Origin of the sequence: Sphaerimonospora cavernae, from assembly GCF_042435035.1 — a bacterium.
Lineage (GTDB): Bacteria > Actinomycetota > Actinomycetes > Streptosporangiales > Streptosporangiaceae > Sphaerimonospora > Sphaerimonospora cavernae.
In genome coordinates this window covers 1-57,671 of sequence record NZ_JBHMQT010000035.1, presented here as the reverse complement: position 1 = coordinate 57,671, position 57,671 = coordinate 1, and the positions used below count along the sequence as shown (strand labels likewise).

The window sequence follows — 57,671 nt, the reverse complement described above, 5'->3', positions numbered from 1 at the left end:
AACGTCTCGGCGTCGCTCGCCGCCGTCGCGGCCAGCCGGAAGATGAAGGCGAGGTGGGCCACCTGGTTGGCGATCGTCCATCCGGGCGCGGGTGTCGGCAGGTTCCACTGGTCCGCGTCGAGACCGGCCACCACCCGGTCGAGTTGATCACTGTCCGCGGTGAGGTCTTCGAGCACCTTCTCCAACTGGGTCATCGGGCAGTCCTTTCGATCGGGATCATCGTGAGGTCACGTGTGGGGGCGGGTGGGGCCGCCGGAGTGGGACGCGCCCAGGAGCCGATCCGGCGGGCCGCGGCCAGGCTCGCCCATGACGTCAGCTCGACGAGCGCCCGATCATCGGGCTCCGCGCGCCGGTACTCGTCGACGACGCCCTGGTCGACCTGATACGACGCCAGCGCCGTGAGCAGCGCCAACCGGCCGGCCGCGCGATGCGCCGCCGGCAGGGCCGAGACCGCCTCGGCCGCCCACGCGCGACCCGGGCCGGGGGGATCACCGTTCCACCCGGCCAATGCGGCGGTGACCAGTTCGCGGACCGGCTCAGGCACCGAGCGCCGCCCGGCCTCCTCCACCACGGCGACAGCGCGGGCGAACGCCTCGCGAAGGTGCGGGACGTCGGCCGCCCAGGCCAGATCCTCCGGCGCCGGCGCGGCCGCGAGCAGATCGAGCGAGGCGCCCGGCTCCGCTGTTTTCTGGGCGACCCCGCCCATGACCAGGCCGAACAGCCGCATCATGCCTCTGCGCGCCCGTACAGGCACCCCGGGAGGCAGGGGCGACTCGCCGAGGAAGACGTTGACCATCCGGTTCAGGTAATGGAAGGTGACCGCCGTCGCCGTCAGCTCACCGCCCTCCCCGGCAGGCAGCGGCACGCCCCGGGAGGCGACCTCCTCCCGCCTCCCACTCGTCCGAGCCCATTCCGCGATCCGCCGGAGGTCGGGATCGGCGATGCCTGCCAGCCGGTCGGCCGCGATCTCGGCGGCGTACCGGCCCCGGGTGAGGCTGTCCAGGGTGGCTTTGTGCACCTCGACGCAGTACGGGCAGGCGTTCCCGATGGAGACGGCGGTGGCGGCCAGTTCCTTCGCCCGCCGTGGGACCGCGCCCGAGGCGAGCAGGGACTCTCGCAGCATCAGCCAGGAGGCCGCCAGGGACTCCGGCGCGGGCGAGTGCAGGATCAGGGGCGGCGCCAGCATGCCGAAGTCCCGCTCGACCTGCGCGTAGACCCGCCGGACGAGGTCCGGTGCCGCGTCCGGCCGCACCGGGACGACATGGCGGACCTGCGCCAGCGAGCCCGCCAGCGTCGCCCGGGTGAGCAAAGTCCCCATCCCGCTCTCCTGCCTTCGTCGCAACCGGCTCAAGTCAACTTCATCGTCCGGAGACCGCCGTCCCGGCGCATCTCCCGCCTTGCCGTACGGCCCGGCCGCCGTCGGCGGGTTCCCGATTTCACCTCGCAATTTCGGAGGTGCCCCTGATCCGACCGCATTTGATGATGTGAGAGCGAGAATCGGGATCGGCATGTGGAACCGAACAGAGCACGAGCCGCCCATCCGCCATCGCGAATGTTTCTCTGGCAGAGGAGGAATCAGATGAATGGCACTCGTCCCGGTGAGCTCGATCTTCCCGCGGCGCAGACGAAGATCATGGAGATCTGGAAGCGTGTGCTCGACGTACCGGACGGAATGGAGGAGGCCACGTTCTTCGACCTCGAAGGTGAGTCGATCTCCGCGGTGCGCATCGTGTCGCGGATAGAGGAGGAGATCGGTGTCTCCCTTGACGTCGGTGACATCTTCGAGAAGGACCCGAACCCCGAGGCCTTGGTACGGATGGTCGCGGCGAAGGCGGCCGTTTCGCCCGGGACGGGGACATAGCCGGTCGTCGGACGTGAAGAAGCCGGAGGCGGCGTGCGCCGCCTCCGGCTTTTCAGGTGTTTCAGATGTAGAGCGTGTTGGGTTCGAGCCCGCACAGCACGCGGCCGTACAGCTCGGCGTTGGTGTTCGGGTGCATCAGGGCGTGCAGGTTCATGGCGGTGATGTCACGGGCGATCCGCTGGATCGGCACGTGCGTGTAGATCGATGAGCCGCCGCTGGCCGTCGCGAAGACGTCCACGGCCTCCTTGGCGAGCCGGCACACCGCCCCCATGTCCGCACGTGCCCTGACGCGCTCCTCCAGCGTCCACGCATCACCGGCGGCGCCCTTGGCATCCACCAGCCCGGTCAGGCGGTGCGCGTGGAACTCCGCCTCGTCGATCTTCATGATCGCGTCGGCGACCTGCAGATGCGTCAGCGGCGCCGCGCTCTGGCTCGCGTAGTCGGTATAGGTGATCTTACGCTCGGGGAGCCGCTCGAAGAACGCGTCCTTGGCCGCCCTCGCCAGACCCAGTGCGGTGCCGATCGAGGACGCGGCGGCCACCGGCAGCAGCGGGACACGGTAGATCGGGACGGCGGCGTTCGCCTTCGACGCGGGCTGCCCGCCGAGCACCGCGCCCAGCGGCAGGACACGCTCCGCCGGGATGAACACGTCCTTCGCGACGGTGGTCACGCTGCCGGTGCCCCGCAGGCCGGAGGTGTTCCAGTCGTCGATGATCTCCAGGTCGGTCATGGGCACCAGCGCGATGATCGGCATCGGCTCGCCCTCCGGGCCCACCTGGATCGCCACGATCTCCTGCCAGTGGCTGTGCCATGCGCCGCTGACGAATCCCCACCTGCCGTTCACCACGACGCCCCCGTCCACCGGAGCGGCCATCGCGGTCGGGCTCAGCGTCCCGCAGACGCGCACGTCGCGGGTCGCGAACACCTCGTCCTGGACCTCGTCGGGGAACAGGCAGGTCATCCAGGTCGGAATCCAGTAGACCGACGCCGTCCACGCGGCGGACCCGTCGCCTCTCGCGAGTTCGGCGGCCACGTCGAGAAGGGTGCTCGTGTCGCTCTCGTACCCGCCGTACCGGGCGGGCACCCGCAGTCTGAAGATACCGGCGTCGGCCATGGCCTCGATCGCCTCGTCGTGAACCCGCCGGTGCTCCTCCGACCAGGCGGCCTTGTTCCGCAGCGCCGGTGCCAGTTCCGACGCGCGTCGTACGAGTTCTTCCCGGGTCGGCACCTCGGTCGTCAACATCGTTTCCTCCTGGTCCTCATCGACGAAACGCTGAAGCCGCTCTGCCGCTGATGATGTCCACTCGAATGTCGCACCGGCCTTCCCGGCCGCACACCTTCGTGATTGCGCTTGGCGTTCAGGCCGCGATCATGTCCTTGGCGTCCGCCGCGGCGGAGCTCACGCCGACGATGCGCTCACGGCCCTGCCTGCCCCTGGCGAGCAGGTCCGCGAGCGCGGCCGAGGAGGCCGACCGGCCGCCACCGCGCAGCGCGTCCGCCGCCGCGGCGAGCTCCCGCACGACCGCGTCGAGCACCGCGGCGACCGGCTCGGCGTTCTGCTGCAGGATGTCGCACCACAGGCCGGGGTCGCCGCCGGCGACCCGCGTCACGTCCTGCAGGCCCCTCCCCATCAGCGAGAGCGTGGCCCGGTCGGCGTCGGCGAACCTGGCCGCGAGCGCGGCGGAGACCAGATGCGGGGCATGCGAGATCACCGCGGCGAGCTGATCGTGCTGGTCGGCGGGGACGATGCGATGCCGCGCCCCGCACGCCGCCACCATTTCGGCCACCGTCCGCACCGAGCCGAGCGGCGTCCCGCGATGCGGCGACAGCATCCACTGCCTGCCGACGAACAGGTCGGGGCGGGCCGCGCCGGGCCCGGAAAACTCCGCGCCGGCCATCGGATGCCCCGGAACGTAGGTCGTGAGGTCGCAGCCCGCACGCTCGGCTTCGGCGACGATCCGCGCCTTGGTGCTGGCTACGTCCGTGTACACCGCGCCCAGCCCGCGGTCCTGGGCGTCGCGCAGCACCCCGACCACGGTGGAGGGCGGGGTGGCGACGACCACGACGTCGGCGGCGGGGGCTCCGGGGGTCAGCGCGACGCCCGCTCCCATCCGTCGGGCTGTCGCCACCGCCTGCGAATCGCGGTCCGACAGCGCGACGTGGATGCCCGTGCCACGCAGCGCGAGCGCGATCGAGGTGCCTATCAGACCGCAACCGAGAATCGAAACGCGGCGAATCGGCGGCGAATCCATTCAGTCCTCCCGGGGTGGCGTCCTTCTCTCGCACCAGCATTCCGCTGCTGTGCATCCGCCGCCACAGTCGGCTGCTTCCGCAATATGGCGCGCTCCGACAGCTTCCTGTCATCACTCCGCAATTGGCAGGAATCGGTTGTCCGGCGTCAGCTTCCTGACTCCGCCCGGCATTGCCCGGGGCCCGGCCGGAAAGCAGATTGCTGAACATGACAAGAACCCATTGTTCGGAACCCGGTTCGCGGGGCCTATGATGGTCGCCCTCGTAACCGGCGCCGCCGGCGGAATCGGGGCGGCGATCGTACGTGTGCTCGCCGAGGACGGCATCCCGGTCGCCGCCCTCGACCGCGACGCAGAGGCCCTGCGAACGGTCGTGGACAAACAGACGGCCGACGGCCTGCTGGTCACCGCCTTCCCCGCGGACGTCGGTTCCAGCGCCGAGATCGAATCCACCGTCGACGGGGTGGAGCGGCGTCTGGGCCCGATCGACCGGCTGGTCAACGCCGCCGGCGTGCTGCGCCTCGGCAGGGCCGTGACACTGTCCGACGACGACTGGGTGACGACGTTCGCCGTCAACGTCACCGGAGTCTTCTACGTCTCACGAGCGGTGGTGCGCCGGATGGTGCCGCGGCGGGCCGGATCGGTCGTCACCATCGCGTCCAACGCCGCCCATACCGCGCGCATGGACATGTCCGCTTACGCCGCGTCCAAGGCGGCCGTGACGATGTTCACCAAGAGCCTCGGCCTGGAGGTGGCCGCCTACGGGATCCGCTGCAATGTGGTGGCCCCGGGCTCTACGGAAACACCGATGCTCAGCTCTCTTTGGGGCGCCGACGACGGCCCCCGGTCCTCGATCGAGGGAAACCTGGATTCCTACCGAACCGGAATCCCCCTCAGAAAGATCGCGAAGCCGTCCGACATCGCGGACGCGGTCGCCTTCCTGCTCTCCGAAAAGGCCGGCCACATCACCTTGCAGCACCTGACGGTGGACGGCGGAGCGACGCTGGGCGCTTGATGCGAAAAGACAAACCATCGCTATGTGAGGAAATAATGGCAGGACTATCGAGAATCGCGCCTTATCTGATGCCCGGCGTCGGGGACCTGCCCGTCAATACGGTGCCGTGGCGGGTCGATCCCAGGCGGGCCGTGCTGCTGCTGCACGACATGCAGAAATTCTTCCTGCGGCCCTTCGAGGCGGAGGCGTCCCCGGCGGCCGACCTGGTGGAGAACACGACGGCGCTGCGGACCCGGTGCGCCGGCCTCGGCATCCCGGTGGCCTACAGCAGGCAGCCCGGCGACATGACCGCTGAACAGCGCGGCCTGCTCCGCGACTTCTGGGGTTCGGGCATGACCGCCGACCCGTCCCACCGCGACATCATCGCTCCGCTCGCGCCGGGTTCCGGCGACTGGGTGTTCACCAAGTGGCGCTACAGCGCCTTTCACCGGACCGCGCTGCTGGAGCGCATCCGGGAGAGCGGGCGAGACCAGTTGATCATTACGGGTGTGTACGCGCACGTCGGCATCCTCGCCACCGCGGTCGACGCGTTCACCCACGATATCCAACCCTTCCTGGTCGCCGACGCGATCGCGGACTTCTCGGCCGCCGAGCACCGGATGGCGCTCGACTACGCGGCACGGCGATGTGCCGTGACCGTCACCACCGGACAACTGCTGACGGATCTTCCGGACCGAGCGGAGGCACTGTCGTGATGAGCACCGAACGGTTACTTGATCGGATCCTCTTCCCCGACTCCCCCGACTCCCCCGCCTTCGCGCTACTGCACCGCCCGGGGGCCGGCCGCGAGGGGGTGCTGGACGTCCTCGTGGGCGAGGCGTCGCGGCTCGCGACACTCGACGACATCCCGCTCACCGACCTGACCGCCGGCGGCGAGACCGGCGACGCCCGGCACGAGACGCTGGTCGTCATCCCCTATCGGCAGATCGCCGAGCGCGGCTTCGCCGCCGTCGACGACGGCGCACCCCTGCTCGCCATCACGGTCACCGAGCAGGGCGCCCTGCCGCTGTCGGACGCCCTGCGGCAGATCCCCGACGTTCCGGTACGTGCTCGCAATCGGCACGTCGACCTGGAGGACGACGACTACGCGGCGATCGCAGGCAAGGTCATCGAAGAGGAGATCGGCCATGGTGAGGGCGCGAACTTCGTCATCAAGCGCTCGTTCATCACCGAGATCGCCGGCTACTCGGTGAAGAGCGCGCTGACCTTCTTCCGCCGGCTGGTGCAGCGGGAGGCCGGGACGTACTGGACCTTCATCGTCCACACCGGTGACCGCACCTTCGTCGGCGCCACCCCCGAGCGGCACATCAGCGTGTCCGGCGGCGTGGCGACGATGAATCCGATCAGCGGCACCTACCGCTACCCGCCGTCGGGTCCCACCCTTCCCGCGGTCATGGACTTCCTCGCCGACCGCAAGGAGGCCGACGAACTCTACATGGTCGTCGACGAAGAGCTCAAGATGATGGCCAGGATCTGCCACTCCGGGGGCCGGGTCACGGGGCCCTACCTCAAGGAGATGGCCCACCTGGCGCACACCGAGTACTACATCGAGGGCCGCACCTCGCAGGACGTGCGCGAGATCCTGCGGGAGACCCTCTTCGCGCCGACCGTCACCGGCAGCCCGCTGGAGAGCGCCTGCCGGGTGATCAACCGCTACGAGCCGGACGGGCGCGGCTACTACAGCGGCGTCGTCGCGCTGATCGGCAGGGACGCGCACGGCGACCGCACCCTCGACTCCTCGATCCTCATCCGCACCGCGGAGATCGACCGGGCCGGCCGGGTTCGCATCGGCGTCGGGGCCACGCTGGTCCGGCACTCGGATCCGCGGGCGGAGGCGGCCGAGACGAGAGCCAAGGCGGCCGGGCTGCTCGACGTGCTGTGCGCGGAGCCCCCGGAACGCTTCGCCGGGCACCCCGAGGTGCTGCGCGCGCTCGGCACCCGCAACGACGGCATCGCCGACTTCTGGCTGCGTGAGGACGCGGAACGGGTCCGGTGGCTGCCGGAACTGGCCGGCCGGCGCGTCCTGGTCGTGGATGCGGAGGACAACTTCACATCCATGATCGGACATCAGCTCCGGTCGCTGGGCCTGCTGGTGACCGTACGGCGGTTCGACCAGCCGTACACCTTCGACGACTACGACGCGGTGGTGCTCGGGCCCGGCCCCGGAGATCCGCGGGACCTCTCCCACCCGAAGATCACCCATCTGCACGGCGCGGTACGGCACCTGCTCGCCGAGCGACGGCCCTTCCTCTCGGTGTGCCTCAGCCACCAGGTGCTCAGCGGCGTCCTCGGCCTTCGCCTCGTCCGCAGGAGCGTCCCCAACCAGGGAGTCCAGCGGGAGATCGATCTGTTCGGCCACCGGGTCAGGGTGGGGTTCTACAACGCCTTCGCGGCCCGGGCCGCCACCGACTCGATCGAGGTCCCCGGCCTGGAGGGGCCCGTCGCGATCAGCCGCGACCCGCTGACCGGCGAGGTGCACGCGCTGCGCGGCCCGCGTTTCGGCTCGATGCAGTTCCACGCCGAGTCGGTGCTGACCGAGGACGGCGTCTCCATCATCCGCGACGCCCTCGTCGACGCGCTCGACCGGGTGCCGGTCCATCAGTGAAGGGGACGGAGATGACGACCGTACTCATCGCCGGCGGAGGCATCGGAGGACTCGCCGCCGCCGTCGGCGTCGCGAGCCGGGGGCATCGAGCCGTGGTGCTCGAGCGGCGTGACACGTTCACCGAACTCGGCGCGGGCATTCAGATCGGTCCCAACGGCTTCCTGGCACTCGACCGGCTCGGAGTGGGCGGCGAGGTCCGGCGGCTGGCCGTCCACATCGACGAACTCCGCTTCATGGACGGCACGACCGGGGAACGCGTGGCGGGCATGCCGCTCGGCGAGCGCTACCGTGCGCGGTTCGGCAACCCGTACGCCGTGGTCCAGCGGATCGACCTCTACGGTCCGCTGCTCGCCGCGTGCCGGGACTCCGCACTGATCGAACTGCGCGGCGACAGCCATGTCATCGGCTACGAGCAGGACGGCGCCGAGGTCACCGCCGTCCTCGGCACCGGGGAGCGGATCCGGGGGGACGCGCTGATCGGCGCGGACGGCATCCGCTCGGCCGTCCGCGCCCAACTGGTGGGCGACGGGGAGCCCCGGGTGTCCGGCCACACGATCTACCGTTCGGTGATCCCGATGGAGCGGGTCCCCCGGGCTCTCCGCTGGAACGCCGTGGTCCTGTGGGCCGCTCCTGGCCGGCACTTCGTGCACTACCCGATCGGCGGCGGCCGGCATCTCAACCTGGCGGCGACGCGGGACAACGGCGCCACCCAGGCGGTGACCGGCCGTCCGGCCGCCCGGAACCACGTGCTCCGCGAGTTCGGCGGGCTGTGCGACGCCGCCCGCCGCCTCCTGGAACTGGGCGAGGAATGGCGGGAGTGGGTGCTGTGCGACCGGGACCCGGTGGACGACTGGACGGATCGCCGGGTGGCGCTGCTGGGCGACGCCGCGCATCCCATGCTGCAGTACGCCGCGCAGGGCGCCTGCATGGCGCTGGAGGACGCGGTGCTCCTCGCCGAACTGCTCGACTGCGCCGGCGACGAGTTCCCCCAGCGGTTCGAGAAGTACAACGCGCTGCGGCGGGCGCGCACGGCCGGCGCGCAGTTCGTGTCCCGTGAGATGGGCCGCCGTCTCTACCACCCGGCCGGCGCCGAGGCGCGCGCCAGGAACCGGATGCTGTCCGCGATGTCCGAGGACGAACTGTACGACAAGGTCGCGTGGCTGCACGGCGCACGGGACTTCGTGGCGGCCCTGCCGTGAACGGGCGTGTTTCACGCCGGCGAGTCGAACGAGTTGAACCGACGAGAAAGGAACCGTTGCCATCATGTGCGGCATCGCTGGATGGGTGAGTTTTCAGGGTGATCTGACCGGGCAGACCGAGACGATCTCCGCCATGACCGCGAGCCTGGAGTACCGGGGACCGGATGCCGCGGGGATCTGGACGTCGACCCGGGCCGCCCTCGGCCACCGCAGGCTCGCGATCATCGACCTCGAGGGCGGGCGGCAGCCGATGGCGGCCGCCGGAGACGACGCCGGGGACGACGCCGGGGACGACGCCGCCCGGCCGGTCATGACCTACAACGGCGAGGTCTACAACTACCGGGAGCTGCGCGCGGAACTCCAGGCGCTGGGCCACGAGTTCCGCACGGTCAGCGACTCCGAAGTGGTGCTGCGCGCCTATCTTCAGTGGGGCGCGCGCTTCGCCGAGCGCCTCGACGGCATCTTCGCCCTGGCGATCTGGGATCCGCGCGTGGAGGAGCTGCTGCTGGTCCGCGACCGGATGGGGGTCAAGCCGCTCTATTACTACCAGACGCCCGACGGCCTGCTGTTCGGCTCGGAGCCCAAGGCGATCCTCGCCCACCCCCAGGCGGAGGCGGTCATCGACGCCGAGGGGCTCCGGGAGATCTTCACCATCGTCAAGACGCCCGGCCACGCGGTGTTCCGCGGCATGCACGAGGTGCTCCCGGCCACCGTGCTGCGGTTCTCCCGGTCCGGGAGCGTCGAGGAGTGCTACTGGCGTCTGGAGGCCCGGGAGCACACCGACGACCTGACCACGACGATCGCGACCGTGCGCCGGCTCCTGGAGGAGATCGTCGAGCACCAGATGGTCGCCGACGTCACGGTCGGGACGCTGCTGTCCGGCGGCCTCGACTCCAGCGCGATCACCGCGCTGGCCGCGCGTGCGCTGGCCCGCAAGGGCGTCGAGCAGCCCCTCAGGGCGTTCTCCGTGGACTTCCGGGGCCACGAGGCGCGGTTCCGGTCGAACGTTCAGTGGGAGGACCCGGACACCCCGTTCGCGATCGAGGTCGCCGAGCACGTGGGCGCCGAGCACATCATCGTCGAGTTGGAGAACGAGCAGGTCCTCGACCCCGAGGTGCGAACCGCGGTGCTGAGGGCCCAGGACCTGCCGGTCTCCACCGGAGACATGGAGTACTCCCTGCTCATCCTGTGCCGGGCCCTCAAGGAACAGATGACGGTGGCCCTTTCGGGCGAGGCCGCCGACGAACTCTTCGGCGGGTACACCTGGTTCCACGACCGGGACGCCGTCGAGTCCGACACCTTCCCCTGGCACTCCCCCTTCGAGAAGGCCGGCGGGATCGGCGCGCTGCGTGCGATCGGGCTGTGGGACAGACTCGGGCTCGGCGAGTACATCAAGCGCCGCTACGCCGAGGCGCTCGACGACGTGCCTCGCCTGCCCGGGGAGAGCGGCCTGGAGGCGCGGATGCGCGAGCTGACCTACCTCAACCTGACCCGCTGGGAGCGGTTCCTCCTCGACCGCAAGGACCGGATCAGCATGGCCGCGAGTCTGGAGGTCCGGGTGCCGTTCACCGATCACCGGCTGGTCGAGTACGTGTACAACACCCCCTGGGCGATGAAGAATTTCGACGGCCGGGAGAAGAGCCTGCTTCGCGCCGCGATGCGCGGGGTGCTGCCCGACTCCGTGCTGGACCGCAAGAAGAACCCCTACCCCTCCACGCAGGACGAGAAGTACGAGGCGGCGCTTCGGGAACGGCTGGAATCGATCCTCTCCGAGGGCGGCCCGGTGCTCGGTCTGGTGTCGGAGTCAGAGATCCGCGTGCTGCTCGACGCGCCGGCCGGTTCCTACGGCATGGGCGGCCCGTGGAGCGCCCGCGCCGTCATCGAGCGGCTCATCGAGTTCAACACCTGGGTCACCATGTACGACGTCCGGGTGGAGTTGTAAGCGCTCCCGATCCGCAGGGTCCGTACGGTCCTCCGTACGGACCCTGCGGATCGTACACGGTAGGACACCGGAAACGCCGAGCGGTCTGGGCGGGTCTCGATCGAGACCCGCCCAGACCGCTCGGCCGTGTCGGCCCGGTCAGCCGCTGCCCAGGCCGGCCGGGGGGATGTTGTGGTTGTGGCGGAAGAAGTTGTCGGGATCGTAGGCCCGCTTCACCTCGCGCAGCCGCCGGTGGTCGTCCGCCGCGTAGGCCGTCGCGGTCCTCGTGGTGTCGTGCAGGAAGTTGAGGAACGTCCCGCCCGTCCCGTGCGTCCGCAGCGCCTGGTCCACCTCCGGGACGTCGACGTCCACGATGACGGAGAGGGGCACATCGCGGTGGCCGACCGGGGCGGCACCGGGTCCCTGGCCGGCGATGGCGCCGCCCCAGTGGCGGATCTCCACCGTCGGCGCCGCCCGCCCGCCCGCGTTCACCAGTGCCTCGATCACCGGATCGGGCAGCGTGTGGAGCGTCTCCATACGCCGGGGGAACGTGCCGCCCATGGCGGACCGGCCGAAGGTCGTCGACCGCATGCCGTCCAGCAGCACCGGGCCCGCGGCCGCCCACAGTGGCCGCAGCAGCCTCCTTGCCTGCTCGGCCTCGCCCGGGTACATCGCCTGGATCCCGATCACCCGCCTGCCGCGCAGGGCCTCGGGGACCTCCGGGTCGTGCGGGAGCCGCGTGAGCAAGATCGCGGTGCTCAGCTCGTCCGGGACGTCGCGGATCCAGTCCCGGTAGCGCACGAGCGTCTCCGCCGCCCGGTCGATCGCGAAGAAGGCGGTACCGGCGTGGACCTGGGCGACCGGGTGGAGCCGGAACTCCAGCGAGGTCACCACGCCGAAGTTGCCGCCGCCTCCGCGAACCGCCCAGAACAGATCGGCGTGTCGATCGGGGCTCGCCGTCACGATCCGGCCGTCGGCCGTGACGATCTCGGCACACAGCACGCTGTCGGCGGCGAAGCCGTACTTGCGGGCGAGCCAGCCGAACCCGCCGCCGAGGGTGTAGCCGACGACCCCGACGGACGGGGCGGTGCCGGCCAGCGGCGCGAGACCGAACGGCTCAGCGTCGGCGATCACCTCCTCCCACACTGTGCCGGGCCTCACCCGGGCGATCCGCCGCTCGGGATCCACGAGGACCGAGGACATCCCCGAGGTCCTCAGCAGAAGGCCGCCGTCGGACGGAACGTGGGTGCCGTGCCCGGTGGCCTGGACGGCGAACGGCAGGTCGTAGTCGCGCGCCGTGACGACGGCCGCCCGCACGTCGGCGACCGATGCGGCCTCGGCGACCAACGCGGGGTGCGGGTCCACCGACGAGTACGGCGCCCGCCGCCGCGCGTCGTAGTCGGCCTCACCCGGCAGGTGCACAGCGCCCTCGAAACCACGACGCAGGCTGTGCGCGGCCGCCAGGACGCTGGGGGCCAACTCCCGCGTCTGGTGGGGCCGCGGCTGGACTTGCTGCTGACTCATCTCGAAACCTTCCCTCCCATATCTAGGCCCAGGATGCTGGGCGGGAAGGATGCCGGGCATCCGTGGTCGCCACTGATTCGCCACTGAACCGCCACTGAACCGCCACGGACGCGGCGCCGATCGACGATGATGTTGCGGTGACGTCAACAGGTCCCGGTGAGGTGTCCGCACGGGAGGCCGAGGTCCTCGAGGCGCTCGGCGCGCGGCTGTCCAACGCGCAGATCGCGCGCAGGCTGCACATCTCCGTGCGCACCGTCGAAAGCCATGTGTCGTCGTTGCTGCGCAAGTACGGCGTCGCGGACCGGCGCGCGCTCGCGGCCCTGGCCGAGGAGAGCATGCCGCAGACCGGGGCGCCACCCGGACGGATGACGGGCCTGCCCGCCGCCCGCACGTCATTCGTCGGACGGGGACGCGAACGCGAAGCGGTGCTCGGCGCGCTGGAGAACTCCCGGCTGGTGACCCTGCTCGGGCCGGGCGGAGTCGGCAAGACGCGACTGGCGGTGGTGGCCGCCGAGTCGGCGATGCAGTCGTTCCCGTCCGGCGGCGCGTTCGTGGACCTGGTACCGGTCGGCACCGGTTTCGTGGCGCAGGCTGTGGCCGCGGCGCTCGGCGTGTCGGAGCATCCGCGGCAGCCGCTCGAGGACGCCGTCGCCGAGCACCTCGGCCGGGGCAGGTCGCTGCTGGTCCTGGACAACTGCGAGCACCTGCTGGATGCGGTGGCCGGGTTCGCGGAGCGGCTGCTGTCCGTCTCCCCCGGAACGCGGATCCTGGTGACGAGCCGCGCCCGGCTCGGCGTGCCGGGCGAGCGCACGGTGCCGATCGCACCGCTGCCGCTGGCCTCCGAGGCCGAGTTACTCTTCCGCGAACGGGCCGTCGCGGCCGACCCCGACTTCACCGCCGAACCGGCCCTGATCTCGGAGCTGTGCGCGAAGCTGGACGGGATGCCGCTGGCCATCGAGCTCGCCGCGGCGCGCAGCGCCTCCCTCGGCGCCGACGGCCTGCTCACGGCGCTCGACGACATCCTGCGGCTGCTCACCGGCGGCCGCGGATCCGACGAGCGGCACCGCTCGCTACGCAGGGTGATCGGCTGGAGCCACGATCTGCTGGACGACGACGAGCGGGCCCTGTTCCGGCGGCTCGCCGTGTTCGCGGGACGGTTCGATCTCGGCGCCGCACTCGCCGTGACACCGGACGGCAGCAGGAGCTCGGTCGCCGACGTACTCGGGCGGCTGGTCGACCAGAGCCTGGTCGTCCACCAGCGGGGGCCGGTGAGCAGATGGCGGCTGCTGGAGACCGTGCGCGTCTTCGCCGCCGCCCAACTCGCCGACAGCGGCGAACTGGCCGCGACGCGCGAGCGGCATCTGCGGTGGGCGACGGCCGCCGCGGCGGCGCTGGAGGACCGGCTCGCCGGCGAGTGGGCGGACGGCGTCTGGCGCGACGACTTCGACGCCGTCGCCGACGATCTGCGCGCGGCCCTGGCGAACGCCCCACCCGGCCCCGGCGCGCCGCAGCACCGGCTGGCCCGGTCGCTCGGCCACCTCACCTACGCGCGGCGGTTCCTGACCGAGTCCCTGAGCCATTTCCAGGAGGCCGCGACGCGCGCCGTCCTGCCGGGCGAGGCCGCCCGCGATCTGCGCAGCGCGGCCGACTGCGCCCATGCCGTCGCCCCCTCCGGGCATCAGGCCTTCGAGCTGCTGCTCGCCTCGGCCGACCGGGCGCGCGCCTGCGGCGACGGCGCCGCCCAGGCGGTGGCGCTCGCCCTCGCCGTCGTCACGGCCAACAGGTTCTCCGCCGGGTTCCCCTCCGAGATTCCCCATGAGCGGCTGAGCGGCCTGCTCGACGAGGCCGTCTCGGCCGGCGGCTCCGATGACCCCGTGGTGGTGGCCGCCATCGCCGCCGCACGGGCCTGGAATGCGGGACCGGCGAAAATGCATCCCGATCCGGCTCTGTCGGAGATCGCCGTGGCGGCGGCGCGATCGGCGGGCGATCCGGTGCTCGTCAGCGCCGGGCTCGACGCGGTCAGCACGGCGGCGGCCACGGCGGGGCGGCTGCGCGAGGCGCACCGCGTCACCCGCGAGCGTTTCTCCCTGCTCGCCGACCTGCCCCGGGACGATCCGTACGCCTCCCCTGAGATCGTGGACATCCACCACATGGCGTCCACCTACGCGATCGCCACCGGCGACCTGGACGCCGCGTTGTCCGCGGCCCGGGCGGCACTGGACGACGACCTGCTCGGCGACCGCTCCCCGCTGTCCGCCGGCAACCTCGTCCTCCCTCTCGTGCTCACCGGGCAGTTCGAGGAGGCTCTACAGCACGCGGCCACCGTCTGGGACGGCTGGGAGCAGGCCAGCGGCCGGGTCGCGGGCTGGATGTCCCCCGCTGTGGCCGCCGTGGCGCTCGCGTACAGCCTGCTGGGCGACGAACGCGGGTCCCGGCTGTGGCGGGCCCGGGCGACCCAGGTCGCCGGGCAGGCCCGCAACCACGCGTCGTTCGCGACGTTCGTCGACGCTCGCATCGCCGTGCACACCCGGCGGTACGGCGACGCGGTCGCGCTCGTCAGGCTCGTCTTCACGGACTTCCCGCAGGGGAGGTACCAGACCTACGCCCGCGCGGCGGGCGCCGAGCTCGCCGTCGCGGCCGGGCTGCCGGACGCCGCGCTGCGGTTGGACGCCGCGGCCCCCGCCGGCGACGAGAACGAGTGGGCGGCCGCCTGCCTGGCCCGCGCCGCCGGCCGCCTGCGCGGCGACGCCGCCGCGCTGGAGAGGTCCGTGCGGGGGTGGGAGCGCATCGGCGCCCGGTTCGAACGCGCCTGCACGCTCCTGCTTCTCCCCGGCCGTGAGGCCGAGGGCCGCGCGGAGATGGCGGCTCTGGGCTGCCCGCCGTCCGGTGTGGGCCCCGAGTCGCACCCCGGAACCGCACACGGAAAGATGTGCGAACGGCCGTCCGGCGTGACGATGCGGTGGTGAGGGATGGCGATCGGCCACTGATCGCCCAGCAACGCCGGAAGGGACGAGAACATGAGCAATGCCACCGCGACGATCACCGATGAGGTTACGGCCGTCCGGGAGGTGCCGGGACGCGTCGTCGCCGCGTGGGCCGGCAACGACGCCGACGCCTTCGCCCAGGTCTTCACCGGGGACGCCACCATGATCCTCCCCGGTGACGTCTTCGTCTCCGGGCGCCAGGGCATCCGTGCCTTCATGGCGGCGGCCTACTCCGGCCCCTACAAGGGGACCCGGGTCGCCGGCGACCCGGTTTCGGCGAAGTTCCTCGGCGAGGACGCGGCCGTGCTGGTCACGCGCGGCGGGATCCTGCTCCCGGGAGAGACCGAGGTCGCGCCGGAGCGCGCGGTACGGGCCACGTGGGTGCTGGCCAGGCAGGACGGCCAGTGGCTGATCACGGCCTATCAGAACACCCCGATCGGCAGCGCCTGATCGGCACCGCCCGATCACATGGCGACGGCCGCCGGGAACGGATCGATCCGTTCCCGGCGGCCGTGACACGTCCGCCGGCCCCCATTCCTGGAAGAAGGGACGGCCCTCGGGGAAGCGTCAGCCCTTGAAGAACTCGATCGCCGGGGGCGCGAGAGCCTCGGGGGACGCGTCGTGCGCCTGACCCTCGACGATGCGGTGCTTCCCCTGCGGAACGGCCGCGGCGAGGGCCGCACCGCCCTTACCCATCCAGGGGGCGCTGTTCTCGCCGGTCAGCACCAGCGTCGGGACGGTGATCGATGCGAACCGCGACTTCGGCAGCGCGTTCCCCGGCCCCACGACCGCGGCCTCGTAGACCAGCGTGTGCGCGACGGCCTCCATGCCCTCCCAGTAGGGCGAGTTCCGCATCTGGGCGACCATTTCGCCGGGCACCTCGGCCGCCTGCGTCATGAAGCGCTCGACCACGTCGCCGCGGCGGCCCTCCTTCATGAGGCCGGCCAGCTGCGCCTCGAAGTCGTGCGGGATCGGCTGGCGGCTGTCGTCGACGATGTACGGCGGCTCGTACACCGCCAGCTTGCCGATCGCGAGCCCGCGCGCCGCGGCCTCAAGGGCGAGCGCTCCTCCGGAGGAACCTCCGAAGACCAGCGCCTCGCCGCCGGCGTGCTTGATGATCGCCGCGATGTCCTCGATCTCTCGGTCCACTGAGTACGGCAGGGTGTCGCCGCTGCCGCCGCGGCCGCGGCGGTCGTAGTTGTAGACGGTGAAGTGCGGCTCCAGTGCCGCGGCCATCCCCGTCCAGATCGGGTGGGATCGATCACTGAACCCGCCCTGCACGAGGATCAGCGCCGGCCCGCTACCGGTCCGATCGAAGGCGATGGTGGTGCCGTCTGCCGACGTTACGTCCATTCTGGAGTCTCTCCCGTGGCTCGTAGGTGAACAACTGTGGGTGCCTTACCAGGCCCGGTTCACGGCCGAGGCCGACCGACCCCAGCGGAAGACGCAGGCCCCGGTGAAATCCTGCAACAACGGAATGCCGTTGTCATCTTCCAGGTTGCTACACCAAAACAGACCGATTTCTCCGGTTACATACACTTATGAGAAGTTAATCGAACTCATCGGTAATGAGGAAGACCAGGTTCGGCGTGGCCACCGAACCTGGTCGCGCTTTCGCATCGGTCATCGGACGAGAACGGCGACGCTCGGCTCCCGCCCGGCCCTGCCCAGCCGGTTGCGCAGTCGCATGGCCGGCCGTTCCACGGCGTAGTAGCTGATGACCGCGGCGGCGAAGCTACCGCCCATCACGATCACCATCGCCTTCAGGAAGTTGTCCGCCCCGATCATGCTGCCGTTCCAGATGTAGATGACGGGGATGTGCCACAGGAACATCCCGTAGGACACCCGGCCGATGTACTGGAGCGGCCGGATAGTGAGCACGTTCTGGATGAACCGCGACCGCACGCCCGGCACCGTGAGCGGCGCGAGGATCAGGAACACGATGGCGAGGTCGATGGGCTGGTCGAACAGCGCGGTCCCCAGCGACGGATAGTCCGAGGTGCCCTGACCGCCCGCGGGCGAGAAACAGAAGAGCAGGATCACGACCAGCGCCGTGAACCAGGTCGCACCCGGATGCCTCGCGACCAACCGGTAGGGGCCGATCAGGGCGTTGGGAGCCACCTCGGCGGCCGCCGACATCGCCGCCAGCGCCATGCCGACCGCGAGGTAGCCGAACCAGCCGGGCGGCCAGTTGCCCTGGATCGGATACATGCCCAGCGACTCCTGGTGGCTGTAGGCGGTGAACGCGTAGCCGACCAGGATGACGCCGCCGGCCCCGGCCAGGATCCGCCGGGCCCGGGCGACGGCGTGGCCCGTGCGGCCGGCCCACCGACCCGCCGCCCAGGCGAACAGGGGCAGCAGGGCGTAGAACGCGACCTCGGTCCCCATGCTCCAGGTCGACTCCATACCGGTGGGAATGCCGCCTTCGTTGTAGACGTGCTGCATGGTCACCACCCGCAGCAGGTACCAGAAACCGGTGATGTTCTCCCGGTTGAGCAGCACCAGCATGACAATCGCCACCAGCCAGTAGGCCGGGAAGAGCCGTAACACGCGCCGCCAGGCGTAGGCCCGCAGGTCCGGCTTCTCGGTGCCCGCGATGGTCGCGAGAGCGAACGGGCGATAAATGAGGAAACCAGACAACGCAAACAGAATGGGGAGAGACTCCCGGGTGAATCTCTCCAGCAGGACGGCGAATACCTCGTTGTCCGGCCGGTAATCCATGAAGCCCATGTACCCGGAGGTGAACGCGGTGTGCACCGTGATCACTGCCAACACGGCGACCGCGCGTATGCCCTGCAGCTCTGGGAAGTACTGACGCTTCACTGCCGGCGAGGACTTTTCCCCGCTATCTCGATTGCCGGTTCCGGACCGGCTTAAGGCCGTGTCGACCATGGCGGCTCCTTCAGAAAGCACTGATCTCATAAGTGTTCATCGCCGCTTTTTGCTGTGCATCTCCTGAATTGCGCCGCCGTCGCGGCGGTCGAGGTCAGTCGCCGCCCAGAGACACGTCGGGAGCCGTCACGACGCGATACAACGTCTCGCCGAACTCCCGCACCATCTCGCCGATCGTGTCGTCGTCGAAGAGATTGGTGTTGTAGGCCATCGAACCGATGATCTCGCCCGTCGGGTCGACCTCCAGGTGCCACATCGCGCCGTCCGGCACGTCGGCACCCGCCTGCTGGGAGAGCACCCGCCTGCGGATCACCGAGTACTCCAGATCACCGGCGATCTCGCGCTCGCCGCCGAGCGGTGACTTGAAGACCTGGAAGACGATCAGGGCGATGTCGTCCTCCATCGCCGGGAGCATGAGTTCGGGCGCCTCCTGCACGACCTGGACGAATGGGATGTCGTGGGAGTACGCCCCGATGCAGGCGGCCCGGGTGCGCAGGACCGCTTCGCGGAAGGTGGCGCATGCCGCCAGATCGACCCGCAGCGGCAGGAAGTTGAAGAAGGACCCGACCGTGTCGTGGAAGTCGGCGCGCCCGCGGCCGGAGGAGAACGTCGGGATGACGATGTCCGTCGCCCGGGCCCTGTCGCGCAGGTATGTCCCATAGGCGGCGAGCAGCACCATGAACAGGGAGCAGCGCGTCTCCTTGCCGATGCGCAGCGCCGCCGACACCAGGTCCGCGGGGAGATGGAAGCGCCGCCACGCCGTGCCCTTGGGCAGCCCGGCCGAGCGCGGGTGATCCGCCCTGATTCCCAGCACACGCGCCCCGCGCAGGTTCTCCCGCCAGTATGCCTGCGACCTGGCCAGCTCAACCGGGTCCACACCCGCCCGCTCCCAGTCCACGTACTCCCGGTACTGCCGCGTCTGGGGCAGATCGGGCATCGCGTGGCCACGACGGGCCGCGTACCGGTTGACCAGATCCCGCATGATCAGCCGCATCGACCACTCGTCCGCCGCGGTGTGGTGGGCGACCAGCACGAGCACCGCGTCACGCTCGTCGAACCGGGCCACCGTCGCGCGCACCAGCGGCAGTTCGGCGACCGGGAACGGCTCAGCCTCCACCTCGTTGAGCAGTTCCTCGGCCCGCTGCCCGCGATCCTCCGGGGCCACGCCGGACAGGTCGCGGACCACCAGCCGTGCCGGGGTCGGCGGGCGCACCCGTTGATGACTCCCGTCCCCGCGGATGATCTCCGTACGCAGGGCCTCGTGGCGGGCCACGACGTCGTTCAGCGCGTCCCCCAGCACCCGGACGTCCAGGGCCCCGGTGAGCCGCCAGCCACAGACGATGGTGTAGCGGGGACCGAACGGGCCCTCCTCGTCGCCCCGGTCGAATCCGCACAGGAACGCCTGGTTCCATGAGAGCGGGATCTGCTGCGGTTCCTCTCGCGATATGTCATATGCCACATCCGGCGCTTCGGATACGCTCATGGCTGCTGGCTCCTCATGCCATCTGGTGCGGGTGGTCCAGGGGCCGGCGGGCCCCGTTGTCGTGGGTCGTCATGCGTACAGCTGCCGGAGCCTGTCGCGGTCCACCTTGCCGCCGGGAGTGCGGGGCAGGCTGCCGACGGTCATGAAGGTCACGGGCGGCACGGCCCTGCCGAACCAGCGCCGCAGCGCGGTGCGCCAGGCGGCCCGGGCCCCCTCGCTCACGGAGTCGCGCGGCACGATGAACGCGGCCAGGCTGACGACCAGGCGGTGCCTGCCGGGGACGGCCACGACCGCGCACTCCGCGACCGTCTCGTGCCCGGTCAGCACCGCCTCGACGTCGCCGAGCTCCAGCCGGATGCCGTTGAACTTCACCTGGAGGTCCCGGCGCCCGACGAACTCCAGCAGGCCGTCGGCGTTCCATCGGCCCAGGTCTCCCGTACGGTAGAAACGTTCCGCGGCGCCGCCCCCCCGGGGCGGCTCGAACGCGGACCGCTCGCCGGCGGCCGCGCCGACATAGCCGGGAGTGATGTACGGGCTGTGGATGACCAGTTCGCCGGTGGTCCCGACGGGACACGGGCGGTCCAGTTCGTCCAGCACCAGCACCTCCCGGCCGGGAATCGGAGTGCCGATCGGCGCCCGGTCCGCCACCGTTCCGGTCACCTCGTGCCACGTCGCGAGGATGGACTCGGTCGGTCCGTACAGGTTGACCAGCCGGGTCCCGGGCAGCGCCGCGCGCAGCCCGTTCGCCAGGTCGCCGGTCAGCGGCTCGCCGGCCAGCAGCAGGTGGTCCAACTCGGGGAGGCGTCCGGCGGCTTCCGAGCGGTTGATCACTTCGAGCAGTTGCCGGGCGAAGCTGGGCACGGTCTGCAGATGCGTGACGCGCTCGGCGGCGAGCCAGTCGACGATCTTCTCCGGATTGGCCCTCGTCCGCGGGCTAACGGGGCAGAGCGTCGCGCCCGCCAGGAGCGGTGCGAACATCTCGACCAGGCTCGCGTCGTACCCCGGCGCCGCCCACTGGGCCACCCGCGCGCCCGGCCCGATCCGGAACTCCTCGGTGAACCAGGACATGAACTGGGTGAAACCGCGGCGGGTCTGCGGGATGCCCTTGGGCCTGCCGGTGGAGCCGGAGGTGTAGGTGACGTACATCCAGGCGTCCGGATCAGCCTCGGCAAGCCCGGGGAGGGGCGCTCGGGCGGCCTCACACGCGGTCCCGTGGGGACTGCTCCCCGGCCCGGCCGCCACCCCGACGTCCAGGATCGATCCGCCCAGGGCCTCCCGGTACCAGCCGACGAGTTCGTCCTCGGCCGCACGCCCGTCGAACAGCAGCCGCACCGGTCGCAGGTCCTCCAGCACCGCCCTGCCCCGCCGCCCGACCTCGCCGGTGTCGAGGCAGAGCACGCAGGCCCCGGCCGAGAGCACGCCGAGCACGGCCGCGGCCTGGGTCGGGCCGGGCTCCATGCGCACCGCCACCGGCATCCCCTCGACGCCGCCGGCGGCCGTCAGGGCGGCGGCGACCGAGGTGGCCCGCCCGGCGAATTCCCGATAGGAGACGCTCACGCCGTCCGACGCGACCGCCTCGGCATCGGGGCCGGTCACCGCGTGCCCCAGAACCACCTCGTGAATCGGCCGCTCGGCGCGGACGAGGGCCGTCGCCCGGCGCCCGCTCACGGCGCCGACGCCTTGACCTTCTCCGCCACGCCGGCCGGCCGCCGGGTCCGCGGCGGCTCCTGGGCGCGTCTCCCCCGCGGCAGCGCGTTCCACAGGATCCGGGCGAGCATCGCGGGGCGCATGAGCGCCTCGGGGCCGTCGACGAGGCCGGCGCCGCGCATGTAGGCGGCGGCGACGACGCCATCGCGGGTGGCGGCGGTCTGCACCATGCGCAGGAACGCCTGCGCCACGCGGACCTTCCGCGTACGCTCCCCTGGCACACCCGGGAAGCCGAGGTCCACCGTGTGGGTCATCTCCCACGGTTGGTCGATGACCTCGCGGGCCAGGTCGGCGAAGTACTGGGCCGGGTCGGGAACCGCTCCGGTGTGCAGCTGGGCCCGGATCACGAGCGCGCCGAGCGCCGCCACGGTCATGCCCTGGGCGTACACCGGGTTGAAACAGCAGACCGCGTCGCCCGTCACCAGGAGGCCGTCGGGGAACCGGCTCATTCTCTCGTAGCGGCGCCGCAGCGTGGTCGGGAAGCGGAAGGCCACCGGCTCGTCCAGCGGCTCGGCGTGCTGGAGCGCGTCGTAGATGTCGGGGACCGCCAGCGACTTGACCCAGGCGTACAGCCCCTCCTGGTCGGTCGGCGGGTGATCGCCGAGGATGCCGTAGGTGGTCAGCTCGACCCGGTCGCCGTCGGTCTTCGTGAAGATCGCGCCACGGGGCAGCGCGGGCGAGGCGACGGGGTTGATCGACAGGTCGCCGTGGTAGGGGTCGGCGGTCAGCCGGTAGTGCTGCGTCACATAACCCAGGCCGATCTTCGTCCGCTCCTCCTCGACGCGGGGGTAGCCCAGCGCTTCGAGCCAGATCGGGGTACGGGATCCCCGGCCGGTGGCGTCGACCACCAGGTCGGCGCTGATCACCTTCTCCTCGCCCGCGCCGTCGTCGCCGTCGAGCGACTGTACGCGCACCCCGATCACCCGGCTGCGATCCGGCGTGGCCTCCAGGCCGAGAATGTCGTGCCGCTCGGCGAAGACCACGCCGGGCAGGACCCTGGTGCGCTCACGGATGTGGTGTTCGAGCTTCGGCCGGCTGGCCGCGACGCAGACCAGCCCCGCGTGCCGCTGCCGCAGTCTGCTGCCGTTGAAATACCAGCGCACGCTCCCGGCGAGGTCTCCGGTCGGCACGCCGTCGGCGAACAGTTGCTCGGTGATACCCGGATACAGCTCCTCCATGACCCGCTGGCCGCGGGCCAGCAACCCGTTGATATGGCGGCTCTGCGGACAATGCCGCCGCGGGCCCTCCACTCCGACCAGCACGTCACGGTCGACGATGAGCACCTCGTCGTAGGCGTCGGCGAGCACTCTGGCCGCGAACAGCCCCGCGATGCTACCGCCGAGAACCACCGCGCGGGTCTTCACCGCATCACCCATTGGACCGCCTCCTCGATTTCAGATTCGGTTCCGCGAACTGGTTCCGTCCGATGCCACCGGCCGGACTCGTGCAACGGATTCCTGAACAGGGACCATTTATTCGCACCATGCGGCCGACGCCGCTTTTCCATCTGTTACAGGGTCACATCGGACCACGCGCCGGGCATCTTTTGGAATGCTGCCCGGCGGGGCCGACGTCAATGGGAATAGCGCAATTTCAAGGGTGGCCGGAAAACGGCGACATGTGATCCTTTCCCTATGACGGAGTTCACGGACAAGACAGTTCTCATCACGGGTGGCGGCAGTGGAATGGGCCTGGCCACGGCCCGGCGGCTCGTGGCCGCCGGCGCCCAGGTAGTGCTGGCCGGGCGGAGCGAGGAGCGGTTGAAGACCGCGGTGAAGGAACTCAACGCGGGCGAACGCGTCCTGGCCGTACCCACCGACGTGTCCCGCCTCGAGGAGTTGGATCGGCTCGTCGCACGCATCGGCGAGAGCTTCGGCCGGCTCGACGGCGTGTTCGCCAACGCGGGAATCGCCAGGTTCTCACGCAGCGCCGAGGTCACCGAGGCCGACTTCGACCAGGTCGTCGGCGTCAACCTCAAGGGTGTGTTCTTCACCGTCCAGAAGTCGGTGCCGCTGTTCGGCTCCGGCGGATCGGTAGTGATCAACGGCTCCTGGCTGATCCACCGCGGCCTGGCCTTCACCTCGGTGTACTCCGCCGCCAAGGCCGGGGCGGTCAACCTGGTCCGCACTCTCGCCGCCGACCTGGCCGGCCAGGGTATCCGGGTCAACGCCATCAGCCCCGGCTACATCGTTACCGAGATGTTCGAAGGCATCTCCAGCACCCCTGAGGCGCAGGAGGCGTGCCGCGGCCAGGTGGCGCTCGGCCGGCTGGGTGCCCCCGAGAACATCGCGGACACCACGCTGTTCCTGCTGTCGGACCGCTCCTCGTACATCACCGGCCAGGAGATCACGGTGGACGGCGGCCTCATCCCGTCCGTTCCCCTCTGACCGTTCCCCTCTGTCCGGTCCCCGCCCGGGGGACGTCCCCATCGCCCGAGGGCCGCCGCACATTCCGGCGGCCCTCACGCGCATCCCCGGCGGTTCAGCGCAGCGCGGTGGCCGACGGCATGATATCGCCGCGGAACATACCCGCCGGGTCCACCCGCTCGCGCACACGGTCGACGGCGGCCACCTGCTCCACGCTGAGATGTCCCTGCGGCTGGGTGTGGGTCTCCACGAACGTCGGGACCGTACGCCCGGTGTCCCACGGAGCGAGCGCGGCCCGCACGGTCCCGATGTGCCGGGTGATGGCCTCGGCCGTGCCGGTGAGGCCCGGCACCCCACCGCCGGAGTAGGCATACGGCGCGCTGAGGTGGTCGAGCGCGCCGCCCTTCGGATGCGGTACGGCGTAGGCGCCGCCGAGCTGGCGCAGCCCGGCCGCGATCAACGGCGATCCCGACCCGGCGCCGATCACCCTGAGTAATTCGTCTACGCCCTCGTCCCCGAACTCGTCCAGCAGCATGTGGTCGCCGAGGACCGCCACCGGATCGGCGGGATCCATGTGGGTATCGAGCACGCTCACTGGCGCGGTCGTCTGCCAGGTGTCGAACACCGGCTCGGCGACCGACCGCAGCGGGCCGAGCAGCTCCTCGGCATACCGCTCCGCGGTGGCCACGTCGTCGGCGGTCTCGGCGAGCACCGCGCCGTCCACGCTCAGGATGGGGCCGGCGGACAGTGCCGGCGGCACCTCGGGCAGCCTCGGCAGGTTCAGCACCCGGACCGAGGTCGCCGCCTCCGCCGGGGCCTCCAGCGTCCACCTGCGCCAGATCCGGAGCAGGCGGGGAGCGTGGGCCGCCGGCCAGCAGGCCGCCCCCGTCACCACCTTGACCGCGGGAAAGAGGTCGACCTCGACGGCGGTGACGACGCCGAATCCGCCGCCTCCGCCGCGCAACGCCCAGAAGAGCTCGGGATCGGAGGACTCGTCCACCCGCCGCGGTTCGCCGTCGGCTGTCACCAGCTCGACGGCCCGGACGCTGTTGGCGGCCAGGCCCGTCCTGCGGCCGTAGAAGCTCAGCCCACCGCCCAGGAGATAGCCGACGACGCCGACCGTCGGCGATGACCCATGAGCGACCGCCAGGCCGTACGGCGCTGCGGCCCTGGCCACCGCACCCCATTTCGTGCCTGCCGGGACGCGGGCGATCCGGCGGCGCGGGTCCACCTCCACAGCGCCGTCCATCTCCGGGCGGAGCAGCAGCGCGTCGTGCATGGGCAGGGCAGCGGGGGCGGCGTGCCCGGTCGTGAGCACCCGAACGGACAGTCCCTCTTCCTCCGCGAAGCGGATCGCGTCACGGATCTCCCGGACGGTCCGCACCACCGCGGCGGCGGCCGGCTCCGGCGGTGCCGCGAGGTTGAACACACTCGTCGCGGCCTGATACCCCGGCTCTCCCGGGTGCGTGACGGCCAGGGTCCGCGTGTCGACGTCGTCTCCGGTTCTCACGGCTCACCCCACGCGCTCAGCGGTGACGAACAGGAAGGTACCCGGGCCCGACTGCTCCCGGACGATCATCTTCGCGTCCGCCAGCCAGCGCCTGATCTCGTCCGCTTCGAACAGCAGCATGCCGGCGGGCCGGCTGGGGAAGTAGTGGGACGCCTGGAAGTGCCGGTTGACGGGGTCGGAGTCCCACACGTAGGTCATCATCGTGAAGGTGCCGCCGGGACGCAGGCAGCGCCCGATCTCGGCGACGGCCGCCGCCGCGTCGTCGGGAAAAGCCTGCAGGGCGTTCCAGCAGACCACCGCGCCCAGGCTTTCGTCGTCGAACGGCAGCGAGAGCGCACTGGCCCGGACCGCGGGGATCTCAGGCAGCCTGCGGCGCAGCACGCTCAGCATGGGCAGTCCCATGTCGAGCGCGATCAGCCGCTCCGCGCCGACCGTGTCGGCGATCACGCTCGTCCATCGGCCGGCTCCCGCCGCGAGGTCCAGCACCGGCCCGTCCACGGGCCGCACGTGCCGCGCGATGTAGTCGTCCTCGTCCGCCGGGGTCACCGCGCCGCCCCAGTTCGTGCCGGCCACCCGCAGGAACTCCGGACGGAGCAGCGCCTCGTAGTAGAGGCCCATGCTCGGCATCTCCGCCAGCTTCCGCAGCAGGTCCGCGGTGGCCTGGTCGGCGGCTCCGGCCGCGTCGCTCGTACCCTCGGTCAGGTCGAGAATGCCGCGGGTGACCGGATAGGTCACCGCGCAGCCGCCGCAGCCCACGCCGTCGGGCCGGAAGTTCAGCGGACCCCGGCAGGAGGGGCACCGCAACGCCGCCGCGTGCGCGCCGAACAGGCCGGCGCCGGACCCGGCCGGGGTGTCGCCGGAACCGGCCGCGGGCTCGGCCGAGAAGGCGGGGTCGCCGACCGTCACCGGCATGCCCTCGCACACCGCCCAGTACGCCTTGGCGCCCATGTATCCCCAGACCGTCCGGGTGTCATTGCGCCAGTTCACCGCCACCTGTTCGGGGCTCAGCGTGCGGATCCAGGCCCTGTCGAAGTCGCGTTCCTCATCCGTGAGCCGCCAGATCGACGGCGCCGGCCACACCCGGCCCACGTCGGGGTCGTCGAGGTCCAGCGTCCGCAGGCAGCGGTCCAGCCGCGACAGGTCGTCCTCCTCCAGCCCCAGCGGCGCCACCTCGGCGAGGATCCGGTCCCGGTCCTCGGGGAAATGCGCGAGCAGGTACAGCAGCGCCTGCCCCCGCGGTCCCCGCGGATCGGCCCGGTTCAGCAGGTCCAGATAGCGGTCCAGGCCCTGCCGTACGGCCGCGCGCACCCGATCGTCCCCCTCGGCGAGCAATCCGAGCAGGACCAGCAGCCGCCCGACCCGGTCGTCGCCCACCAGGTCCAGATATGGCATGAGCTCGCCGACCGCCTGCGGCGCGAGCTCGGTGGGCCGCCCGTCCTCCCATACGGCCGCGACCAGTCGCCGGTACGCCGCCTGGAGCGAGGCGGGCGGTGCTCCGGCGAACTCCCCCACCAGGGTGCGCACCGACGTGTCCGCGCCGGTCGCGTACGTGCTGTCAACACTCATCTGCGGGTCCTTTCGGAAATCCAGTCGGAATGCCGCGGGCAGACGTGGGAGCGGCCGCCTCCTCAGGATCACATTCGCCTCTCGCGCCGGGCATCTCCCGATGTGCGGCGCCCAGGGCGCCGATCCGTCAGCGCCCCGCACCGCAATGGCGGAGATGCGCCGTCGCGTTCGGCGGCAAACCATGGAGGCTGGGCGGTCTCTGTTCTCCGGTCTTTCGACGGCCTTCGGCTCATCCGCGCGATCCGCCGACTCGCACCGTTCAATCTCGTCCGCGACGGTAGAAAGAGGTAAAGAGACACATGAGACGTACGATTCCGATCGAGGTCTGGGTACCCGACCTGACATTTCCCGGCTGGATGGACCGGTGGCGGCAACAGGGCGATGCATTCCAGAGGGCTCACCCCGAATACGAGGTGAAAATCGTCGGGAAGGACTTCTGGCGGTTCCCCCGCCAGGTGGCGGAGGCGGCGGCCGAGGGGCACGTCCCGACGATCTCGGAGTACTACTTCTACATGACCCAGGTGGCCCGGGACTCCCTCGCGCAGGACGGCAGCCCGCTGTTCACGTCAGTGGAGAAGGCCATCGGCGGCCGGACCGAGATCCTCGGCGAGCCCGTCGTGATCGACGACATCATCCCGCCGATGCGGGACTACTACACCTATGACGGCGACCTCACCTCGATGCCCACGGTGGGCACGACGAGCCTGCTCTACGCGAACGCGAACCTGCTCCGCAGGGCCGGCATCTCCGAGCTCCCGCAGACCTGGGAGGAGGTCGAGGCCGTGTGCGAGGAGCTCTCACGGTTCCGGGGCGGCCCCTCCATCACCTGGTCCAATCACGGCACGTTCATCCAGCAGGCGCTGGCGACGCGGGGCGGCCTCATCGTCGACAACCACAACGGCCGGCACGGCCGGGCCACGAGGGTCGACCTGGCCTCCAAGGAGATGCTCGCCTGGGCGGAGTGGTGGCGGAACCTGCACCGCGCCGGCCACTACCACTACACCGGAAAGATCCCGGACTGGGCGGGCACGCTCAAGGCCTTCGCCGACCAGGACGTGGTCTTCCGCATCTCGTCGTCCAACGACGTGAACTACATGTTCCGGGCCGGCGAGGACAACGGGTTCGACCTCGATGTGGGGATCTTTCCCTACGACCACCGCGTGCCCTATGTCGGCAACGCCGTCGCGGGAACCTCGCTCTGGCTGGCCAACGGCCTCGACGAGGCCACCCGGGAAGGCGCCCTGGCCCTCCTGCAGTTCCTGCACAATCCGCACTACGCCGCCGAACGCCACAGGGCCAACAGCTTCCTTCCGCTCACCTACTCGTCGGCGGCCCTGCTTGAGGAGGAAGGCTGGTTCGACCGCTATCCGCACCACCGGGTGGCCTACGACCACGTGATGCGGTTCCCGGCGGGCGTCACGCGCGAGCGGCCCGAACTGGCGGACCGGGTGCCCGCGTCGGAGGGGGCGGTGTTCGGCGACTTCGCCGGGAACCAGGACGTCATGACGCGCGCGATGGGCGACGTGCTGGCGCACGGCGCGGATCCGCTGGATCGGTTCACCGAGGCCACCGCCGAGGCGCAGCGGCTGCTGGACACCTACAACGCCTACGCTCTCAGCTCGGGCTTCCGTGACCCGGACAACAGCCCCACCCACAGCCTCAGCGTGGAGGCCTTCAGCGAGGCGGCGGCCGGCCGCGACTACTCGGCGGCCGACATGGAGGCGGTCGTACGGCTCAACCGCTGATCCTCTCCCTACCGCGAAGGGGCCGCGGACGCCATCGGCGCCCGCGGCCCCTTCCTCTCGGTCAGTTCCGCCGATGCTGGGCGGTGAGCTTCTCCAAGTCGGGGACGATCTCCGACGGGCTCGGCTTGGCCAGCCACTCGGCGTGGATCGCGGCCGCGCCCTCCCGGTAGGCCGGGTCCTCCAGCACGGTGAGGATCCGCGACCTGATCTCCTCCACCGACTGCGTCTGGTGGTCCAGACGCAGGCCGGCCCCGTGCCCGATGACGTATGCCGCCGCGATCGGCGAGAGAATGTGCCGCTCGGCCATCCTGCTGTTCTCACCGTCGCTGACCACGACCCGCTGGGGTTCGTCGGTGTCGGCGATAATCTGGGGCAGGTTCGCGGCCACCGAGGCCCAGAAGGTGCCGCTTGAGCCGTGGTTGATGCTCACCGCACACGTGGGCAGAAGCTGGAGGAGCGGCACGTAGTCGACCGTTCGCACATTGCCGGGGATCCGGGTGATCCCCTCCAGTTGGTCGGCGTTCAGGGTCGCGACCACCTCCACGTCCAAGTCGGCGACCGCTTCGAAAATCTTGGGGGTACGCCACTCCCCCTTGTGGTAGGTCCGGGTCGACAGCCCGACGGACAGGGCCACCCGCGGCCGCTCCGGCCGCTCGTACAGCCAGGCCGGCTTCACCCCTCCGGAGTTGTAGGGGCTCCAGCGGACCGGGAGCGAGGCGATGCCGGTCGACAGGCGCATCTCTCCCGGCATGGGATCGATCGTCCACTGCCCGACCAGCAGTTCGTCGTCCACCTCGACGCCGTAGCGCTCGGCCAGCGGCCGCACCGCCTCGGCCAACGGGTTCCGCGGCGGCACCGCACCGTCCTGGCCGCGCCACCCAGCGAACCTCTCGACGGCCCAGCCGCTGTAGTCCGGGCTCATCAGCATCCGGGCGTGCGCCGCGCCGCTCACCCGCGCGGCCACCGCCCCGGCCGGGAACCACGGGTCCCACAGGACGAGATCCGGCTGCCAGACCCGGGCGAACTCGACCAGCGCCTCGTTCTGCGCACTGGGCCGCGGGGGCAGGTGGAACCGCGCTCCCATCATGTAGTACTGGAAGAAGACGTCCCAGCTGTCACGTTCCGCGGGCGTGATCTCCAGCACCTTCGCCAGGCGTTCCATCTCATCCAGGTCGGGCGGGAGATCGTCGCGGATCCAGCCCTGGGTCTCCGGTTCACCGCAGACGACGGCGGTCAGGCCGGCGGCCACGATGTCGTCGGCCGCGCCCGGCGGACAGGCGACGCAGACCTCGTGCCCCGCGATCTGGAGCGCCTGAGCATAGGGAACGACCGGGTAGAGGTGGCACACCTGCGGCCAGACGGCGAGCATTACGCGCATTGTGATCTCCCTCGGAACATGCTTCGTCTCGCGCGGAGACGGCATCCGGTGCGCGCGGTCACCCGCGCACCCGTACGAACTCGGTGATGGAGGAGACGACGTAGTCGATCATCTCGTCGGTCAATCCCGGATACACGCCGACATGGAACGTCTGGGTGGTGATGATGTCGGTGTTGGTGAGGTCTCCGACGATCCGGTACGGCTGGTCCGCATAGGCGGGATGCCGGACCAGGTTGCCGGCGAACAGCCGACGCGTGCCGATCTTGCGGGCTTCCAGGAAGCCGACCAGTTCCGAGGCCTCGAACGGCGCCTCGGGATCGACCGTGATGACGAAGCCGTACCAGCTGGGGTCGCTGCGCGGGGTCGCCTCGGGAAGCAGCAGGTACGGCACGCCGTCCAGTCCCTCGCGCAGGCGCCGCCAGTTCCGTCGCCGGGCCGCGCAGAAGTCGTCGAGCTTGCCGAGCTGGCTCAGGCCGAGCGCGGCCTGCAACTCGGTGGCCTTCAGGTTGTAGCCGACGTGGGAGTAGATGTACTTGTGGTCGTAGCCTCGCGGCAGCGTGCCCATCTGGTAGTCGAAGCGCTTGAGGCAGGTGTTGCTCTCGCCCGGCTCGCACCAGCAGTCGCGGCCCCAGTCGCGCAGCGACTCCACCACCCGCGCCAGCACGAGGTTCGAGGTCAAGACGCAGCCGCCCTCACCCATCGTCATGTGGTGGGCCGGATAGAAGCTCACCGTGGCCAGATCGCCGAACGTGCCCGTGGGCTCGCCGTCGTAGCGGGAGCCGACCGCGTCGCAGTTGTCCTCGATGAGGAAAAGGTCATGCTCGGTCGCCAGCCGGGCCATGTCCGCGACGTCGAAGGGATTGCCCACCGTATGAGCGATCATGATCGCCCTGGTCTTCGGCCCGATCGCTCGCGCCACCATGTCCACGGTCGGGTTGTAAGTGCCCAGCTCGACGTCGACGAAGACCGGCACCAGGGCGTTCTGCAGGATCGGGTTCACCGTCGTCGGGAAGGCGGCCGCGACCGTGATCACCTCGTCGCCCGGCCGCAGCCGCATGTCCTGCAGCCGCTGCGAGGTCAGCGCGGAGACCGCCAGCAGGTTGGCGGACGACCCCGAGGTCGTGAGGAGCGCCTTTCGCCTTTTCATCTTGCGAGCGAACTCGGACTCGAACCTGCGCGCCCGCTGCCCGGCGGCGACGCGCAGTTCCAGAGCCGCCTCGACCAGTGCCACCCGGTCCGCCACATCGTGCACCGCGCCGGTCGGCCATATCTCGGTGACGCCGGGGACGAATTCCCCGACGGTCTGGACGTCATCGTGATACTTGCGGACCTCGTCCAGAATCAGCGCCTTGTGGTCGTTCATCTCTGGTCCTTAATGGTCGAATGGGCTGTGCGCCGCTCCGCCTCCGGCGGTCGCTCGATCCGCCGAGCAGAGAAGAAACGCCTTTCCGGCCACACCGTCCCAGCATCCGCTCGAAGCACCGCCCCCGCATCTCCTGGATTGCCACACCGAGCGGACGTCGACGGTAATCGGCCGGATTTCCACCCGAGAATTACATCTCGGCTGTGGCGGATTTCGTCGCTCCTCCTCGTTCATCCGAGTCCGCAACCCAGGAGATGCGGCAGGCCAGCCGCGACAATGACGATGAACAAAGGAAGATCATGACCGGGCGGCCATTGGGCTGAAAAAATGAAAATAGCCCTGATCGCACGGGAAAAACAATCTCACTGTGCATTGGGAGCGACGATGCGATTCCTGCCTGAGCAGCAAGGCCCGAAAGTCGCCGTTGTCGGACTCGGTTACGTCGGATCGTGCATCGCGGCGATCCTGGCCGACCGCGGCTGGACCGTCACGGGCGTGGACATCGATGCCGTTCTGATCGACGAACTGGCCAACGGGCACTGCCGGTACCAAGAGGACGGGCTGCCCGAACTGATCAGGAGCACCACCGGCGCCGGACGGCTCCGGGTCACCGCCGACTACGCCCGCATCCGGGATGCCGACGTGGTGCTCATCACCGTCAGCACCCCCGTGCGCCCGGACGGCTCCCTGCTCGACGACCAGCTGCGTGATGCCTGTCTGCGGCTCGGCGCCCACCTGCGCGAGGGCCAGCTGGTGCTGGTGAAGAGCACCGTGCCACCCGGCACCACGCGGCGGCTGGTGCGGCCGCTGCTGGAACGAAGCGGGCTCACCGCCGGAGAGCACTTCGGGCTCGCCTTCTGCCCCGAGCGCTTCGCCGAAGGCACGGCCCTGGGCGAGCTGCGCACTCTGCCGATCATCGTGGGCGGGGTGAACTCCGACAGCACGGCGGCGGCCGAGGAGTTCTGGCGGCGTGCGCTCGGCGTCACGGTCATCCCGCTGGACTCGTCCGAAGCCGCCGAGATCGTGAAGCTGGCAGACAACTGGTGGATCGATCTCAACATCGCGCTCGCGAACGAGCTGGCCAAGTTCTGTGCGGCGTTCGACGTGGACGTGCTGGACGTGATCACGGCGGCCAACACCGTTCCCAAGGGCGCCGGCAAGGTGAACATCCTGCTGCCCAGCGTCGGCGTCGGCGGCTCGTGCCTCGTGAAGGATCCGTGGATGGTGTGGCACACCGCCCGTCGGCAGGGCCTGGAGATCCGCACCGCGCTTCTCGGTCGCGAGATCAACGCGGAGATGCCGGAGTACACCGCGAGGCTCATCCTCGACGAGCTGGCGAGGGCCGGCAAGGAACCCGCCGCGAGCACGATCGCCATCCTCGGCCTGGCGTTCAAGAACAACACAGGTGACCTGCGGTCGACGCCGGTGGAAGGCGTGATCGCGGCTTTGAAGAGGGCCGGGGCCCAGGTCCGCGCGCACGACCCGCTGGTCGACCCGATCCAGGCCAAGGAGCGACTGGATCTCACTCCCGTGGCGAGCGTCGAGGAGGCCGTGCGGGATGCGGACTGCGTCGCCGTCATGGCTCTGCACAGGGAGTTCGCGGACCTCGACTTCGCCGCGCTGCCGGTGGCGCCGTCCTGCCTGGTCCTCGACGGGCGGGCCTACTATCCCAAGGAAAAGATCGCCGAGCTTCGGCGGCTGGGGTACGTCTACCGAGGGATCGGGCGATGAGTCCCATACGTGCGGTCGTGACGGGCGGGGCCGGGTTCATCGGCAGCCATCTGGTGGAGCGGTTGATCAGCCGCGGCGACGAGGTGACCGTCTTCGACGCCGGCCCCATCCCGGACGACCAGTCGCTCGCCCGGACGCATGCCCGGCACGTACGGGGAGACGTCCGCGACCCGGACAGGCTCACCGCGGCGATCAGCGGTGCGGACGTCGTCTACCACCTGGCGGCCGTCGTCGGCGTGGACCAGTACCTGTCACGCCCGCTGGACGTCGTGACCGTCAACTTCCAGGGCACCTGGAACGTCCTCGACCAGGCCGCTCGCACCGGCGCCCGGGTCGTCGTCGCCAGTACCAGCGAGGTCTTCGGCAAGAATCCCGCCGTGCCGTGGCCGGAGGGGGCCGATAGGGTGCTCGGCCCCACGTCGGCCGACCGCTGGGCCTACTCCTCCGCCAAGGCGCTGGCCGAGCACCTCACGCTCGCGTTCCACCGCCAGCACGGCCTGCGGGCCACGATCGTGCGCTACTTCAACGCGTACGGCCCGCGGCAGCGACCGGCTTTCGCGCTGAGCCGGAGCGTCCACCGCGCACTCAACGGCCGTCCGGTCGTGCTGTACGACGACGGCAAGCAGACCCGCTGCTTCACCTTCGTGGACGACGTCGTCACCGGCACCCTGCTGGCCGCTTCCCACCCGGCGGCCGTGGGAGAGTCGTTCAATCTGGGCAGCTCGGACGAAAGCGCCGTTATGGACGCGGTCGGGCTGGTGGCCTCACTGACCGGTGCGCGCACCACCGTGGTGGACACCGTCGCGACGCTCGGATCGGGTTATGAGGACGTGCCCCGGCGCATTCCCGACAGCTCCAAGGCCCGCGCGCTTCTGGGCTGGAGATGCGAGACGTCGCTGAAGGACGGGCTCGCCAAGACGATCGAGTGGGCGCAAGCCAACCCGTGGTGGCTGGCCCTGCCGGACAGCGGCGCGCCGGCCAACTGATCCACGCCCACTGATGCACGTCACCCAACTGATTCGCGAGACCCGCTGATTCGCGGGCGAGCCATCCGGTTCACAAAACAGGCGATCCGGCCGACGTTCCCGTCGGCCGGATCGCCTTTGCGTTGTCCCGCTCAGGCGGCGGTCGCCCCCGCCGGCACCTGCGCGGTCAGCCGCACCGGCAGTGCCCGGTGGCCGTTCATGATGAACGTCGGCAGCGGCTGGAGATCTTCCTTCGACACCGCGAGGCTCAGTTCGGGGAACCGCTCGAACAGCCCGGACAGGCCGACGGTGGCCACCACTCGGGCGATAGCCGCGCCGAGGCAGTAGTGCGGGCCGTACCCGAAGGACAGGTGCTCCTTCTCCGTACGGGTGATGTCGAAGCGCCCGGCGTCACCGCCGTGCAGCCCCGGATCACGGCCCACCGCGCTGTAGTTCACGAGGATCGGATCGCCCTTGGGAATGGTCACGCCGTCCAGGTGGATGTCGGTGACCGCGTAGCGGAGCGGCAGATGCACGAGCGGCGACTCGACCCGCAGCGTCTCGTCGATGACGTCGTCCCAGGTGGCCTGTCCCGTCCTGACCAGATCGAGCTGCTCGGGATGGGTGAGCAGCGAGGTGATGGCGTTGTCGAAGAAGTTGATGGTGGTCTCCGAGCCTGCACCGAGGATCGCGAAGATCGTGTCGGTCAGCTCGACCTCCGACAGACGGGTGCCGTCCTCGTCCCTCGCGGCGACCAGGTCGCTGGTGATGTCCTCACCCGGGTTGCGCCGCTTCTCGGCGATGAGCTCCTCCATCGCGCCCCGCCAGCCGCTGAGGACGGCCTGGGCCTGCTCGGGGGTGACGGTCGTGTCCACCATCATGTCGATCACCTTGGCGGTCTCGACCCGAGCCTCCTCGGACATGCCGATCAGATCGGCCACCAGCCTGGCCGGCAGCGGGTAGGCGAACCACTGCCGCAGGTCGACCACCTCCCCCGGAGCGGTCGCGGCCAGGTCGTCCAGGAGTTGAGCGGTGAGCTCGACGATGCGCGGCCGGATCGCCTCGGTCCGGCGCGGCGTGAACGCCTTGCCGACCAGCCTCCGCAGCCGGACGTGATCCTTACCGTACGCCGTGACCATGTTGTCCATGGCGATCCAGCTGATCAGTTCCCAGTCGGGCGGGATCTCACCGTTGATGAAGGCGGGCCAGTGGTTGCGTGCACTCTTGGTGACGTTGGGATCGGTCAGCAGCTTCCTGATGGCGTCATGCGTGTTGACCGACCAGGCGATCACGCCGCCGGGGAGCTCCACCCGCGTAGCGGGCCCCAGCGTGCGCAGATAGTCCGTCTCTGCGTGGATGTCTCGGCCAGTGGTGTCGAGGACGGGGCAGCGTCTTTCCACGGATGCCTCCAGGGTTTCGTGGCACAGCGGTTCGGTGGAACGCACTCGGGTGCTGGGTCGTGTCCTCGGGGATGACCCCGGGGGTGCGTGATCAGGCGGGCACGGCACCGGACGACGGAGCCGGAAGCCCGTCCGCCCCACCGTCCTGGCCCGCCTCGTCCTGAGCTGTCTCGTTCTGGGAGATCTCGTCCTGGCCGGCTTCCGGCGAGCCCGTGGGCGGCACATGCCTGAGCGTGACGATCGTCAGGACGGAGAGCCCCAGGACGATCAGGGCGCTGACCGCGGCGGCGGAGTTCACCGCGGTGCTGAACGCCCGGTAGGCGGCGTCCAGCAGTTGGGAGCCGAGATCCTGCGGCAACTGGTCGGCGACGGTCACCGCGCCGACGATGCTCTCGCGCGCGCTGTCGGCCGCCGCTGCGGGCAACCCCGAGGGAACGTCGATCCCACCCTGGTAGACCGCGGTGCCCACACTGCCCAAGGCTGCCACGCCGAGCGCGATCCCGAACTCGCCACTGGTTTCGGAGATCGCGGATGCCGCGCCGGTTTTCTCGGCCGGAACGGATCCGAGGACCAATCCGTTGCCCAGCGCGCCCATCGGGCCGAGCCCGGTGGCGGCGACGATAAGACCCGTCACCACGACTGCGAGCCCGGACGAGCCGTCCACCTGGGTCAGCATCAGGTAGCCGACCGTGGTGAGCACAAGCCCGGAGGCCATGATGTGAGCAGGGCGGAATCTGCGTCCGAGCATCGGGGCCAGCAGGACGCTGCCGATCGTCGCGGCGGTCGAGGGCAGCAGCAGCAGTCCCGCCTGCAGCGGCGTCAGGCCCTCGACCGTCTGGAGAAAGATGCTGACCAGCAGATAGCTGCCGTTAGCGACCCCTCCGAGCAGCATGATCACCAGGGCGGCGCTGAACGTGCGATGCCGGAACAGGCCCAGATCGAGAAGCGGATCAGCGAGCCTGTGCTGCCGCCGTACGAAGATCACACCGATGACGGCGCCCGCGGCGATGGCCACGACGGACGACGCCTGCCAGCCGCTCCTCGCCAGCTCCTTGAGGCCGTAGATCAACGGCAGGATCGTGCCCAGCGACAGCGCCACGCTGGTCATGTCGAGGCGGGCCGCGCCGGTGTCGCGGTACTCGGGGAGCAGTATCGGTCCGGCGATGAGCAGCAGCCCCATGACCGGCACCGCGAGCAGGAACACCGAGCCCCACCAGAAGCTCTGCAGCAGCACGCCGCCGATCACCGGACCGAGCGCCATGCCGCCCATGAAGCAGCTCATCCAGACGGCGATCGCGGTGCCCATCTGCCGGGGATCCCGGAACATCGTGGCGAGCAGCGCCATGGTTGAGGGCATCTGGGTCGCGCCGGCGATGCCGAGCAGCGCCCTGGCGACGATCAGCATCTCGGGCGAGGTGGCGTAGGCGGCCATGACCGAGGCGGCGGCGAACGCCGCCGCGCCGATCAGGAGCAGCCTGCGACGGCCGATGCGGTCACCGAGGGTTCCCATCGTCACCAGGAAGCCGGCGATGAAGAAGCCGTAGATGTCGGTGATCCAGAGCTGCTGGGTGCCGGTGGCGCCCAGTTCGCCGCCCAGGTGCGGCAACGCCAGATACAGGACGCTCATGTCGAGGGACAGGAGCAGCGTGGGCAGGGCGAGTACAGCCAGCCCCAGCCATTCCCGCGCGCCTGCCCGCACGGCGGACCCCGCTTCGGTGTTCGCTTCCATTGCGATCCTTTCTCATCGTTTCCGGCCGCCGGTCATGGCAGGTCACGTCGGCGACCGACTATCGGCCGGGTGCCTGCCGGGTCTCCTTCATCACGTTCCTCGGGCGACTCCAACGGCGCATCGCGGGCTCCTCCACCAGCCTGAACAGCAGCCATCCGGCGACGATGTTCGTGAGGATGAGCCCGGCGATGAGCAGGATGCCGCCGAGGACTCCGTACTCGGCGGCACCGAGCACCTTCGGACGAAGATAGAAGAGCACCACCGACTGGGTCATGAAGAAGCCGAATGACGCCCGGCCCAGCCAGACCATCGGCCCGCTGCCCATCACCGTCTTGCGTCCCAGCAGGTTGGCGGTGGCCAGGGAGCCGACGAGCAGGCCGAACGGGACAGCCGTCACAAGCGACTGGTCGTATGGCGCGGGCACCCACAGCGTCGCGACGTACGCGAGCGCCAGCAGGACCGCGGCGGGAGCCGCGCCGATCCGCGGCCACCGGCCGCTCATCACGATGCGGGCGATCAGCATGCCCAAGACGAACTCGATCAGGCGCGACGGCGGGAACATGTAGCTGAACCAGAACTGCGTCAGCGCCAGTTCCTCGCCGGGAAACCTGTCGGCGTCACTGATGACGAAAACGGTGATCAGGCAGATCGCCACCATGCCGGCGACGACTGCTCCCGTCCATGGCCACAGCCTGCGCTCGGAGATCTTCCCGATCAGGATGATCAGCAGCGGGAACAGCAGGTAGAAGAACATCTCCGGGCCCAGCGACCAGGCCGGCATGTTGGCCCCGCCCCACAGCGCGGGATCGGGGGAGAAAGCGTTGACCAGCAGCAGGTTCGGCAGTCCCCACAGCGGCGTGTAGGCGCCGGCGAACAGGAGCATCGCGAGAGCCCAGGTCACCACGTGGTTCGGCAGGATCTTCACCATCCGGCGGCGGTAGTATTCCCGCACCCGCTCTCCCGGGCGGGCCGACCAGGTGATGACAAACCCGCTGAGGATGAAGAAGAAGGAGAGCGCCATCGTCCCGGCCGGGAAGAAGAACCACATCATCCTCTCGCTGAGGACCGGATCACTGAAGGGCGTCGCCGGATCCTGGTCTGCCATTGTCAACGGAAACACGAGATGGCTCATGAAGACCAGCAGCGCGGCGATGAAACGCATCCCGGTCAACGCCGGCAGATCTGGGCGGCGTTCACTCGGTGCGTCGGTGTGGCTGCGCGACATTGCCACGGTCACGGCAGGTTTCCTTTCTCTCAGACCGCCTGAGGGAGGAGGAACCCGGGCCCAGGGCGATCTCGGAATCTCGGCAACATGATTGGCGTCCACCATGGGCAGGCGCATCTCTCCATGTGCTGACCTCGTGTGTGGCTCCGCTTCGCCGTACCGACGCGGCCCACCGCCCGTGGCGCGTCATCCACTCAGACGATGTGCACCTCGGGAACGTAGAGAATCCACCGTCCGCCTCGCTCGGAGAACTTCCGCTCCTTGGCCATGATCTCCTCCGCGTGATTCCAGGCGAAAAGCAGCGCATAATCCGGATAATCATCGGAAAACGCCTTCGGTGACTTCACCGGGATGTGCGTCCCGGCGATGACGCGTCCCTGCTTGGACGGCGTGGAATCGCACACGAAGGGCACCACGTCGGGACCGATTCCGCAGTAGTTGGTCACCGTGGCGGCCTTCGCCGGCGCGCCGTACCCGACGACCCTGTGGCCCTTCGCACGCAGGTCCCCGAGCAGCCCGGCGAGGTCGTCACCGATCCGCCGCGCCCGGCGTCCGAAATCCTCCAGCGTGGCGTGCTCAGCGAGCCGTCCGGCGTCCTCCAGGCCACGCCACTCGTGCACGGCAGGGGAGACCGGGCGCTGGCCCGGCCGGGCCAGCGTGTAACGCATCGATCCGCCGTGCAACGGCACGTGCTCGACCCGCACGAGTTCGAGTCCGAAGCGCTCGGCCGCGGCCTGGATCGCTCTGACTGAGAACACGAACGAGTGCTCGTCGTAGAGCATGTCGAACGCGGTCTGCGCCACGACGCTGCCCAGATAAGGCTCTTCGAAGACGAACACCCCGTCGCGTGCCAGCAGTCTTTCGACGCCGCGGAGCACGGAGGCGAGATGGGAGATGTGCGCGATGGCGTTGGCCCCGAAGACGACGTCCGCGTGCCCGTGTTCGGCGCATATGCGCTCGGCCGTCGATTCGTCGAAGAACTCGGGCAGCACCTGCACTCCCCTGGACATCGAGAGCTCGGCCACCTCCCGGGAAGGCTCGACGCCCAGGTGCCGCACGCCCGCTTCGGCGATCTTCGCGAGCATGACCCCGTCGTTACTCCCGATCTCGGCGATGAACGGATCCCGGCCGGTCAACTCCGCCTCGAGGAAGGTCTCCGCGATGCCCTCGAAGTGTCGGCGGTGCCCCGCCGATCCGGAGGCGTGGTAGGGATACCCATCGTGATATCTGACCTCCTGCGGGATATCCTCCAGCAGTTGGACCATCGTGCACGAGTCACACATTCCCACCGTCAGCCGGAAGAAGAATTCATCGGATGTCTCCCCCGGCAGGGGAAAGGCATTGGCACGTGGTTGCATGCCCAGGTCGACCGCCCCTTTGACCATGCCATCGCAGATCCGGCACCTGTTATCCATGAAACAATGCTAAGGGCATTTGACAGCGAACTCTTATCGATGCTTGCGGCACGACGAAACAATCCGAATATATCGACGGATCCGGCTACCACCCGGATCTCACGGTTTCCGCGATGTACGCCCGGTCCTCGTCCGACAGCCACCAGCCCACGGGAATGTGGACGACGCGGTCCTGCACCGCGTCCGTGCCCGGCAGCGACGCCCGGGCGGAGGCCACGCAACTGTGCGCGTCGTTCCGGCGGCACACCGCGCTCACGGTGATCCCCGCGGCGGCCATCTTCCCGATGAACGAAACACGATCTTCGACCTTGACCGGATACAGCCAGAACGACGACTCCAGCCCTTCCGTCCGCGCGGTGAGCTCCAGCCCGGGCACACCGGCCAGCTCCCGGTCGTAGAACGCCGCGTTCTCCCGGTGCAGGCGGACCCGCTCGTCCACCGTCGCCAGGTTCGCCAGTCCGATCGCGGCGCCTATCTCGTTGAGGTAGAAGTTGTAACCCCACTCGGCCACGTCGTAGTCGGCGTTCACCCGGTCGGCCTGCCGGTCGATGCCGAAGAACCGTAGAAGCCGGGCGCGCGGCAGCGACTCCCGGCCCGGCAGGACGAGCATCCCCCCGGTGCCGCAGCTGAGGTGCTTCGTCGCGTGGAAGCTGAACGCGCAGTAGTTGCCATGGTTGCCCAGCGGCTGTCCATGACAGATCGCCCCCCACGCCTGCGCACAGTCCTCGATGACCGGCGGGCGCACGCCGTACGCCGCCTCGGCCTCGTCGAGAACGCGCCGGAGCCGGACGAGGTCGACGGGGCAGCCGCCCCAGTGCACCACCATCACGGCCCGGGTGGCCGGGGAGATCTTCTCGGCCAGATCATCGAGATCCATGTTCAGCGTGGCGGGATCGACGTCCACCCATCTGATGCGCAGGTGGTTGGCGAGGATGCTCCAGTTGGTGGCCTCGAAGGTGAGCGGAGTGCTCAACACCTCTCCGGGTGCCCCATCGTCCGCGGCCTGATCCCGCCCGATCGCCAACCGCAGGGCCAGGTGCAGCGCGGAGGTGCCGTTGTTCACCACCGCGAGATGCGGGTTGCCCACGCGGGCCGCAAGTGCCGCCTCGAACTCCTCGGTCCTGGGTCCGTGGCCGAGCAGGCCGCTGCGCAGCACTTCGGTCACCCGATCGGCGGCGTCCGGGGCGACCGCCGTCCTGAACAACGGGATCATCGGGCGTCCCCGGTCACCGCCGCACGCCGACGAGCAGCGCGCGGCCGGAGAGCAGGTCTCCCAGCTCGACCACGGTGGCGGAGAAGCCGGCACGTTCGAAGGAGGCCGCATAGTCGTCGCGCCCGAACAGGCTCATGACCTGGACGTGCTCGAAGTTCCGGATGCCGGTGCCGTCGGCGAGGATGTAGTGCGCCCGCACCTGGACGACATCGCCGATGCGCTCCGACCGCGCCACCCGGGCCACCGTACGGCCCTCCTCGCGCACGATGTCATCCCCGATGTGCCCGGAGACGAAATTCTCCCGGAAATACCACGGTTCGACGATCAGCACGCCACCGGGAGCGACATGCCGTCCCATCGTCGTCACCGCGGCGTCGAGTTCCGGCCCGCCGGTCATATATCCGACGGTGCCGAAGAGACTGCAGACCGCGTCGAAGCCCCGGCCGAGGTCGAAGTCGCGGATGTCGCCGGAGTGCACGGCGACGCCGGGAAGCTTGCGCCGCGCCTGTCCACGCATGGCGTCGGAGAGTTCGATCCCCTCGACATGGTCGAACATCGTCCGCAAGGTCTTGAGGTGCTCCCCCGTGCCACAGGCCACGTCGAGCAGGGACGCCGCGTGCGGGGCATGCTCGCGCACCAGTTCCGCGATGAGCCGGGCCTCCGTGGCGTAGTCCTTGCCCCGCCCCTGATAAAGGAGGTCGTAGATCCCGCTGACCTCGTCCCCGTAGACATTGGCCGAACGCGTCACGGCGTCGGCGTTCTCTCCCGCGATGGTGTCAGTGGTCACCGATCCTCCTGATCGGACAGGGGCCGCAGATGCCCGGCTACACGGTGAAACGGTGAAACGGTGGAAGCGAACAGGTCGCGACCGCCCGCTTCACCGCGTCACGGAGGAGGCGTCGCGGCCCCCGTCCGCCGGAATCACTTGCTCTTCGCGAGGTGCTCCTCAAGAGCGGCGAAGAAGAACCCCCAGCCTTCGGTCGCCCTGGGAACCTCGTCGTCGGGAAGGCTGCCGACCTGGACGAAGGTCATCTCGGTCCCGCCGTCGACGTCCTTGAAGGAGACCGTCACCTCCTCACCGTCGCCCTGCTGCTCGGCGGCCTCCGGGTTCCTGCCGCTCAGGTCCAGGAGGGTGTAGACGAGCCGCTCGTTCGGCACGACCTCGCGATAGACGCCGGCGAACGGAACCTGGGTCTGCTCGTCGACGACGATGGTCGCACGCCACTCACCGCCGGGCCGGACGTCCATGCTGATCGTGTCAAGCGGTGCGCCCCACCAGTGGGTGAAGTGCTTCGGCTCCGTCCAGGCCGCGTACACCAGTTCGCGCGGCGCGTCGAAGGTTCGAGTGATCTCGATCCTGTTGCCCGCCGTTTCCGTCATAGTGTCGGTCCTTTCTGAGCGTGGGAACGATGGCCTGCTTGCAAGTCGAGGCCGATCCGCTGATCGGCCTCGACGTCGTGTGAAGATCCTATAGTCAGCGAGCCGACCACAACCCGATTCTTGCGATTATCCACGCCCAGGTCTTATTCCATATTGCTCTCCCTCGCCGAGCTCGGCGAGATATCTGGACAGGGGGTGCGAAACCACACCCGGAACGCAACTTGTGAGAAGCACGAAGGAGAGGACGAATGTGACGCTGACAACATGCCAAAGACGACGAGTTCATGAGGAACGGCGAAAAAATGGGAGTCATCGCGAGTATTCCCGAACGCCCCTTCCCCGCCCCGCCCGAGCCCGATCTCACGCCGGCGGAGATGGTGGCGCGGGCCGAGGCCCTCGTGCCCGCTCTGGTGGCACGCCAGGCCGAGACCGAACGGCGCACCTACTACGGCCAGGACACGCACGAGGAGTTCGCGCGGGCGGGCTTCTACCGGATCCTGGTGCCTCGCCGGTACGGCGGCTACGAGTTCGGAATCGACGCGTTCATGCGGGTGACGATGGCGCTCACCCGCGGCTGCCCCTCGACCGGCTGGATGTTCTGCCTGGGCGCCTCGCACGCGCTCGCGGTGGCCACGCTCCTCGGGGAGCGGGCCCAGGACGAACTCTTCGCCTCCGGTGACTTCATCTGCCCGGCGACGGTCGTCCCCGGCGGCACGGCCGAGCGGACGGCCGACGGGAACTGGCTGGTCAGCGGGGTCTGGGGCTACTGCTCCGGCGCGCCGTACGCCACCCACTTCATGGGGCACGCGATGGTTGCGCCCGAAGACGGGGGCGAGCCCGCGCCGATGCTGTTCGTCGCCCGGCGCGACCAGTGGACCCGGCTTGACGACTGGGGGCGGGCCCTTGGCCTCAAGGGCAGCGGATCACACAGCGTCCGGATCGACGGCGCGCTCATCCCCGACCACCTCACCCTCAGCGGCCACCTGAGCCAGATCACGGTCACGGAGGAGACGCCGGGGCACATCCTTCACGAGAACCCCGAGTACGGCGGCGGCCAGCTCAGTTTCATGGTGATGGAGGACGCCGTCCTCGCGCTGGGGATGGCGCAGGGCGCGCTCGACGCGTACGAGGCCGTCATGCGCACGCGGACGACTCCCTTCCCGCCGATCGTGCCGCGCACGGAGGATCCGGACTACCAGCTCCGGTACGGCCAGGCCGCCGGCATGATCGCCACGGCGGAGGCCGCGTTCCTCGATTCCGTCCGGCAGTGGCGGGAGACCTGCGCCCGCGGTCCGGCCGCGGTCACCAAGGAGCGGGAGATGCGGATAGCGGCGATCTGCGACGAGGTGGTCAGGCTCTGCTGGCACGCCGTCGAACAGCACCTGTTCCCCACCGCCGGTTCGAGCGCGGTGCGCCACGGCGAGCGCATCGAGCGCATCTGGCGTGACATGTCCATGTTCCAGACGCATGCCGGTGTGTCGACCTTCCTCGCCACGATCGCCAAGCGCGAGCTGGCCCGGGCCCGGTTCGGCATCGAGTAGACCCAGATGAGGAAGGGAGAAGGCCCATGACGGACCTTCTGGACAGCACGCCCACCCCGGAGTTCCCACGTCCGCGAACTCGTCCCCTGACCGGCGCCGAGTACATCGAGAGCCTGCGCGACGATCGCGAGATCTTCCTGTACGGCGACCGCGTCAGGGACGTCACCTCGCACCCCGCGTTCCACAATCCCATCCGTATGACGGCGCGGCTGTACGACGCGCTACACGACCCCGCGCGGCGGGACGCCCTCACCGCGCCCACCGACACCGGAAGCGATGGCCGCACGCACAGCTTCTTCACCACCCCGCGCAGCGCGGAGGACCTCGTCGCCAACCAGCGGGCGATCGCGGAGTGGGCGCGGATGAGCTACGGATGGATGGGGCGCAGCCCCGACTACAAGGCCGCCTTTCTCGGCACGCTCGGCGCCAACGCCGACTTCTACGAGCCGTTCTCCGACAACGCCCGGCGCTGGTATCGCGAGTCGCAGGAGAAGGTCCTGTTCTGGAACCACGCGATCGTGCACCCGCCCGTCGACCGCAACCGGCCGCCGGACGAGGTCGCCGACGTCTTCGTCCACGTGGAGAAGGAGACGGACGCCGGCCTCGTGGTGAGCGGCGCCAAGGTCGTCGCGACCGGCTCCGCGCTCACCCACTACAACTTCATCGCGCACTACGGCCTGCCCATCAAGGACAAGAAGTTCGCGCTGGTGGCGACGGTGCCGATGGGCGCACCGGGGCTGAAGCTGATCTGCCGCCCGTCCTACACGGCCACCGCGGCCGTGATGGGCAGTCCCTTCGACTATCCGCTCTCCTCGCGCCTGGACGAGAACGACACCATCCTCGTTCTGGACAAGGTGCTCATCCCGTGGGAGAACGTGTTCATCTACGGCCACCTCGGCAAGGTCCAGCTGTTCACCGGCCGCTCCGGTTTCCCGGAGCGCTTCACCTTCCACGGCTGCACCCGGCTGGCGGTGAAACTCGAGTTCATCGCCGGACTGCTCGCCAAAGCGGTGGAGATCACCGGCACCAAGGACTTCCGGGGCGTGCAGAGCCGCATCGGCGAGGTGCTGGCCTGGCGGAACCTGTTCTGGGGTCTCTCCGACGCGGCCGCGCGCAACCCGGTCCCGTGGGTCGACGGCGCGGTGCTGCCCAACCCGCAGTACGGCCTGGCCTACCGGTGGTTCATGCAGGTCGGTTACCCTCGGGTCAAGGAGATCATCCAGCAGGACATCGCCAGCGGCCTCATCTACGTCAACTCCAGCGCCGAGGACTTCAAGAACCCCGACATCCGGCCTTATCTGGACAAATACCTCCGGGGCTCCAACGGCATCGACGCGACCCAACGGATCAAGGTCATGAAGCTGCTGTGGGACGCCGTCGGGACCGAGTTCGGCGGGCGGCACGAGCTGTACGAACGCAACTACGCCGGCAACCACGAGAACACGCGGGTCGAGCTGCTGTCGGCCCAGATCGCCGGCGGCCAGCTCGACGGCTACAAGGCGTTCGTCGACGAGTGCCTCAGCGAGTACGACCTGGACGGCTGGACGGTGCCGGACCTGTCCTCGTTCGAGGAGCTGCGGCAGTTCGGGAACCTCTGAGCCGACAACGCGGACGCGCCGCCGGGTCGAGAACCCGGCGGCGCGTCCGTCTTTCCATGGGGGTGCGCGCTGATCAGCCGATGTGCGCCGGCTCCTCCGGCAGGCCCGCCGCGATCCTGTCCTCCTCGGGCCGCAGGACGATGCCTGGGTCGTTCATCTCCACCCAGCCCAGGCCCGGCGGGCAGCGGTCGTACCCCAGGAGGCGCCGCACCTCCTCGGGGTAGGCGAGCACGCTCTCCTTCGGTATCGCGAGGTACTGGTTCTCCTCCTGGCGCAGGTTGCCCAGGTCGAAGGCGATGGTCATGCCGGTGCGCGGGCTGCCGGAGGTGTTGCGGCCGCCGCCGTGGTAGACGCCGCCCAGCCAGATGAGCCCCGATCCCGGGGCCATCACGGTGGGGATGGCCCCGGCGGGATCGGGTGCGCGCTCGTCGTCCCAGTGGTGGCTCCCCGGGATCACGAGCGTGCCGCCGTTCTCCGCGGTGAACTCGCTCATCGCGAGCATGAGCTGCACCCGGGTGGTCTGGCCCGGATGTGTGGTCAGGTGCAGGGCGTCGTCGCGGTGCAGCGGCTGCTTGCCCTGGCCGGAGTGGATCTGGACCAGCTGCGTCGCGCTGATCTGGATGCTCGGCGTGACCTCCTGACGGGATCGCCCGATCCACATCGTCCGGGGCTTCTGCATGATGGCTCTGGCCGCCCCCAGGTACAGCGGCTGCGTGACCACCGGGGTCAGGCGCGTGGTGCGGGCGAACAGCGAGGAAACCCGCGTGGTGCGCAATCCGTCGTACCAGTTGTCGCTGAAGGAGCCGGTCTCCAACCAGGGGCCGAGATCGGCCCACAGCCCGGCCAGGGTCTGCTCGTCGACGAAGTCCTCGACGATCACGGCCCCGTCCCGCTCCAAGATCTCCACAACCTCTTCGAGGTCGGCGTCCGGTTTCACCCTGATCAGGCGGGCCATCATGGATCACCTTTCTCCGCGGTCGATTGCTGCGAACGTTCGTCTGGGATGCCTGCCAGGCCGTGTCCCTGGCGCCCCTTCCGGCACTAGCGCAGTTCGACGCCGACGCGCCTGACGGCCTCGGCGAACTCGCCCCGGGACAGGGCGGCCGCGATCAACTCGATGTCGTCGGCCATGTAGCGGTCTTGGTCGAGCGTCGGCACCAGGGAGCGGACCATGTCATGGGTCGCCCGGCCGGCCGGGCTCAGCCTGTCGTACCTGCCCGACAGGTCCACCGCCTGCGCCGCGGCGAGGAACTCCACAGCGAGGATCTTGTGGTTGTTCTCCAGGACCCGGCGCGCGTTACGTGTGGCGATGAGTCCCATGCTGACCACGTCCTGGTTGTCGCCGTTCGACGGGACGCTCTGCGTGCTGGCCGGGCCGATCGTCCGGTTCTCCGCGACGAGCGCCGTCGCCGGGTACTGCGCGCCGGCGAACCCGCTGTGCAGTCCGGGCTCGCCGGCGACCAGGAACTCCGGCAGGCCGTTGCTGAGATGCCGGTTCAGCAGCCGGTTGGTCCGGCGCTCCGAGAAGACGCCGAGCTGGGTCAGCGCGATGGTGAGATAGTCCATCGCGAAGGCGACCGGCTGCCCGTGGAAGTTGGCGCCGTGGAACACCTCCTTGCCCTCGAAGACCAGGGGATTGTCGTTCGACGAGTTGAGCTCGATCTCCAGCGTCGTCACCGCGTGCCGGGCGGTGTCCCGGACGGCCCCGACGACCTGCGGGATCGCCCGCAGGGTGTACGCCTTCTGGAGGTACACGTCGGTGCGGTGCACACCGGAGTCCGGCTTGTCGCCGTTCGACGAGTCGAACGCCTGCCGCAGCTCGGCGTGCTCCATGGCCAGCCCGCTACCCTGAAGCAGCGCCCGCATGTTCGCGGCGGTGTCGATCTGTCCCCGGTGCGGCCGGGCCACGTCGTGGCCGTCGGCGGCGAACGGGCTGGTGGAGCTCCGCATGACCTCGCAGATCAACCCGGTGACGATCTCCGCCTGCCGCACCTGTTCAAGGGCGCGCCCAACGATGAGGCAACCGAGCCCCGTCATGGCGGAGGTGCCGTTGATCAGGGCGAGGCCCTCCTTGAACCGCAGTTCAAGCGGCTGGATGCCCAGCTCACGCAGGACCGGCCCGGTCCTGACCCGCCGGCCTTCTCGCAGGACGTAGCCCTCGCCGATCACCGTGGCCGCCAGGTGCGCCAGCGGGGCGAGGTCGCCGCTGGCCCCCAGCGAACCGATCTCGGGGATGGCCGGTGTGACCCCCAGGTTCAGGTACAGGGCGAGGCGTTCCAGCAGCTCCGGCCGGACCGCGGAGTATCCCTTGGCGAGGGCGTTCAGCCGGGCGGTGACGATGGCCCTCGCCTCGTCCTCGGCGAAGATGGGGCCCACGCCGGCGCTGTGGCTGCGTACCAGGTTCGTTTGCAGCTCGACCTCTCTGGAGGTGTCGACCGACATGTAGATCATTTCGCCGTAGCCCGTGGTCACCCCGTAGACGGGGATGCCCCGCCGGACGATGTCCTCGAACTGCGCTCTGTTGGTCGCGGCCTTGGCCAGCGCGGAAGGAGCGACCGCGCACAGGGCCCGGTCCTCGGCGACCCGCCGTACGCCCTGAATGTCCAGGGTCTCACCATCGAAGTCGACCGACGTCACGGTTTCGACCAGAGTCAAATCTCTCACCCCGCCACAGTTGGATAACGGTTGAACAAGACGGCTGGTTGACGACACGCCTGGCACCAGGCCGGGGAAGCAGAGGGAGCCGGACCAGAACGGAATCGGCCTCACTTCCGACATCGTCACGTCCCGGCCAGGCCCGGCGCATCTTCCGGCATGCTGGCCTGGGCCTTCTCACCATGAATCACGGCCTCACCATGAATCACGGCCTCACCACGAACGACGGCCAGTTCGGTGGCCAGGGACGCCGCCACCGCGGGCAGGTGGTCGCGCAGGAAGAAATGACCGCCGGGGTAGAGCCGCAGCCCGCGGTAATCGTCGGTGTGTCCCTGCCACTCGGCGAGGCTCCCAGGCGGCGCCACCGGGTCGTGCGTGCCGCCGAAGACGGCGACGGGAACGGGCAGGGGTGGCTCCGGACGATAGGCGTACGACCGGCACAGACGGAAGTCGGCCCGCGCGACCGGCAGGGTCATCTCGAGAAGCCCCGGATCCTCCGCCAGCTCCGGAGGCAGCCCGCCCAGTGCCCGCAGCTCCGCCAGGAATCGCTCGTCGGAGCTCGCCGGGTCGGGCATCCCGGCCTCCGCTCCGCGCACCGGCCAGGAGGCGACGGCGAGCAGCACCGGGAGCTGAGCGTGCTCGTGCCGCAGCAGCCTCGTCAGCCGGTAGCCCAGCATCGCGCCCATGCTGTGCCCGAACAGCGCGAACGGCACCCGCTCGGCGGCCTGCTCCCCAGCCGCCGACTCGGCCAGGGAGTCGGCCAGCCACCGCACGGCCCGGTCGCAGTCGGTGAACGCGGGCCGCCGGTGCAGGCCCTGGCGTCCGGGCAGGCGTACGGCGCGCAACTCGATCCAGGGTGGCAGGTGCCGTGACCAGTGGCGGAACATGGAGGCCCCGCCGCCTGCGAACGGCAGGCCGTAGAGGTGAAGACGCGCCCGCGGTCGGGGGTCGAACGCGAGATACCAGGTGGATCGCATGACCATTTCGGCTCCGGCTCGTCGGGCCACCCTCATCAGATCAGCGAGTGGCCGATCATCTCCTTCATGACCTCCGTCGTGCCGCCGTAGATGGTCTGCACCCGGGTGTCGACGAACGCACGCGCCACCGGGAACTCCCGCATGACGCCGTACCCTCCGTGCAGTTGGAGACAGCGGTCCACCACCTTCTGGCACAGCTCGGTGTTCCACCACTTGGCCATGGCCGCCTCCTCGGCGCTCAACCGGCCCGCGGCCTGCTCGGCCACGCACTGGTCGGTGAACGACCTGGCGACCGCCAGTTCGGTGGCGAGCTCGGCGATCAGGAAGCGGTTGTGCTGGTGGCGCGCGACGGACTGGCCGAAGACCACGCGCCCGCGGCAGTACTCCAGGGTCTGCTCGAAAATCCGCTCGGCGGCGGCGATCGCCCCCACGGCGATCATCATGCGTTCCCGGTGCAGGGTGCGCATCATGTACGCCAGCGCCCGGCCCTCCCGGCCGAGGAGGTTGTCAGCCGGGACCTCCACATCGTCGAAGGACAACTCGACGGTGTCCATCGCCCGCATGCCGATCTTGTCGAGGTCCCGTCCTCGCGCGAAGCCGGCACTGCCGGGATCGACCACGAGGACGCTGAAATCCGGCGCGTCCCGCCCGCCCGCGGTGCGCGCGACCACGAGGACGATGTCGGCCGTCGCCCCGTTGGAGATGAACGTCTTCCGGCCGTTGAGCACGTACCGGTCGCCGCGGCGCTCGGCCCTGGTGCGCAGGCGCTGCACGTCGCTGCCGCCGTCCGGCTCGGTGATCGCGATCGCGGTCACCAGGTCTCCGGAACAGAACCCGGGCAGCCAGCGACGGCGCTGCTCCTCGGTCGTCAGGGCGCGCAGGTACGACCCGCCGATCTCGTTGTGCAGCGACAGCGCCGGGGCGTAGACGCCGGCGCGCGCCATCTCCTCGGCCACGATCACATGATGGAGGTAGTCGGGGTCTCCCCCGCCGCCGTACTCGGCGTCCACGTCCATCCCGAGCAGGCCGTGCCGGCCGGCCCTGCGCCAGACGTCGCGGTCGGCCCTGCCCTCGGCCTCCCACCGCTGGTAGTGGGGCAGGATCTCCCGGTCCACGAAGGCTCGCACGAGTTCGCGGAACGCGTCGTGCTCCTCGTTGAAAAGGCCACGTCGCATCAGAGGGTCCCGGCCACCGCGTCGGGGACCAGCAACGTCCAGGACGGGAGGATGTCACGAAGCCTGTTCATCATCGCCTGGCAGTACGCCGCGTTGTGGTCCAGGCTGCGCTGCCGCGGATAGGGCATCTTGCGCCTGCCCACGTGATCGACCAGCAGCCGGAGCGGGCCGAGACCGGGCTCGGCGCCGGACAGGCCCTCAATGTTCTCGAACGACGACAGCAGCCGCACGGCCTCGGGCGGCAGCTCCACCACGAACCGGTAGCGTTCGCGAGACAGCAGGCGCAGGCGGGTCAGCGCCGCCGACGGCTCGGCCACCGCCTCGCGGTAGACGTACGGCCGCGCGATCAGGTCCAGCTCGAAGGCCGTGCGCACCGAGGGGTCGGACAGCCAGCCCTGCTCATCCAGGAACCCCTCCAGCAACCGGTCCATCTCGCCCCGGTGCGAGTGCAGCACGTAGTGCAGCACCTTGCCGATGTTGTTAATGTCGTAGTTTCCGAGGGTCGCGACGGAGTCGGCGAAGAACCGGCCGATCTCGGTGTCGGTGCGGCCACGGTAGTAGTCGGCGGCCCTGGTCAGGAATTCGGTGTACGAGCACAGGCCCGACCGCTCGAGTTGTCGCCCGACGTAGAAGCCGGCCCGGGCGTTGTACAGGCTGATCACCGCGTAGTAGAACCAGACCCCGGCGTCGAATTCCTCCCGCGTTACCCAGTTCGTCCCGACCACCACGTCGGCCTCGGCCACGGGGTCGTCCACCCGCACGGTGACGATGCCCAGCGACTCGCGCCGCTCGTACATCGGCGTGTTCCGCAGGAGCAGCTGCGGGTAGGCCACCACCGCGTCGGCGCCCGTGGCGCACAGCTTTCCGATTCCCTCCCGGAACGACTGCAGCGTCTCCCCGGGCAGCGGCCAGATCAGCTCGGTGTAGGAGCTGATCTGCTTGTCGCGCAGCTTGAGCTGAAGCTCGACGTATGTGGACTCCTTGATGTTGGACCGCTGCACGAGGTCGAGCACCTGCGGGCTCGTCGTCTGCAGCGACACCGGCTGGCTGGTCAGCATGCCGCCGTCGACGAGGATCTCGGTGATCTCGGTGACCCGGTCCGGCCGGTTCTTCGCGGCCTGGATGGCGATCATCGACGGGTAGCCGTTGCGCTCCTTGCACTCCACCAGGTGCCGGGTCAGCTCCACATCCCGGGGCAGCGCCCCCCAGTTGGCGTCGGCGAGGAAGATGCTTTCGATGCCGTGCTCGCTGATCCAGGTCAGATCCGACTTCACCCGATCCAGTTCCCAGCGGTGCACCTTGTCGTTGGTGGCCGCGCCCCAGTAGCAGTACGAGCAGCGGAACGGACAGCCGCGGTTGGTCTCCACGACCGCGAAGGTGTACTCACCGTGGTCGAATATCCCGGCGGCGAACGGCGAGGGGATCTCATCCAGGTCCTTGATCCGCGGGGGCTTGTCGGTGGTCACCAACTCGCCGTCGAGCCAGAAGCTCACCCCCGGCACCCGGTGCAGGTCCGGCGCCGCGCCGTCGCCGGCGGCGGTCTCGCGCAGGAAAGCGGTGAACGGCTGCTCGCCCTCGCCGTTGCACACCACCACGTTCTCCCACGACGGCGGCACGTACTCCGCGGCGTGGTTCATCACCTGAGGGCCGCCGAGGATGAAGTGGGCGTCGGGGCGGAGCCGGACCAGCTCGTCGAGCACCTCCTTCATCCGGCGCATGTTCCACAGGTAGCAGCTCAGCCCGTAGACGTCGGCCTCGGTGGCGACCAGCTCGGCCACCACCTCACGAGCCGGCGTCCTGACCTCGGGAGCGTGGATCACGAAGTCGTAGACGCCCGCCACCCCCGCTTCCCGCTGCGCGTACGCCTGCAGGTAGCCCGAGGCCAGCGGCAGGGTGTTCGGATATACCGACAGCTCAAGCAGGACGACCTTCCTCGCCGCCATCGTCACCCCTCCGCCGACGTCGTGCCGATGAAGGCCGCCAACTCGTGCAGCACGTCGAACTCGAAGAGATCGTCGGCGCTCAGGCGGATCCCCCGTTCCCTGGCCCGTGTCGCCAGCCGCATCGCCAGCAGAGAGTCGCCGCCGAGCTCGAAGAAGCCGTCCTCACGCCCCACCGAGCCGACCTCGAGCACCTCGCACCACAGCGCGGCCAGCGCGCTCTCGGTTTCGGTGTGGAAGACCCGGGCGCCCGCGGCGCTCTCGACCGAGGGCAGTGGACGCGCCGCCAGCGCCTTGCGGTCCGCCTTGCCGTGCGGGGTCAGCGGCAGCGCGTCCAGCAGTGTCACCACGTGCGGCACCATGTAGTCCGGCAACCGCGACGCGAGGTCGCCGCGCAGCCCACCCGGCTCCGGCGGATCGGCGGGATCGGCCGGCACGACGCAGGCGACGAGCCGGTCCCCGCGCTCGTGCAGCACGACGACGGCCTCCCGCACCCCCGGGAGCCGGTTGAGCACCGACTCGACCTCGCCGAGTTCGACCCGGAAGCCGCGCAGCTTCACCTGGTCGTCCGCCCGGCCGACGAAGTCGAGTGCGCCGTCCGGCAGTTCGCGCACCAGGTCGCCGGTGGCGTACATGCGCGCATCCTCACCGGTCGCGAACGGGTCGGGCAGGAACCGCTCGGCGGTGAGCTCGGGCCGGTTCAGGTAGCCCTGCGCGACTCCGACGCCGCCGACGTACAGTTCGCCGACCGTGCCGGGCGGCACCGGTCGGCGCCGCGAGTCCATGATGTGGGCCCGCAAGCCCGGGAGCGGCCGGCCGATCGGCGGGGCCTCCTCGGTGGAGGCCCGCGGCGGCACCTCGGTCCACGTGGCCACCACGGTGGTCTCGGTCGGCCCGTACAGGTTGCAGAGCCGGAAGGGGAGTCCTTCGGGCGGGTGGCGGTGCAGTTTCTCCCCGCCGGTCAGCATCACCCGTAGCGCGCCGCCGTACCCCGCCCACGTCTGGTCGAGCATCTCCACCGCCAGCACCGTGGTGAGGAAGCAGACGGTGACGCGCTGGGCGGCGAGCCAGCGGGCGAACTCGGCGGGCGAGTCGGGCAGCCGCTTGTCCACCAGGCACAGCGTGGCGCCGCCGGAGAGGCAGGGCCACACCTCCAGGGCCCAGGCGTCGAAGGACGGGCGGGCCAGCTGCGTCATCCGATCACCCGGTCGCACCTCGAACGCCTCGTGATACCAGGTGACCAGGTTCGACACGCCGGCGTGGGTCACCAGGACGCCCTTCGGCACGCCGGTGGAGCCCGAGGTGTAGACGACGTAGAACCCGTCCGACGGCATCGGCTCGGCGATCTCGCCGGACGCCGGTTCCGCCGCCGACGCCTCTTCCACCGCGAGCGGCCGCGCCGGGCCACCGGCGAACCGGCCCGCCGCGTCCGCCCGCGTGATCACCAGGCGCGCGCCGGAGTCGGCCAGGATGGCGCCCAGCCTGACGTCCGGCTCGTCGACGTCGGTCCCCACGTACACCCCGCCGGCGAGCAGCACCGCCAGAGCCGCGGTGACCAGCTCGGGCGAGCGGTCCATGGACAAAGCCACGAGCGTGCCCCGGGTCACCCCGCGCGCTCGCAGCACTCCGGCCAGCCGGCAGGCACGATCATAGAGTTCCGCATAGGTCAACGCCCTGTCGCCGTGCACAACGGCCGGCTGGTGCGGCTGCACCTGCGCCCACCACGCGATGCGGGCGGGAACGCTGATCTGCGTGGTGGGCGCCGCCATGGTCGCCTCGGTCAATTGAGCCTCCAGGTTCCGGTTCCCGCCTTCGGATGACTTGCCGACCGCGTCGCCGACGCGATCAGAAGATCTCGAAGGCGTAGGGGGTCTGATGCCAGCCGAACGCCGGCCCGGCCTCGGCCAGCGCGCCGGGCCGCACCTCGCGGACCAGGCCCGCGCCCGCCAGCGCCGGCAGCGACGCGCCGCCCATGTACGCCGCCGCCAGGCCTCGGACGTCGAAGACCAGCTCCGCCTTGTCATTCGTCTCCGTGCATGCGGCCTCCTCCGGCGACCCCGACAGCCGCCAGCGCCCCCCGTTGCCGGGCAGGAAGCCGTCGACGACCTCGACGACCATGTCGATCGGCGCCGCGTACCGGCGCGCGGCCAGCGCCTTGGGCACGTCGACGATCCGCACCCACAGCCCGTCGCACATCTGCGCCGACAGCTGCCGCGGCTCGCCCACCCAGTAGAACAGCGGCTCGTCCACCGAGGACGACCACATCTGAGCCGACCGGGTCAGGTCGACGGTGAGCAGGAACCGCCACAGCGCGGCGTACGCCTGCGGATCGGTCGACACCTGCTCGATCACTTCCACCGAGCCGGTCGGGCCCGTCGAGTTCCACGAACCCCGGACCCGCCACAGGGCGTATCCGTCCACGCCGCCGTCGCCCTCATGCACGACGGCCCGCAGCTGGGAGGCGCCCGCCCGCATCGACATCAGGTCGGCCAGGCGGTAGTCCCAGTGCGCGGCGGTCCGCTCCGACCATCCCGGCCGCTGCGCGTAGACCCCGTCGTACACCTTGACCAGGGCGTCGCGCAGCTCCGCCGCCGGGGCCTCGATGATCCGGCCTGTGTCCGGCCCCGGCGGAAGCGTCACCTCCCGCGTGTTGACGTTCAGCCCCAGCCGCCGCACGGCCAGCCCGTACCCGAACCGGTGGTAGATCCGGCTCTCGCTCGCCCAGCACAGCGTGATGGCCTCCCCGAGTGCCCGCGCGTCCTCGAAGTGCCGTCGCATCATCCGGGTCAGCACGCCCTGCCGTCGCGCAGACGGCGCCACCGCTCCCCGGCAGCCGTGCGCCGCCGCGATCACCCCTCCGGGCACCGCGATCTGCCGGGTGTTGCACCCCAGGGTCCCGACGATCCGCCCGTCCCGCCGCGCCACCAGGGAACGGCCGGGCTCGAACAGTTCGCGCTCGGCCGCCGAACTCTCCGGATCGCCATCGATGTTGATGGCCGCCGAGAACACCTGGTAGATCCCGTCCCAATCGTCGGGTGTCGGGACCTCGATGGCGATCCCGCCCGCCGTGTTTCCCCCGAGGTCGTTCCCAGTCATTTCAGCGCCTCCGAATTCCCGGATCGTCCAGCGATTCACCGTCGATACTCACCGCACGGCGGACCGGCACGCATCTCCTCAGTTGCGATCGCGGCGGCCCGTCCGGTGACGTGGAATTCTCCGCACATCGGAAGTAGCACGGGCGACGGTGAAATGTGATGGTGGCGGTGCACCGAATTGATTCAGGCGGCCGAACAAATGGAGGAAATTCCGATATGCCGATGACGGGGATCCCGACCGATTCCGTTTCCCCGCGGGCCTCCTCGACGGCGGCGCCCGACGGCGGAGCCGTGCTCTCCCGGGCGTCCCGGCTGGACGATGAGACCGTGGACGCCTTCCTGCGCCGCATCGGCGCCGCGAGGCCGGCGAGGCCGACCGTCGACGCGCTGTTCGACCTGCAGGAACGGCACGTCATGTCGGTGCCGTTCGAGAACGTCGACTTCCATCTGCGCAGGCCGATCCACATCGGCGCGCAGGCCATCGAGAAAATCGTGACGCGGCGGCGCGGCGGCACCTGCTACGAACTGAACGGCGCCGCGTCCGAGTTGCTGCGCGCGCTCGGCTATGACGTCGTCGTGCTCGCCGCCCGCATCGCCGAGGACGGCGAATTCGGCCCCGTGCTGGGCCACATGCTGCTGCGGGTGCTGGCCGAGGACCACCCCGAGCCCTGGCTGGTGGATGTGGGCTACGGCCGCGGCCCGCGGCGTCCCCTGCGCTTCGGCTCACGGGAGCCCCAGCGGGACCCGCACGGGGAGTTCCAGCTCGTCGGGGCGCCGCACGGCGATCTGGATCTGATGCGCGACGGGATCCACCAGTACCGCCTGGAGACCAGACCACGCACGGTCGCCGACTTCACCCACATGTGGTGGTGGTACCGCCACTCGGACGACTCCCCGCACCTGACCCATCTCTACTGCACGATGCCGACGGCAGACGGACGGGTCACGCTCAGCGGCAACGTGCTGACCGTGCGCGCGGCCGGGCGGCAGACGCGGCAGGTCATCGATGACGAGGCGGAACTGCTACGGGCCTACCGCACCTGGTTCGGCATCGAACTCGACGAGCTGCCGCCGCCGCCCGCGCCGCGGACGCCGCACCTACCGATCCGGTGGGGATGCGCGGCGGGCGCCGGGTAGCCCTGCCCGGCCGGCGCCCACGTGGCCGGAATTCACTGTCAGTGGGCCTCGTGCAGCACCCTGCGGTTCAGCTTCCCGTTCACGGTCTGCGGCAGGGCGTCGACGAAGCGGATGTCCCGCGGGTACTTGTACGGCGCCAGCCTTCCCTTGACGAAGTCCCGCAACTCCTCGGCGCCGACCTCGCCGGACGCGACCACGAACGCACGGGGGAGCGTCAGGCCGCCCGCCTGATAGCCGACGACCACGCACTCGGCCACCTTCGGGTGCGCCAGCAGGCAGTTCTCCACCTCGGCCGGGGCCACCCACCTGCCGCCGACCCGTAGGAGGTCGTCGGCCCGGCCCTTGTAGTGGAAGAAGCCGTCGGCGTCCCGGCTGAACAGGTCCGCCGAGCGCACGGTGTGCTCGGCGACGAACGCGGCGGCCGACTTGTCCGGCTCCTGCCAGTACTCCAGCGCCACGGTCTCACCGGTGATCTCCAAGAGCCCCACCTCGCCGTCCGGGAGCGGCTCACCGCTCCGGTCGACCACCCGCACCCGGTAGCCCGGCACCGCCTGGCCCAGACTGCCCATCCGGACCCGGCCCGGACGGTTGCACACATACCCGTGGAACGCCTCGGAGGAGCCGATCCCGTCGATCACCTCCACGCCGAAGGTCTCCAGCCACCTGCGGTGCAGCTCCGGCGGGAGGGCCTCGCCCGCCGAGACGCACACCCGGATCGAGCTGAGGTCCTGCTCGGCGGCGGCCGGATGGGCGATCATGGCGCTCATCATGGTCGGCACGTTCACCAGGACCGTCGGCCGATGCTCGGCGATCAGTTCGAAGATCCGGTCGGCCGTGCTGCGCTCGGGGAACACGATCCCGGCGGCGCCGACGCCGAACGGGAACAGCGCCGTCATGTTGTTCGCGTACCCGAAGAACAGCTTGGGCACCGGCAGCACCACATCGTCCGGGCGGATGTCCAGCACGCGGCGGGCGAACCAGTCGAAGCTCAGCGCGGTGCCGCGGGCGGGCAGCACGCATGCCTTCGGCGAGCCGGTGCTGCCGCTGGTGAACCGCCAGATCGCGACGTCGTCGGGGGTGGTGGCGGCGGGGGCCAGCACGTCCGGCTCGGTCGCGAGCAGGCTCTC

Annotated in this window: 44 protein-coding genes (1 of these 44 running past the window's edge); 15 read left to right on the top strand and 29 right to left on the bottom strand. The window is 70.0% G+C overall.

Annotation, left to right across the window (positions count from 1 at the left end; genetic code table 11):
* Both ACFHYQ_RS16360 and ACFHYQ_RS16355 read right to left on the bottom strand, forming a co-directional pair.
* Positions 1 to 194: the start of a TIGR03084 family metal-binding protein gene (locus tag ACFHYQ_RS16360; protein ID WP_394302015.1), read on the bottom strand. Its footprint begins 613 nt before the window's first position; the window shows 194 of its 807 coding nt (coding positions 1-194); its start codon is at positions 192 to 194; its stop codon lies beyond the left edge, outside the window.
* Positions 191 to 1,318, bottom strand: a complete 1,128-nt coding sequence (locus ACFHYQ_RS16355; protein WP_394302014.1) for a carboxymuconolactone decarboxylase family protein — start codon at positions 1,316 to 1,318, stop codon at positions 191 to 193. The genes ACFHYQ_RS16360 and ACFHYQ_RS16355 overlap by 4 nt, the downstream gene beginning before the upstream one ends.
* A 261-nt stretch (positions 1,319 to 1,579) precedes the next feature.
* On the opposite strand from ACFHYQ_RS16355, the gene ACFHYQ_RS16350 reads away from it, so the two are divergent.
* Positions 1,580 to 1,861 carry an acyl carrier protein gene (locus ACFHYQ_RS16350; RefSeq protein WP_394302013.1) on the top strand — a complete coding sequence of 94 codons (282 nt, stop codon included), beginning with the start codon at positions 1,580 to 1,582 and terminating at the stop codon, positions 1,859 to 1,861.
* Between the two features lie 61 nt (positions 1,862 to 1,922).
* Here ACFHYQ_RS16350 and ACFHYQ_RS16345 read toward each other — a convergent pair whose 3' ends face one another.
* Positions 1,923 to 3,104, bottom strand: coding sequence for an acyl-CoA dehydrogenase family protein (locus tag ACFHYQ_RS16345; protein ID WP_394302012.1), 1,182 nt, complete (start codon positions 3,102 to 3,104; stop codon positions 1,923 to 1,925).
* A gap of 115 nt (positions 3,105 to 3,219) precedes the next feature.
* Positions 3,220 to 4,113 (bottom strand): prephenate dehydrogenase, encoded by an 894-nt coding sequence (locus ACFHYQ_RS16340; protein ID WP_394302011.1) that lies wholly within the window; start codon positions 4,111 to 4,113, stop codon positions 3,220 to 3,222.
* Positions 4,114 to 4,360: 247 nt separating this feature from the next.
* Between ACFHYQ_RS16340 and ACFHYQ_RS16335 the strand changes: the two genes are divergently transcribed.
* The 5 genes from ACFHYQ_RS16335 (at position 4,361) to asnB (ending at position 10,871) form a co-directional block, all read left to right on the top strand.
* Positions 4,361 to 5,125, top strand: coding sequence for a 2,3-dihydro-2,3-dihydroxybenzoate dehydrogenase (locus ACFHYQ_RS16335; RefSeq protein ID WP_394302010.1), 765 nt, complete (start codon positions 4,361 to 4,363; stop codon positions 5,123 to 5,125).
* 35 nt (positions 5,126 to 5,160) lie between these two features.
* Entirely contained in the window at positions 5,161 to 5,820 is a 660-nt protein-coding gene (locus ACFHYQ_RS16330) for an isochorismatase family protein (RefSeq protein ID WP_394302009.1), read from the top strand.
* Positions 5,820 to 7,730, top strand: a complete 1,911-nt coding sequence (locus ACFHYQ_RS16325) for an anthranilate synthase family protein (protein ID WP_394302008.1) — start codon at positions 5,820 to 5,822, stop codon at positions 7,728 to 7,730. The genes ACFHYQ_RS16330 and ACFHYQ_RS16325 overlap by 1 nt, the downstream gene beginning before the upstream one ends.
* Before the next feature lie 11 nt (positions 7,731 to 7,741).
* Positions 7,742 to 8,929 (top strand): 3-hydroxybenzoate 6-monooxygenase, encoded by a 1,188-nt coding sequence (locus tag ACFHYQ_RS16320; RefSeq protein ID WP_394302007.1) that lies wholly within the window; start codon positions 7,742 to 7,744, stop codon positions 8,927 to 8,929.
* 64 nt (positions 8,930 to 8,993) lie between these two features.
* Complete coding sequence (asnB, locus tag ACFHYQ_RS16315) at positions 8,994 to 10,871, top strand: asparagine synthase (glutamine-hydrolyzing) (protein ID WP_394302006.1); 1,878 nt, start codon at positions 8,994 to 8,996, stop codon at positions 10,869 to 10,871.
* A gap of 138 nt (positions 10,872 to 11,009) precedes the next feature.
* On the opposite strand, the gene ACFHYQ_RS16310 is transcribed toward asnB, so the two are convergent.
* A complete protein-coding gene (locus tag ACFHYQ_RS16310; protein ID WP_394302005.1) occupies positions 11,010 to 12,374 on the bottom strand; it encodes an FAD-binding oxidoreductase in 1,365 nt (454 codons plus the stop codon).
* A 137-nt stretch (positions 12,375 to 12,511) separates the two neighbouring features.
* Between ACFHYQ_RS16310 and ACFHYQ_RS16305 the strand changes: the two genes are divergently transcribed.
* Complete coding sequence (locus ACFHYQ_RS16305) at positions 12,512 to 15,340, top strand: ATP-binding protein (protein ID WP_394302004.1); 2,829 nt, start codon at positions 12,512 to 12,514, stop codon at positions 15,338 to 15,340.
* A 51-nt stretch (positions 15,341 to 15,391) separates the two neighbouring features.
* Entirely contained in the window at positions 15,392 to 15,808 is a 417-nt protein-coding gene (locus ACFHYQ_RS16300; RefSeq protein ID WP_394302003.1) for an SgcJ/EcaC family oxidoreductase, read from the top strand.
* Positions 15,809 to 15,925: 117 nt separating this feature from the next.
* Here ACFHYQ_RS16300 and ACFHYQ_RS16295 read toward each other — a convergent pair whose 3' ends face one another.
* The 5 genes from ACFHYQ_RS16295 to ACFHYQ_RS16275 form a co-directional block, all read right to left on the bottom strand.
* Positions 15,926 to 16,711, bottom strand: a complete 786-nt coding sequence (locus tag ACFHYQ_RS16295) for an alpha/beta fold hydrolase (RefSeq protein WP_394302002.1) — start codon at positions 16,709 to 16,711, stop codon at positions 15,926 to 15,928.
* A 270-nt stretch (positions 16,712 to 16,981) separates the two neighbouring features.
* Complete coding sequence (locus tag ACFHYQ_RS16290; protein ID WP_394302001.1) at positions 16,982 to 18,181, bottom strand: acyltransferase family protein; 1,200 nt, start codon at positions 18,179 to 18,181, stop codon at positions 16,982 to 16,984.
* A gap of 163 nt (positions 18,182 to 18,344) precedes the next feature.
* Complete coding sequence (locus ACFHYQ_RS16285; RefSeq protein WP_394302000.1) at positions 18,345 to 19,733, bottom strand: condensation domain-containing protein; 1,389 nt, start codon at positions 19,731 to 19,733, stop codon at positions 18,345 to 18,347.
* A 69-nt stretch (positions 19,734 to 19,802) separates the two neighbouring features.
* Entirely contained in the window at positions 19,803 to 21,401 is a 1,599-nt protein-coding gene (locus ACFHYQ_RS16280; RefSeq protein WP_394301999.1) for an amino acid adenylation domain-containing protein, read from the bottom strand.
* The gene (locus ACFHYQ_RS16275; protein ID WP_394301998.1) at positions 21,398 to 22,816 is read right to left on the bottom strand and encodes an NAD(P)/FAD-dependent oxidoreductase; all 1,419 of its coding nucleotides are present in this window, start codon (positions 22,814 to 22,816) and stop codon (positions 21,398 to 21,400) included. Before ACFHYQ_RS16275 ends, ACFHYQ_RS16280 begins: the two co-directional genes overlap by 4 nt.
* A gap of 258 nt (positions 22,817 to 23,074) precedes the next feature.
* Between ACFHYQ_RS16275 and ACFHYQ_RS16270 the strand changes: the two genes are divergently transcribed.
* A complete protein-coding gene (locus ACFHYQ_RS16270) occupies positions 23,075 to 23,827 on the top strand; it encodes an SDR family NAD(P)-dependent oxidoreductase (protein ID WP_394301997.1) in 753 nt (250 codons plus the stop codon).
* Between the two features lie 94 nt (positions 23,828 to 23,921).
* Here ACFHYQ_RS16270 and ACFHYQ_RS16265 read toward each other — a convergent pair whose 3' ends face one another.
* Both ACFHYQ_RS16265 and ACFHYQ_RS16260 read right to left on the bottom strand, forming a co-directional pair.
* The gene (locus tag ACFHYQ_RS16265) at positions 23,922 to 25,316 is read right to left on the bottom strand and encodes an FAD-binding oxidoreductase (protein WP_394301996.1); all 1,395 of its coding nucleotides are present in this window, start codon (positions 25,314 to 25,316) and stop codon (positions 23,922 to 23,924) included.
* 3 nt (positions 25,317 to 25,319) lie between these two features.
* Positions 25,320 to 26,882: a methyltransferase domain-containing protein gene (locus tag ACFHYQ_RS16260; protein WP_394301995.1), complete on the bottom strand. Its 1,563-nt coding sequence runs from the start codon at positions 26,880 to 26,882 to the stop codon at positions 25,320 to 25,322.
* Positions 26,883 to 27,181: 299 nt separating this feature from the next.
* Between ACFHYQ_RS16260 and ACFHYQ_RS16255 the strand changes: the two genes are divergently transcribed.
* The gene (locus ACFHYQ_RS16255; protein ID WP_394301994.1) at positions 27,182 to 28,627 is read left to right on the top strand and encodes an extracellular solute-binding protein; all 1,446 of its coding nucleotides are present in this window, start codon (positions 27,182 to 27,184) and stop codon (positions 28,625 to 28,627) included.
* Between the two features lie 61 nt (positions 28,628 to 28,688).
* Here the strand turns inward: ACFHYQ_RS16255 and ACFHYQ_RS16250 are convergent, their stop codons facing one another.
* The gene (locus ACFHYQ_RS16250; RefSeq protein WP_394301993.1) at positions 28,689 to 30,005 is read right to left on the bottom strand and encodes a nucleotide disphospho-sugar-binding domain-containing protein; all 1,317 of its coding nucleotides are present in this window, start codon (positions 30,003 to 30,005) and stop codon (positions 28,689 to 28,691) included.
* 58 nt (positions 30,006 to 30,063) lie between these two features.
* Entirely contained in the window at positions 30,064 to 31,368 is a 1,305-nt protein-coding gene (gene rfbH, locus ACFHYQ_RS16245) for a lipopolysaccharide biosynthesis protein RfbH (RefSeq protein WP_394301992.1), read from the bottom strand.
* 384 nt (positions 31,369 to 31,752) lie between these two features.
* On the opposite strand from rfbH, the gene ACFHYQ_RS16240 reads away from it, so the two are divergent.
* Positions 31,753 to 33,099 carry a nucleotide sugar dehydrogenase gene (locus ACFHYQ_RS16240; RefSeq protein ID WP_394301991.1) on the top strand — a complete coding sequence of 449 codons (1,347 nt, stop codon included), beginning with the start codon at positions 31,753 to 31,755 and terminating at the stop codon, positions 33,097 to 33,099.
* Positions 33,096 to 34,085: an NAD-dependent epimerase/dehydratase family protein gene (locus ACFHYQ_RS16235; protein ID WP_394301990.1), complete on the top strand. Its 990-nt coding sequence runs from the start codon at positions 33,096 to 33,098 to the stop codon at positions 34,083 to 34,085. Before ACFHYQ_RS16240 ends, ACFHYQ_RS16235 begins: the two co-directional genes overlap by 4 nt.
* A 131-nt stretch (positions 34,086 to 34,216) precedes the next feature.
* On the opposite strand, the gene ACFHYQ_RS16230 is transcribed toward ACFHYQ_RS16235, so the two are convergent.
* From ACFHYQ_RS16230 to ACFHYQ_RS16200, 7 genes are all read right to left on the bottom strand, one after another.
* Positions 34,217 to 35,464 carry a cytochrome P450 family protein gene (locus ACFHYQ_RS16230; RefSeq protein ID WP_394301989.1) on the bottom strand — a complete coding sequence of 416 codons (1,248 nt, stop codon included), beginning with the start codon at positions 35,462 to 35,464 and terminating at the stop codon, positions 34,217 to 34,219.
* Positions 35,465 to 35,555: 91 nt separating this feature from the next.
* Positions 35,556 to 37,193: an MFS transporter gene (locus ACFHYQ_RS16225; protein ID WP_394301988.1), complete on the bottom strand. Its 1,638-nt coding sequence runs from the start codon at positions 37,191 to 37,193 to the stop codon at positions 35,556 to 35,558.
* A gap of 58 nt (positions 37,194 to 37,251) precedes the next feature.
* Complete coding sequence (locus ACFHYQ_RS16220) at positions 37,252 to 38,430, bottom strand: acyltransferase family protein (protein ID WP_394301987.1); 1,179 nt, start codon at positions 38,428 to 38,430, stop codon at positions 37,252 to 37,254.
* A 182-nt stretch (positions 38,431 to 38,612) separates the two neighbouring features.
* Positions 38,613 to 39,833, bottom strand: coding sequence for a methyltransferase domain-containing protein (locus ACFHYQ_RS16215; protein ID WP_394301986.1), 1,221 nt, complete (start codon positions 39,831 to 39,833; stop codon positions 38,613 to 38,615).
* Positions 39,834 to 39,918: 85 nt separating this feature from the next.
* Entirely contained in the window at positions 39,919 to 41,046 is a 1,128-nt protein-coding gene (locus tag ACFHYQ_RS16210; RefSeq protein ID WP_394301985.1) for a DegT/DnrJ/EryC1/StrS family aminotransferase, read from the bottom strand.
* Between the two features lie 13 nt (positions 41,047 to 41,059).
* Positions 41,060 to 41,833: a class I SAM-dependent DNA methyltransferase gene (locus ACFHYQ_RS16205; RefSeq protein WP_394301984.1), complete on the bottom strand. Its 774-nt coding sequence runs from the start codon at positions 41,831 to 41,833 to the stop codon at positions 41,060 to 41,062.
* A 134-nt stretch (positions 41,834 to 41,967) separates the two neighbouring features.
* The gene (locus ACFHYQ_RS16200; RefSeq protein WP_394301983.1) at positions 41,968 to 42,426 is read right to left on the bottom strand and encodes an SRPBCC family protein; all 459 of its coding nucleotides are present in this window, start codon (positions 42,424 to 42,426) and stop codon (positions 41,968 to 41,970) included.
* A gap of 302 nt (positions 42,427 to 42,728) precedes the next feature.
* Between ACFHYQ_RS16200 and ACFHYQ_RS16195 the strand changes: the two genes are divergently transcribed.
* Together ACFHYQ_RS16195 and ACFHYQ_RS16190 are read left to right on the top strand one after the other, a co-directional pair.
* Positions 42,729 to 43,967 carry an acyl-CoA dehydrogenase family protein gene (locus tag ACFHYQ_RS16195; protein ID WP_394301982.1) on the top strand — a complete coding sequence of 413 codons (1,239 nt, stop codon included), beginning with the start codon at positions 42,729 to 42,731 and terminating at the stop codon, positions 43,965 to 43,967.
* 26 nt (positions 43,968 to 43,993) lie between these two features.
* Positions 43,994 to 45,565, top strand: coding sequence for a 4-hydroxyphenylacetate 3-hydroxylase family protein (locus tag ACFHYQ_RS16190; protein WP_394301981.1), 1,572 nt, complete (start codon positions 43,994 to 43,996; stop codon positions 45,563 to 45,565).
* A 73-nt stretch (positions 45,566 to 45,638) separates the two neighbouring features.
* On the opposite strand, the gene ACFHYQ_RS16185 is transcribed toward ACFHYQ_RS16190, so the two are convergent.
* From ACFHYQ_RS16185 to ACFHYQ_RS16155, 7 genes are all read right to left on the bottom strand, one after another.
* On the bottom strand, positions 45,639 to 46,523 hold the full coding sequence (locus ACFHYQ_RS16185) for a phytanoyl-CoA dioxygenase family protein (RefSeq protein ID WP_394301980.1): 885 nt from the start codon (positions 46,521 to 46,523) through the stop codon (positions 45,639 to 45,641).
* 83 nt (positions 46,524 to 46,606) lie between these two features.
* Complete coding sequence (gene cmdF / locus ACFHYQ_RS16180; RefSeq protein WP_394301979.1) at positions 46,607 to 48,202, bottom strand: tyrosine 2,3-aminomutase; 1,596 nt, start codon at positions 48,200 to 48,202, stop codon at positions 46,607 to 46,609.
* Positions 48,203 to 48,345: 143 nt separating this feature from the next.
* Positions 48,346 to 49,197 (bottom strand): thioesterase II family protein, encoded by an 852-nt coding sequence (locus ACFHYQ_RS16175; protein ID WP_394301978.1) that lies wholly within the window; start codon positions 49,195 to 49,197, stop codon positions 48,346 to 48,348.
* A 35-nt stretch (positions 49,198 to 49,232) separates the two neighbouring features.
* A complete protein-coding gene (locus tag ACFHYQ_RS16170; RefSeq protein ID WP_394301977.1) occupies positions 49,233 to 50,372 on the bottom strand; it encodes an acyl-CoA dehydrogenase family protein in 1,140 nt (379 codons plus the stop codon).
* Positions 50,372 to 52,315 (bottom strand): B12-binding domain-containing radical SAM protein, encoded by a 1,944-nt coding sequence (locus tag ACFHYQ_RS16165; protein ID WP_394301976.1) that lies wholly within the window; start codon positions 52,313 to 52,315, stop codon positions 50,372 to 50,374. The genes ACFHYQ_RS16170 and ACFHYQ_RS16165 overlap by 1 nt, the downstream gene beginning before the upstream one ends.
* A 2-nt stretch (positions 52,316 to 52,317) precedes the next feature.
* Positions 52,318 to 54,096, bottom strand: a complete 1,779-nt coding sequence (locus tag ACFHYQ_RS16160) for a non-ribosomal peptide synthetase (protein ID WP_394301975.1) — start codon at positions 54,094 to 54,096, stop codon at positions 52,318 to 52,320.
* Between the two features lie 61 nt (positions 54,097 to 54,157).
* On the bottom strand, positions 54,158 to 55,408 hold the full coding sequence (locus ACFHYQ_RS16155) for a GNAT family N-acetyltransferase (RefSeq protein ID WP_394301974.1): 1,251 nt from the start codon (positions 55,406 to 55,408) through the stop codon (positions 54,158 to 54,160).
* Positions 55,409 to 55,629: 221 nt separating this feature from the next.
* On the opposite strand from ACFHYQ_RS16155, the gene ACFHYQ_RS16150 reads away from it, so the two are divergent.
* Positions 55,630 to 56,544, top strand: coding sequence for an arylamine N-acetyltransferase family protein (locus ACFHYQ_RS16150; RefSeq protein WP_394301973.1), 915 nt, complete (start codon positions 55,630 to 55,632; stop codon positions 56,542 to 56,544).
* A 38-nt stretch (positions 56,545 to 56,582) separates the two neighbouring features.
* Here ACFHYQ_RS16150 and ACFHYQ_RS16145 read toward each other — a convergent pair.
* A partial coding sequence (locus tag ACFHYQ_RS16145) for an AMP-binding protein (RefSeq protein WP_394301972.1) occupies positions 56,583 to 57,671 on the bottom strand: 1,089 nt, incomplete at its 5' end.

Excerpts from the sequence above, each read along its gene's own strand:
- ACFHYQ_RS16250 (WP_394301993.1), bottom strand. The coding sequence starts at position 30,005 with ATGCGCGTAATGCTCGCCGTCTGGCCGCAGGTGTGCCACCTCTACCCG.
- ACFHYQ_RS16170 (WP_394301977.1), bottom strand. The coding sequence starts at position 50,372 with ATGCGACGTGGCCTTTTCAACGAGGAGCACGACGCGTTCCGCGAACTC.
- ACFHYQ_RS16275 (WP_394301998.1), bottom strand. The coding sequence starts at position 22,816 with ATGGGTGATGCGGTGAAGACCCGCGCGGTGGTTCTCGGCGGTAGCATC.
- ACFHYQ_RS16200 (WP_394301983.1), bottom strand. The coding sequence starts at position 42,426 with ATGACGGAAACGGCGGGCAACAGGATCGAGATCACTCGAACCTTCGAC.
- ACFHYQ_RS16345 (WP_394302012.1), bottom strand. The coding sequence starts at position 3,104 with ATGTTGACGACCGAGGTGCCGACCCGGGAAGAACTCGTACGACGCGCG.
- ACFHYQ_RS16150 (WP_394301973.1), top strand. The coding sequence starts at position 55,630 with ATGACGGGGATCCCGACCGATTCCGTTTCCCCGCGGGCCTCCTCGACG.
- ACFHYQ_RS16175 (WP_394301978.1), bottom strand. The coding sequence starts at position 49,197 with ATGCGATCCACCTGGTATCTCGCGTTCGACCCCCGACCGCGGGCGCGT.
- ACFHYQ_RS16350 (WP_394302013.1), top strand. The coding sequence starts at position 1,580 with ATGAATGGCACTCGTCCCGGTGAGCTCGATCTTCCCGCGGCGCAGACG.
- ACFHYQ_RS16310 (WP_394302005.1), bottom strand. The coding sequence starts at position 12,374 with ATGAGTCAGCAGCAAGTCCAGCCGCGGCCCCACCAGACGCGGGAGTTG.
- ACFHYQ_RS16270 (WP_394301997.1), top strand. The coding sequence starts at position 23,075 with ATGACGGAGTTCACGGACAAGACAGTTCTCATCACGGGTGGCGGCAGT.
- ACFHYQ_RS16320 (WP_394302007.1), top strand. The coding sequence starts at position 7,742 with ATGACGACCGTACTCATCGCCGGCGGAGGCATCGGAGGACTCGCCGCC.
- ACFHYQ_RS16225 (WP_394301988.1), bottom strand. The coding sequence starts at position 37,193 with ATGGAAGCGAACACCGAAGCGGGGTCCGCCGTGCGGGCAGGCGCGCGG.
- rfbH (WP_394301992.1), bottom strand. The coding sequence starts at position 31,368 with ATGAACGACCACAAGGCGCTGATTCTGGACGAGGTCCGCAAGTATCAC.
- ACFHYQ_RS16255 (WP_394301994.1), top strand. The coding sequence starts at position 27,182 with ATGAGACGTACGATTCCGATCGAGGTCTGGGTACCCGACCTGACATTT.
- asnB (WP_394302006.1), top strand. The coding sequence starts at position 8,994 with ATGTGCGGCATCGCTGGATGGGTGAGTTTTCAGGGTGATCTGACCGGG.
- ACFHYQ_RS16340 (WP_394302011.1), bottom strand. The coding sequence starts at position 4,113 with ATGGATTCGCCGCCGATTCGCCGCGTTTCGATTCTCGGTTGCGGTCTG.
- ACFHYQ_RS16185 (WP_394301980.1), bottom strand. The coding sequence starts at position 46,523 with ATGATGGCCCGCCTGATCAGGGTGAAACCGGACGCCGACCTCGAAGAG.
- ACFHYQ_RS16190 (WP_394301981.1), top strand. The coding sequence starts at position 43,994 with ATGACGGACCTTCTGGACAGCACGCCCACCCCGGAGTTCCCACGTCCG.
- ACFHYQ_RS16215 (WP_394301986.1), bottom strand. The coding sequence starts at position 39,833 with ATGGATAACAGGTGCCGGATCTGCGATGGCATGGTCAAAGGGGCGGTC.
- ACFHYQ_RS16355 (WP_394302014.1), bottom strand. The coding sequence starts at position 1,318 with ATGGGGACTTTGCTCACCCGGGCGACGCTGGCGGGCTCGCTGGCGCAG.
- ACFHYQ_RS16335 (WP_394302010.1), top strand. The coding sequence starts at position 4,361 with ATGATGGTCGCCCTCGTAACCGGCGCCGCCGGCGGAATCGGGGCGGCG.
- ACFHYQ_RS16165 (WP_394301976.1), bottom strand. The coding sequence starts at position 52,315 with ATGGCGGCGAGGAAGGTCGTCCTGCTTGAGCTGTCGGTATATCCGAAC.
- ACFHYQ_RS16195 (WP_394301982.1), top strand. The coding sequence starts at position 42,729 with ATGGGAGTCATCGCGAGTATTCCCGAACGCCCCTTCCCCGCCCCGCCC.
- ACFHYQ_RS16295 (WP_394302002.1), bottom strand. The coding sequence starts at position 16,711 with ATGGACGTAACGTCGGCAGACGGCACCACCATCGCCTTCGATCGGACC.
- ACFHYQ_RS16330 (WP_394302009.1), top strand. The coding sequence starts at position 5,161 with ATGGCAGGACTATCGAGAATCGCGCCTTATCTGATGCCCGGCGTCGGG.
- ACFHYQ_RS16285 (WP_394302000.1), bottom strand. The coding sequence starts at position 19,733 with ATGAGCGTATCCGAAGCGCCGGATGTGGCATATGACATATCGCGAGAG.
- ACFHYQ_RS16300 (WP_394302003.1), top strand. The coding sequence starts at position 15,392 with ATGAGCAATGCCACCGCGACGATCACCGATGAGGTTACGGCCGTCCGG.
- ACFHYQ_RS16325 (WP_394302008.1), top strand. The coding sequence starts at position 5,820 with ATGAGCACCGAACGGTTACTTGATCGGATCCTCTTCCCCGACTCCCCC.
- ACFHYQ_RS16240 (WP_394301991.1), top strand. The coding sequence starts at position 31,753 with ATGCGATTCCTGCCTGAGCAGCAAGGCCCGAAAGTCGCCGTTGTCGGA.
- ACFHYQ_RS16235 (WP_394301990.1), top strand. The coding sequence starts at position 33,096 with ATGAGTCCCATACGTGCGGTCGTGACGGGCGGGGCCGGGTTCATCGGC.
- ACFHYQ_RS16260 (WP_394301995.1), bottom strand. The coding sequence starts at position 26,882 with ATGAGTGTTGACAGCACGTACGCGACCGGCGCGGACACGTCGGTGCGC.
- ACFHYQ_RS16210 (WP_394301985.1), bottom strand. The coding sequence starts at position 41,046 with ATGATCCCGTTGTTCAGGACGGCGGTCGCCCCGGACGCCGCCGATCGG.
- ACFHYQ_RS16155 (WP_394301974.1), bottom strand. The coding sequence starts at position 55,408 with ATGACTGGGAACGACCTCGGGGGAAACACGGCGGGCGGGATCGCCATC.